Annotated in this window: 43 protein-coding genes and 1 pseudogene; 22 read left to right on the forward strand and 22 right to left on the reverse strand. The window is 56.9% G+C overall.

The features are described 5' to 3' along the window. Positions 1–248, forward strand: a pseudogene (locus ABJK70_RS01960) (signal recognition particle-docking protein FtsY); the annotation flags it as partial. Positions 249–357: 109 nt separating this feature from the next. On the opposite strand, the gene gspD reads toward ABJK70_RS01960, so the two are convergent. From gspD to gspE, 11 genes are all read right to left on the reverse strand, one after another. After that, complete coding sequence (gene gspD, locus ABJK70_RS01965) at positions 358–2,709, reverse strand: type II secretion system secretin GspD (protein ID WP_347257317.1); 2,352 nt, start codon at positions 2,707–2,709, stop codon at positions 358–360. A gap of 425 nt (positions 2,710–3,134) precedes the next feature. Beyond that, positions 3,135–3,815, reverse strand: a complete 681-nt coding sequence (locus tag ABJK70_RS01970; protein WP_077732503.1) for a hypothetical protein — start codon at positions 3,813–3,815, stop codon at positions 3,135–3,137. Positions 3,816–3,818: 3 nt separating this feature from the next. Continuing rightward, a complete protein-coding gene (gspM, locus tag ABJK70_RS01975) occupies positions 3,819–4,451 on the reverse strand; it encodes a type II secretion system protein GspM (protein ID WP_077732532.1) in 633 nt (210 codons plus the stop codon). Then, entirely contained in the window at positions 4,375–5,481 is a 1,107-nt protein-coding gene (locus ABJK70_RS01980; protein WP_077732502.1) for a PilN domain-containing protein, read from the reverse strand. The genes gspM and ABJK70_RS01980 overlap by 77 nt, the downstream gene beginning before the upstream one ends. A gap of 16 nt (positions 5,482–5,497) precedes the next feature. Beyond that, positions 5,498–6,412, reverse strand: coding sequence for a type II secretion system protein GspK (locus ABJK70_RS01985; RefSeq protein ID WP_166642577.1), 915 nt, complete (start codon positions 6,410–6,412; stop codon positions 5,498–5,500). 5 nt (positions 6,413–6,417) lie between these two features. Then, a complete protein-coding gene (locus tag ABJK70_RS01990; RefSeq protein ID WP_077732500.1) occupies positions 6,418–7,062 on the reverse strand; it encodes a prepilin-type N-terminal cleavage/methylation domain-containing protein in 645 nt (214 codons plus the stop codon). After that, a complete protein-coding gene (locus ABJK70_RS01995) occupies positions 7,062–7,478 on the reverse strand; it encodes a type II secretion system protein (protein ID WP_077732499.1) in 417 nt (138 codons plus the stop codon). Before ABJK70_RS01995 ends, ABJK70_RS01990 begins: the two co-directional genes overlap by 1 nt. Then, positions 7,468–8,067 (reverse strand): GspH/FimT family protein, encoded by a 600-nt coding sequence (locus tag ABJK70_RS02000; RefSeq protein WP_276205421.1) that lies wholly within the window; start codon positions 8,065–8,067, stop codon positions 7,468–7,470. Before ABJK70_RS02000 ends, ABJK70_RS01995 begins: the two co-directional genes overlap by 11 nt. 6 nt (positions 8,068–8,073) lie before the next feature. Further along, the gene (gspG, locus tag ABJK70_RS02005; RefSeq protein ID WP_077732498.1) at positions 8,074–8,511 is read right to left on the reverse strand and encodes a type II secretion system major pseudopilin GspG; all 438 of its coding nucleotides are present in this window, start codon (positions 8,509–8,511) and stop codon (positions 8,074–8,076) included. A gap of 61 nt (positions 8,512–8,572) precedes the next feature. Continuing rightward, positions 8,573–9,790: a type II secretion system F family protein gene (locus tag ABJK70_RS02010; protein WP_077732497.1), complete on the reverse strand. Its 1,218-nt coding sequence runs from the start codon at positions 9,788–9,790 to the stop codon at positions 8,573–8,575. Between the two features lie 5 nt (positions 9,791–9,795). Beyond that, a complete protein-coding gene (gene gspE / locus ABJK70_RS02015; RefSeq protein ID WP_133717586.1) occupies positions 9,796–11,556 on the reverse strand; it encodes a type II secretion system ATPase GspE in 1,761 nt (586 codons plus the stop codon). Between the two features lie 657 nt (positions 11,557–12,213). On the opposite strand from gspE, the gene lpxD reads away from it, so the two are divergent. Together lpxD and xth are read left to right on the forward strand one after the other, a co-directional pair. Beyond that, a complete protein-coding gene (gene lpxD, locus ABJK70_RS02020) occupies positions 12,214–13,275 on the forward strand; it encodes a UDP-3-O-(3-hydroxymyristoyl)glucosamine N-acyltransferase (RefSeq protein WP_077732733.1) in 1,062 nt (353 codons plus the stop codon). Between the two features lies 1 nt (position 13,276). Further along, complete coding sequence (gene xth / locus ABJK70_RS02025) at positions 13,277–14,044, forward strand: exodeoxyribonuclease III (RefSeq protein WP_077732734.1); 768 nt, start codon at positions 13,277–13,279, stop codon at positions 14,042–14,044. A 41-nt stretch (positions 14,045–14,085) separates the two neighbouring features. On the opposite strand, the gene ABJK70_RS02030 is transcribed toward xth, so the two are convergent. The 4 genes from ABJK70_RS02030 to ABJK70_RS02045 are packed head-to-tail and all read right to left on the reverse strand — an operon-like array spanning position 14,086 to position 19,905. Continuing rightward, on the reverse strand, positions 14,086–14,406 hold the full coding sequence (locus tag ABJK70_RS02030) for a P-II family nitrogen regulator (protein WP_077732735.1): 321 nt from the start codon (positions 14,404–14,406) through the stop codon (positions 14,086–14,088). A gap of 13 nt (positions 14,407–14,419) precedes the next feature. Further along, positions 14,420–17,521 carry an efflux RND transporter permease subunit gene (locus ABJK70_RS02035; RefSeq protein WP_156880832.1) on the reverse strand — a complete coding sequence of 1,034 codons (3,102 nt, stop codon included), beginning with the start codon at positions 17,519–17,521 and terminating at the stop codon, positions 14,420–14,422. A gap of 3 nt (positions 17,522–17,524) precedes the next feature. Beyond that, positions 17,525–18,655 (reverse strand): efflux RND transporter periplasmic adaptor subunit, encoded by a 1,131-nt coding sequence (locus ABJK70_RS02040; protein WP_077732737.1) that lies wholly within the window; start codon positions 18,653–18,655, stop codon positions 17,525–17,527. Then, positions 18,652–19,905, reverse strand: a complete 1,254-nt coding sequence (locus ABJK70_RS02045; protein ID WP_086135126.1) for a TolC family protein — start codon at positions 19,903–19,905, stop codon at positions 18,652–18,654. The genes ABJK70_RS02040 and ABJK70_RS02045 overlap by 4 nt, the downstream gene beginning before the upstream one ends. Positions 19,906–20,157: 252 nt before the next feature. On the opposite strand from ABJK70_RS02045, the gene ABJK70_RS02050 reads away from it, so the two are divergent. Next, a complete protein-coding gene (locus ABJK70_RS02050) occupies positions 20,158–20,337 on the forward strand; it encodes a hypothetical protein (protein WP_139841141.1) in 180 nt (59 codons plus the stop codon). A 329-nt stretch (positions 20,338–20,666) separates the two neighbouring features. On the opposite strand, the gene ABJK70_RS02055 is transcribed toward ABJK70_RS02050, so the two are convergent. After that, positions 20,667–21,359: a ComF family protein gene (locus ABJK70_RS02055; RefSeq protein WP_347257318.1), complete on the reverse strand. Its 693-nt coding sequence runs from the start codon at positions 21,357–21,359 to the stop codon at positions 20,667–20,669. Between the two features lie 74 nt (positions 21,360–21,433). Between ABJK70_RS02055 and bioB the strand changes: the two genes are divergently transcribed. The 10 genes from bioB (at position 21,434) to ABJK70_RS02105 (ending at position 31,047) form a co-directional block, all read left to right on the forward strand. Further along, on the forward strand, positions 21,434–22,450 hold the full coding sequence (gene bioB, locus ABJK70_RS02060; protein WP_077732741.1) for a biotin synthase BioB: 1,017 nt from the start codon (positions 21,434–21,436) through the stop codon (positions 22,448–22,450). Positions 22,451–22,485: 35 nt separating this feature from the next. Continuing rightward, on the forward strand, positions 22,486–23,721 hold the full coding sequence (gene bioF, locus ABJK70_RS02065; protein ID WP_210023753.1) for an 8-amino-7-oxononanoate synthase: 1,236 nt from the start codon (positions 22,486–22,488) through the stop codon (positions 23,719–23,721). Then, positions 23,718–24,524, forward strand: coding sequence for a pimeloyl-ACP methyl ester esterase BioH (bioH, locus tag ABJK70_RS02070; protein ID WP_347257319.1), 807 nt, complete (start codon positions 23,718–23,720; stop codon positions 24,522–24,524). The genes bioF and bioH overlap by 4 nt, the downstream gene beginning before the upstream one ends. After that, positions 24,511–25,356: a malonyl-ACP O-methyltransferase BioC gene (gene bioC, locus ABJK70_RS02075; RefSeq protein ID WP_347257320.1), complete on the forward strand. Its 846-nt coding sequence runs from the start codon at positions 24,511–24,513 to the stop codon at positions 25,354–25,356. The genes bioH and bioC overlap by 14 nt, the downstream gene beginning before the upstream one ends. Further along, on the forward strand, positions 25,347–26,054 hold the full coding sequence (bioD, locus tag ABJK70_RS02080; protein WP_210023755.1) for a dethiobiotin synthase: 708 nt from the start codon (positions 25,347–25,349) through the stop codon (positions 26,052–26,054). The genes bioC and bioD overlap by 10 nt, the downstream gene beginning before the upstream one ends. A 125-nt stretch (positions 26,055–26,179) precedes the next feature. Continuing rightward, a complete protein-coding gene (locus ABJK70_RS02085; RefSeq protein ID WP_210023756.1) occupies positions 26,180–26,662 on the forward strand; it encodes a DUF2244 domain-containing protein in 483 nt (160 codons plus the stop codon). A gap of 40 nt (positions 26,663–26,702) precedes the next feature. Continuing rightward, complete coding sequence (gene coxB, locus ABJK70_RS02090) at positions 26,703–27,824, forward strand: cytochrome c oxidase subunit II (protein ID WP_077732746.1); 1,122 nt, start codon at positions 26,703–26,705, stop codon at positions 27,822–27,824. A 29-nt stretch (positions 27,825–27,853) separates the two neighbouring features. After that, positions 27,854–29,440 carry a cytochrome c oxidase subunit I gene (gene ctaD / locus ABJK70_RS02095; RefSeq protein WP_086135132.1) on the forward strand — a complete coding sequence of 529 codons (1,587 nt, stop codon included), beginning with the start codon at positions 27,854–27,856 and terminating at the stop codon, positions 29,438–29,440. A gap of 155 nt (positions 29,441–29,595) precedes the next feature. Next, positions 29,596–30,141: a cytochrome c oxidase assembly protein gene (locus tag ABJK70_RS02100; protein WP_077728531.1), complete on the forward strand. Its 546-nt coding sequence runs from the start codon at positions 29,596–29,598 to the stop codon at positions 30,139–30,141. Positions 30,142–30,180: 39 nt separating this feature from the next. Then, complete coding sequence (locus ABJK70_RS02105; protein WP_077728530.1) at positions 30,181–31,047, forward strand: cytochrome c oxidase subunit 3; 867 nt, start codon at positions 30,181–30,183, stop codon at positions 31,045–31,047. Between the two features lie 96 nt (positions 31,048–31,143). Here the strand turns inward: ABJK70_RS02105 and hslO are convergent, their stop codons facing one another. Beyond that, the gene (hslO, locus tag ABJK70_RS02110) at positions 31,144–32,013 is read right to left on the reverse strand and encodes an Hsp33 family molecular chaperone HslO (protein WP_077728529.1); all 870 of its coding nucleotides are present in this window, start codon (positions 32,011–32,013) and stop codon (positions 31,144–31,146) included. Positions 32,014–32,139: 126 nt separating this feature from the next. Between hslO and msrA the strand changes: the two genes are divergently transcribed. The 4 genes from msrA (at position 32,140) to ABJK70_RS02130 (ending at position 35,972) form a co-directional block, all read left to right on the forward strand. Then, positions 32,140–32,802, forward strand: coding sequence for a peptide-methionine (S)-S-oxide reductase MsrA (gene msrA / locus ABJK70_RS02115; protein ID WP_156880835.1), 663 nt, complete (start codon positions 32,140–32,142; stop codon positions 32,800–32,802). Between the two features lie 54 nt (positions 32,803–32,856). Beyond that, complete coding sequence (locus ABJK70_RS02120; protein ID WP_156880836.1) at positions 32,857–33,636, forward strand: M48 family metallopeptidase; 780 nt, start codon at positions 32,857–32,859, stop codon at positions 33,634–33,636. Positions 33,637–34,089: 453 nt separating this feature from the next. Beyond that, positions 34,090–35,406, forward strand: a complete 1,317-nt coding sequence (locus ABJK70_RS02125; protein WP_077728526.1) for an ATP-binding protein — start codon at positions 34,090–34,092, stop codon at positions 35,404–35,406. Positions 35,407–35,411: 5 nt separating this feature from the next. Continuing rightward, on the forward strand, positions 35,412–35,972 hold the full coding sequence (locus ABJK70_RS02130) for a response regulator transcription factor (protein WP_133717601.1): 561 nt from the start codon (positions 35,412–35,414) through the stop codon (positions 35,970–35,972). Between the two features lie 247 nt (positions 35,973–36,219). Here the strand turns inward: ABJK70_RS02130 and tfpZ are convergent, their stop codons facing one another. The 3 genes from tfpZ to ABJK70_RS02145 form a co-directional block, all read right to left on the reverse strand. Then, the gene (gene tfpZ, locus ABJK70_RS02135) at positions 36,220–37,038 is read right to left on the reverse strand and encodes a TfpX/TfpZ family type IV pilin accessory protein (protein ID WP_280858145.1); all 819 of its coding nucleotides are present in this window, start codon (positions 37,036–37,038) and stop codon (positions 36,220–36,222) included. Positions 37,039–37,178: 140 nt separating this feature from the next. Further along, positions 37,179–37,697, reverse strand: a complete 519-nt coding sequence (locus ABJK70_RS02140) for a pilin (RefSeq protein WP_245245436.1) — start codon at positions 37,695–37,697, stop codon at positions 37,179–37,181. A 501-nt stretch (positions 37,698–38,198) separates the two neighbouring features. Further along, the gene (locus ABJK70_RS02145) at positions 38,199–38,351 is read right to left on the reverse strand and encodes a DUF86 domain-containing protein (protein WP_347257321.1); all 153 of its coding nucleotides are present in this window, start codon (positions 38,349–38,351) and stop codon (positions 38,199–38,201) included. Positions 38,352–38,931: 580 nt separating this feature from the next. Between ABJK70_RS02145 and ABJK70_RS02150 the strand changes: the two genes are divergently transcribed. The 4 genes from ABJK70_RS02150 to ABJK70_RS02165 all read left to right on the forward strand — a co-directional run bounded on the left by ABJK70_RS02150 (position 38,932) and on the right by ABJK70_RS02165 (position 40,224). Beyond that, a complete protein-coding gene (locus ABJK70_RS02150; protein ID WP_077728522.1) occupies positions 38,932–39,165 on the forward strand; it encodes an AbrB/MazE/SpoVT family DNA-binding domain-containing protein in 234 nt (77 codons plus the stop codon). Between the two features lie 2 nt (positions 39,166–39,167). Then, positions 39,168–39,578 carry a type II toxin-antitoxin system VapC family toxin gene (locus ABJK70_RS02155; RefSeq protein WP_077728521.1) on the forward strand — a complete coding sequence of 137 codons (411 nt, stop codon included), beginning with the start codon at positions 39,168–39,170 and terminating at the stop codon, positions 39,576–39,578. 131 nt (positions 39,579–39,709) lie between these two features. Then, the gene (locus ABJK70_RS02160; RefSeq protein WP_245245423.1) at positions 39,710–39,976 is read left to right on the forward strand and encodes a Uma2 family endonuclease; all 267 of its coding nucleotides are present in this window, start codon (positions 39,710–39,712) and stop codon (positions 39,974–39,976) included. Positions 39,977–40,077: 101 nt separating this feature from the next. Beyond that, positions 40,078–40,224: a hypothetical protein gene (locus ABJK70_RS02165; protein WP_245245437.1), complete on the forward strand. Its 147-nt coding sequence runs from the start codon at positions 40,078–40,080 to the stop codon at positions 40,222–40,224. A gap of 236 nt (positions 40,225–40,460) precedes the next feature. On the opposite strand, the gene ABJK70_RS02170 is transcribed toward ABJK70_RS02165, so the two are convergent. After that, positions 40,461–40,703 carry a HepT-like ribonuclease domain-containing protein gene (locus tag ABJK70_RS02170; protein ID WP_240502388.1) on the reverse strand — a complete coding sequence of 81 codons (243 nt, stop codon included), beginning with the start codon at positions 40,701–40,703 and terminating at the stop codon, positions 40,461–40,463. Between the two features lie 132 nt (positions 40,704–40,835). Beyond that, positions 40,836–41,126, reverse strand: a complete 291-nt coding sequence (locus ABJK70_RS02175; RefSeq protein WP_077728519.1) for a nucleotidyltransferase family protein — start codon at positions 41,124–41,126, stop codon at positions 40,836–40,838. Between the last annotated feature and the right edge of the window lie 149 nt (positions 41,127–41,275).

The following is a 41,275-nucleotide window of genomic DNA, read 5'->3' on the forward strand; positions in this document are numbered from 1 at the left end:
AGGTGCTCTTGGTGCTCGATGCGAGCACCGGCCAGAATGCGATTTCCCAAGCCAAGCTGTTCAACGAAGCGGTCGGGCTGACGGGCATCGCGCTCACCAAGCTCGACGGTACCGCCAAAGGCGGCGTCATTTTCGCCTTGGCCAAGCAGTTCGGGCTGCCCATCCGGTTCATCGGGATCGGCGAGGGCATCGATGATTTGCAGGATTTCGATGCGCGGAAATTTGTGGACGCATTGTTCGCGGAGTGATCGGAGATCTACTCGCGGGAAAATGCGGTGAAGCCGTTGGCGTCGATATGACCAAGACGAGCGATTCAAGCCCGGACTGCGCAATCGGAAGCGCCGTGCCGGGCGTGTTTTAATCCCTGGTCTTGAGTCTCAGCTCGCCGAGCCGGCCTGTTTCTTCGAAAAGTCCGGTGAGTTTTCGTTTAAATTCGTTAGTAATCGGCCCCATATCCTTTCTCTCCTGAACGACTCTGGGAGTCAGGAGCACGACAAGTTCGGTTCGATTGCGGACCTTGTTGGTAGTCCCAAACAAGGCGCCAATAAAGGGAATCTTGCTTAGGAAGGGTATCCCTGTTAAGTCCTTGGTCTGATTGTCTCTAATTAGGCCGCCCAAGGCGACGGTCCCGCCACTTCCGACGGCAACTGCACTTTCAATCGCTCGCTTTGAGATGATGAAGGTATCTGTGTTTCCCACTCTGGTTTGCCTTGGCGTACTGACTTCCTGCGTGATTTCTAGGGTCACCAGTCCTCCTGCGTTGACTCGAGGGCGGACATGTAGGATGACGCCGGTATCGACATATTGAAAGCTGCTGGTTATGGTCGGCTGGTTGGTGACGCCGACGCCGGCAAGCCCGGTAGTTTGGGCGGTCGCGAGGGGAATGGTGTCACCCACGTTGATCTGTGCTTCCTGATTATTCAACACCATCAGGGAGGGCGAGGAAATCACGTTGACCTTGTTCTCGCTCGCCAAGGCATTGAGGACGATCCGGATGTCCTTGGCGCTATTGACGAAGGCATAGGAAAAGCCACCTCCCGCAGCCGCGGCAGCCGTCGTAAGCGCTTCAGCTGTTAAATCTCCCGTGCTGCCCAGTGCATACGCGCCGCTGCCTTGATTGAACAGCCACTGGAGCCCGTATCGTAATTGGCCGTCAAGGCTCAGCTCGACGATCGAGGCATCGATCAGTACCTGTAAGGGTACTCGATCCAATTCTTTGATCACCGCCTCAATTTCCTTGTACTCCTGCGCCTTGGCGGTGATGATCAGAGCGTTATTCGCCGGATCTGCAACGATGCGCATACCGGCGAACTCGGCGACAGCGGCTCCACGCGCGCGTCGGGTGCCGTTGACATCTCGTCCTCCGATGCCTCCCCTTGTTCCGGTGCCGACGCCGGTCCTGGTTCCGAGTCCCCCGGTTCCGGTTCCCAAGCCGCCGGTTCGGCGAGAACCACCCATAGTGGTAGTGCCGACGGTATCACCGGCGGCAGAGCCTAAGCCGCGGGTGGATTGAGATGTTCCAGTGGTTCCGAACGAGGATCCATCCTGATCGCCGGCGCCGCCTGCAGCACCGAAGGCGCCGATTTCAGTGCCTGTCATTCCCGGGCTTATAGAGGGTCTTGGCGCTCTCCGCTGCGCCGCTCCCTCGCCGAAAATGCCGCTGAGGGTCTCAGCTAATTCCACGGCATCCACGTTCTGCACCCGGTAAACATGGATGCCGCCTACTCGGGTGGTGCTATAGCGGTCGAGTCGTTCCACCCAGGTTTCCACCTCGTCCAAATAGCGCGGCTGGGGGGTCACCGCCAAAACGGCGTTGAGACGTTCGATAGGCAATAATCGGACTACGCCAGCCAAAGGTCCTTTGGCCGTGTCGCCCAACACTTTGTCCAATTCTTCCACTATCGTCGCAGGTTCGACGTTTCGAAGCGGATAAAGGCCAACCGACATGCCGCGCATGAAATCCACGTCGAAGAGGCGGATCGTATCGAGCACGCCTTCCAATTCCTCTCCGGTGCCGGCGAGTACCAGGATATTTCGGGTCTCATCGGCGCGGACGATGGACTTGGGCGGCATCATCGGTTCGATGACCTTTTGCATTTCCTGCACGCCCACGTAGCGCAGCGGTACGACCCGCAACTGATAGCCTGAGGGGAGCGCCTGGCTGGGTAAGCCGAGCCGGGCACCGGGAGCGTTGATCGTCGCCGTGGCGTCCGGTTCGATGCGGTACAGGTTTTGCTCGCGAATCAGTACCGCCCCGTTCATTTTGAGCAGCATTTCCAGCGTGGGGATCAGCTCCGCATCGGCAAGGGGACGCGCTGTCTGGAGGCTTACTTTGCCTGCTACCTTGGGGCTAAGCACGTAATTGACTCTCAGCATGTCGCCTAGTATGACTTTGGCCACTTCGCCCAGGTCGGCATCATCGAAATTCAACGTGTATTTTCCCTCTTTCGGAGGCCGTTTCTCGACGGGCGCGCCGGGGCCAATCACGCTGCCGGACGGAGGGTAATACTCGGGTGGTCTCGGCGGTTCTTGGGCAAGCGGTTCAGTTTGTAGGGGAACGGTCTCAGCCTCGACTTTCTGACCCTCGGTCGTTAAATTCGCCGGTAAGGACGGCGGTCTCAGTGCACTAGGCTTAAGGTATTCGCATCCAGAAAACCCCAAGGCAAGCACCAGCGGTGCTACGACGAATCGATTTGTTGTTTTGCGCATGGACTCTTTTCGTTTTTGATGTCTGGTCGTCAGTCTATCTAAAGCATTGTTTTGCAGGATGCGGTGAATACCCGAACCGCATTCTACGATTTATCACCATGATTCAACACGAATGACTACTCGGTAAAATCTCGAAAAATCGCCATTCCGGCATCTTTCGAGCAGAAAAGTGAAAGCAAAGGTTTCTTTCTCTCCCCGGATAAGACGCAGCACGTCGACCACTTGCAACGACTCCGCCCTCCATGAAGGCAGCTGAAGCAGAGCATACCGGATGCGCTCCAGGAAAGAACCGCCATCTGATCATGGCTACAGCCATTGATGACGCCGGAACGGGAAGCTTTCCTCTTTGCATCAAAAAAGCCTCATGAGTGGATTTTTCACGCCCTCATGAGACTCGGTATTCCTAATCGCTGAAGATATTGTTACTACTCTACGCCTTCGGCTTCTTCCTCAGCCGTTTCCTCTTCCTCTATGACTTCGGGTTCTTCCTCTGTTTCTTCAACCGCCGGAGGAGGCGGAGGCGCAGGCGGACGTGTCGCCGGCCTCGGAGGTGATGGCTGCTGCGGGACTTGCTGAGGCTGTCCTGGTGTCGCCTGAGCGGGTGCAGTCTTGGGTTTGGGTTTGAGCAGCATCAGCTCTCGTTGTTCGTCGTCACGTTGCAGCGTTACTTTATCCGGGGCGAACTCGACCAATGTCCAACCTTCGATCGAACCGTTTTTCTTCAAGCGTTTGTACTTGCCTTTGGCGTCTACCAGGAGGGCAGTCTTGTCGGTCGGAGTGAAAGCGATCCCCATCAGCTTCACGGTCAGAGGCATATCCGGTGTCGCCGTAGCCGTTGTTTCCCCTCCTTCCGCTCCGGGGCGGCGGCCTTCCATGAATAACGGGCGCTCGACGATCGTTTCGTATTCCTGAATGTCGGGCAGTTCGAAATCTTCGGCGTCGACCGGCTCGGTTGCTTCCTGACTCGCGGCTTTTTCCGAAGGTGTCGCCGCGATCGATCGCTTGTTTTTCAACACCGCCGATTCGACGGCGACGCCGATGAGCAGCACACTTGCAATGCCGGCCAAAATCAAACTGAGTAAATTGTCGCGGGCCCACTTGGTCATGGCTTAATTGCCCTGCATGTAACCGATAACGTCAAAGTCCACGCTCAGCTTATCGACCGGCTGGGACTGCTTGGTCGCCGGATTGCGCGGCATCCGAATCGGCCGGATATTGATGTTCTCCACGAACAGCATGGGCTTCGAGGTCTCGATGCTGTGCAGAACATCCCGCAATACGTCAGTGCTGCCGTTGACACGTATCTTGACGGCGATTCGCGTGAAATTTTCTTCCTTCCGCTCGGGGATCACCTGGGTGCTGGTCAGCTCGCCGCCGGCTTGGCTTACGATCTCTTTGACCATCGACTGCAAATCGGCGGAAGCCAAGGCCGCAGTATCGCGCGCAATAAAGCGCTCGTCCTGCTGTCCCGCGGCTTTGATCTGTTCCAGCTTGGCGAGCAGCTCGTCCTTTTCTGCGGCGACTTTTTGATAGCGTTGCAGACGAAACCGTAAATCGTCGACGGTTTCGCCGTACTCCCGGGCAAGATCGACCAGCGGGGCAATCGCCACCACATAAAGCAGGGCGATGGCACCGACTAGGATTCCTAGGGCCAGGAGCTGCGGTTTACTCAGTTGCAGCCGGTTTTTCAGAAAACCTCCCGTTGACGACTTCGCTGGCGATTTGAAAACGTTCCAATCCACTGGCCATGTCTTTTGTCACCGGCGACACAAAACTGGTATTTTGAAAGAACGGCGATGCTTCTATCAGCCCGATCAAGGCCGAAGCGGATGGTGACTGTCCTTGTACGACCAGCCGGTGATCCCGGTACTGCAAGCCGTTGAGCCAGGTTTGATCGGGCATGACGTCGGTCAGCTCCTTGAGCATGTCCACCATGGCCGGCTCGGTACGCTTCTTCTGCTGAAGAAATCTCGTCTGGTGCACCAAATCCTCTACTTGTTGGCGCAAGGATTCGACTTCCTTGGCGGTCTTGCTGGCCTTTTTCACTTCCTGTTCCAGGTCCAGTGCGATCGATCGATTGGTCCAGATCGGCAGAACTCCCAGCGTGATCAAGAGCGATGCGATCAAAGCGGCAAGTGCCAAATTGATTCTGTATGGCCAAGGATTGCGTGGCGGCCGGTACTGCTCGGGCAATAAATCGTACGCCCCGATCGGGGAGTCGCCCGCCGCATCGACGACGTCCGGTCGCCATCCCCAAACCGCCAATTCTTCCAGCAAGGCATCCAATTTGTTGCGGGGCGCCAATACCAGTTCCGCCTTGATCTGCCGATTCGTCGGCGACCGCTCCAGCAGGCGCGCCGAGTAATAAACTTGATCGCTCTTGAATGGCGTCAGGCGATCCATTTCAAATGCCGCCACCTGATTCAGGTTTTCTTCGGCCGCCAACGGAAGCTTTAACGATTTCCGCAAGCACTGGCCTGGCGTCAAGCGCAGGATTGTTTTTGCCTCGGCCAGCGTCGGCATGCTTTCTATGAGGCGTTCCCGTTTTTGGCTGCCGCTCTCGTCCAAGCTGAAATAGCCGAGCGGGCGGTCCTCTTCATCGTTGTGGTAGACCGCATTCACGCCATCGTCATCCTTGGTCAATATCAGATATTCACTGGATGCACCGAGAAGTTTTCTCAATTTCGCCGGCACGAGAAAGGACAATTCGCCGCTCCACCAGCGGAAGAATCTTGCGGCATCGAGATTGATCGGCGTATCGAGTTTCAGCATGTGTACTGCATGTGTGCTATTGGTCGAGCGCTACGCCGACTGTCTGCGGTTTCCATCTCAGGAAAACGAAAGGGCTTCCCCCAGGGCGTCTCGCTTCCCGTCGGATGACGGCCATAGCCGGCGGATCGGAATGGTTTCGCGATATCGGGCGGGCGAGAATCGTGTAAACCGAATCCCCGGTCGAGTGGAACCGAATTCCGGGAATGGCGGGAAGCGGAGGAGGTGGTGTATTCCCGGTTCCGCTCTCACGGGCGGCGAGAAAGCTGTCCACCGCCTGGCTGTTTCCGTCGGTCAGGGCCAGTAAAACAGTTATCGAGGCCTTTGCCGGGTTGACGCCATCGACGTTATTGTAGACTGTGAAAAAGGGCTCCAATTTTTGGTATAGCGACGGTGTAATTCCCAAAACGCCGCGGAGTTCTTCCAGCACGAGAAAATTACGGTTTTGCGGCATCTGATCCAGCCCGGCGGCGCGGTATTCGGCGGACTCGGCCCCACTGAGACGCTTTAGGTCATCGCTGTCGCGCCAGTCGAAAATGGCATCGGCCAATTTTACCGCCTGATCTTCGTCTTGGGTCACTTTGGTCAATATAGTCCGTAGTGTCGATTCTCGGGCGGCGTTGAGATCGATTTTTCCTGCCTCGTCGTAAATGCGTACTTCGATGGGAACGCCGCCCAATGCCAGTCGATAAGGAGTGCCGTCCGCGCGCCATCGCTGCGCCGCATTCGGCAAACTCAGCATGAACATGGCGTAATGTATGCCGCCGTCGGATAAGGCAACCGCCTTGGCGCGTTCCCGGGAATTGGTCACCAATGAGGTTTCCCGCTGGGTCGACAGCGCGAAACTGCCCGCCATGATGGTCATCAAAGCCAGTATCCAGAGCACCAAAATCAGGGCTACGCCTTGCTGTCCCGTTCGTGCGTGAAACGCCATAGGCATTATCGGTGAGTTCGCAGCGCGATCACTAAAGGAGGCCAGGGTTCTTCATGCTCCGGTTCGATTTGCACTTGAATCAGCATCGGCAACTGAGACTGCTGCCATTCCGGCAGCCAAGTCGAATTGCTTGTTTGAGCGGTCTGAAGATTTTCCGGCAGGTAGGACAATTTGATTTGATCCAGATTTTCCAGCAGCAATACATCTTCGATCGGCTCGGCCGCTACGGTGGCTTCGCGCGAATTCGGGTTCGAGACGTACGGCCGCATGGCGACCTTCAGATCGTTATGTTGCCCGTCCCTAGCGACATATAATCTGAATCGATATAGACCGCCGGCCTTGACCTGCGGCGGCATTGTCGAAACATATTCGAGCCAATCCTCTCCGCCTCTCAAGGAAATGGCGACGCCTTCGGACTCTTCCATCTCGACCAGAGGCAAAGCGCTTCCGATGTGGTTGCGCAAAAAATTCTCCACGAGGAAAAGCCGGCTTGCCCGCGCCATTTTGTCCTCGCCGCTGTCCCAACTGGTTACCCCGATACGCAAACTGCCGAATAACAAAAGCATCATGACGCCGAGCAGAGTCGTGGCGATGAGTACCTCGATCAGAGTGAAGCCGGCGCTGGTCCGGTGCTTATGCGCGGTCATCATCAAAAACTGCTGATTCCTGCTGCTTTGTTAGGCAGCAGCCTGAGTGTCGTAAGCTCGAAGAAGCGGGGTTCATCGCCTTCCTCCCATTCTATGCTGAGATCCACCTGATAGGGCGCGACAGGCAAGTTCTCGGCAAACGGGATCTGTTCCTCCCCTTGATAGGGGGTTACGCGCATAGTCCAACGAAAAATCGCGTCGATTTCGCCGCTCGTTTCGCCCGGCTGCAAAGGGGTCTCCAAGTCGGCAGCCGCAAGCAGCGATTCGGAGATCACGACCGCGCGAGCGTACTTGTCGGCGAGTCCCGAGATTCGTCCGGCGCCGCCGAAAATACGGAGCAGCACGCCCAAAGCCAGAGCCAGGATGGCGAAAGCGACCAGGATTTCGAGCAAGGAGAATCCGCGTTGTTTAGTCTTCACGGATTACGACCTCCCCGGTGAGCCAATTCACGTCCACCAGGCGCTTTTTCCCGGCCGCCTCCAAGGTCACCCGCCCGCCGGTCGAGGAGCCGTCCGGGAAGAAACGGATATTGCCGATTCCTTCGTCTCCGGCTTCCCTCTCGGCGGTGTAAAGGCTGAGGCGGACGCTGTCGGGCAGTGAAAAATGTTTTCGGCGACCGCTGACCCGGTAGGCTTTGCGGTTCACGTCGAGCTCGAATGTTGCCTCGCGCGCTCCGCTGAGCGCCTGTCCGCGTGCATAGCGCAGGCCGGACGCGATATCCCGCGTGGCAGCCGTCAGCTGGGCACGGTTCAGAAGCGGCGTGACGTTCGGTACCGCCACCGCCGTCAGTGCGGCGGCTATAGCCAGCGCCAACAGCATCTCCAGCAACGTGAATCCGCCCGACCGTGAGGGGCCGCGGGCTTCGGCTCGGAACCTTGCGTGCGGACGCCGAACCTTGTGTTTGACCGCGCGAACGGGGTACCTCAGGCTATCGAGTTTTCGGTGCGCAAATGGATTTCTCGCCTGCTGCAGCGTCTTTTTTTCAAGCCCGAGGCATTCGAAGAACACGCCTTTCTATTCCCAGCTTACGATATCCTGGTCCTCGCCTTCGCCGCCCTCGGCGTTGTCGGCCCCCAGGGTGAAAAGATCGAATTTTCCGTGCTGGCCGGGCGAAGCGTAATGATAAGGATTGTTCCAGGGATCGACCGGGACCCTTTTCTTGCGGAGGTAAGGGCCGTTCCAGATTTTGGCGTTGCTCGGTTGCTCGATGAGCGCTGCGAGTCCCTCGTCGGTGGCCGGGTAGCGGCCCACATCCAACCGGTACATGTCGAGCGCGGAAGAGAGTTCCTCGATTTGCAGCTTGGCGGTTTTGGTCTTGGATTCTCCCAGGTGCTTGACGACCTGAGGCCCGACCAAGCCGGCCAGCATGCCGATGATGGCCAGTACGACCAAGAGTTCGATCAGGGTAAAACCGCGCTGAGCGCGGCCATGATGATGTCGATGTTTTTGCATAAGAGTACGAATCATAAGTAAAACGGAATCAGGTAAACGGGTGGATGGTATAAAAACCGTGTTAAAAAGCGAGGTCATTGACGCTCAGGATCGCCATCAAAATCGAGATGATGATTCCGGCGATCATGAGACCTAGGCCAACGATTAACACGGGTTCCAGCAGAGCCAGCATACGCTGTACGGAAATCTTGATCTCCTTGTCGTAAGTGACCGCGACCCGTTCCAGCATCTCGGCCAAATGGCCGGATTCCTCGCCCAGCTTGATCATCTGCATGGCCAAGGTCGGAAACAGACCGCTCTCGATCAGGGGCGCCGACAGGCTTCCGCCTCTTTTGAGGCTTTCCACGGCTACTCCGACTCCGTCGACGATCACTCGATTTCCGAGCGTCTCCCTGACGATGGTCAGGGCCGCCAGCATGGAGACACCGTTGGCGAGCAAGGTCGCCAAAGTGCGGCTGAAACTGGCGACTTCCAGTTTGCGGATCAGGTCTCCTACCAAAGGCAGGTTCAACAACCGGGCATCCCACACCTGGCGACGCTCCTGGTCCGCGAACTGATACCGAAAATAGCTGGCGATGCCCGCGATCAGCATCAGAAGCACCCACCAGTAGGATTGCAGTCCCTCTGCCACGCCGATTACGATTTGAGTCGGCACCGGAAGTTCCTTGCCGGCGGATTCGAACATTTCGGTGAACTGCGGAACCACGAAGGTCAACAGGAGCAACAACGACAAAACCGCCATGGTGACCAGGATGGCGGGATAAATCAGCGCGGTGGTGACCGTATCGCGGAGCTCCTTGGATCGTTCCAGATAATCCGACAAGCGCTCCAACACCAGTTCCAGCGCGCCGCCCGCTTCGCCGGCACGGATCAAATTGATATAGAACCGCGAGAAAACGCCGCCCTGTGCTTCCAGAGCGTCGGACAGCTGCGCGCCGCCCTTGACCGAATCCAGCACTTTGGCGATCAGACCGTTCAAAGCCGGTTCGTTCGCGGTCAGTTCGAGCAGCACGGTCAGCGCACGATCGAGCGGCAGCCCGGCGTGCAGCAGGGTCAGCAGTTCGCGCGTGAACAAGGCGATCTGTTTCTGGGAAATCCGGTTCTTGCTGCGCTTGAGGCTCAACCAGGCGAACGGCCGCGATTTCGCCGGCGCTACCCGAATCGGCAAGAATCCTTCGTTTTGCAGGGCCAGGATCAAGGTGGCTTCGTCGGCGGCTTCGCGCTCCGCTTCCACCGTTTCTCCATCCCGATCCACGGCCTTGTAGACGTAAAGAGCCATAATCCTCAGCTATCCGAAGTGACGCGCAGAACTTCCTCGATCGTGGTCAGGCCCATGACGGCCTTGCGCAAGCCGTCTTCGTACATGGTGTACATACCCTCCTGCAGGGCAAGTTCCTCGATCTGCCGCGACTGGGCATGGCTCATCACCAGACGGCGGATACCGTCGCTCATGACCAAGAATTCCTGGATTGCAAGGCGTCCGCGATAGCCGGTTCCGTCGCACTGCTCGCAGCCTTTGGGGTGATGCAGGACCACCGGACCATCGGCGAACCTCGCCAGCCTCATTTCTTCCACCATCTCGGCCATGGCGGGATAGGGCTCGCGACAATTCGGGCAGAGGCGGCGCACCAGGCGTTGACCCAGGATGCCGTTCACGGTGGAGGTGATGAGATAGTCCTCCAAGCCCATGTCCATGAGGCGGGTTACGCCGCCCGCGGCGTCGTTGGTATGCAGCGTCGACAACACCAAATGGCCGGTAAGCGCCGATTGCACGGCGATGCGAGCCGTTTCCAAATCGCGCATTTCGCCGATCATGATGACATCCGGGTCTTGCCGGACGATCGAGCGCAGGGCGTTGGCGAAAGTCAGTCCGATCTGGGGCTTGGTCTGGATTTGGTTGACGCCCTCCAGTTGATACTCCACCGGATCTTCGACCGTGATGATCTTGCGCTCGGGCGTATTGAGCTTGTGCAGCGCCGTGTACAGCGTGGTGCTTTTGCCGCTGCCGGTGGGGCCCGTTATCAGGATGATGCCGTGGGGAAGCGCCAGCACGTTCAGGAATCGCTCGAGCATGGCTCCCTCGAAGCCGAGGGACGAAAAATCGAAGACGATGCTTTCCTTGTGCAGGAGACGAATGACGACGCTTTCGCCGTACATGGTCGGTACGGTGGAGACGCGCAAATCCAGCTCCTTGCCCTGCACCTGGAGCTTGATGCGTCCGTCCTGGGGCAGGCGGCGCTCGGCGATGTTGAGCTTGGCCATGATCTTGATGCGCGAAATTACGGCCGCGGTGGATCTGACCGGCGGAGCTTCCACCTCGCGCAGCACGCCGTCGACCCGGAAGCGGACCTTGAGCCGCTGTTCGAACGGTTCGACGTGAATATCGGAGGCGCGCGACTCCACCGCCCGCTGCATGATCAGATTGACCATGCGGATTACCGGCGCTTCGGAGGCCAGGTCCTTGAGGTGCTCCACATCGGCCTCGTCGATTTCCTCGTCGCTGCCGAGGTCCTCGACAATCTGGCCCATCAGGGTCTTTCCGGAACCGAGTTGCTGTTCGAGCGCTCGGTCGATTTCGGACGGCAGTCCCACATACGGCCGCACGGGTTTTTCGCAGGCCAGGGCGAGGGCGGCCAATAGATCGCGATCGAACGGATCCGCCACCGCAACGATGAATTCATTATCTTGGGCGGCTATGCCGACTACGTGATTTTCCTTGAGAAAACGGATGGCTACGGTATCGGGAAGCGGCGAGGTATCGGGATAGTCCGCGGGCGACACCAGGGGCAATGACCCGACCTCGGCCAATATTTCCGCGGTATCGCGCTCGGACACGATGCCGAGCCTGGCCAGAAGCGCGGGCAGCTTCTGCTCGTCGGCTTGCGCCGCCAAGCGTTTTGCGCGGTGGATCTCCGCCTCGCGCACCTTCCCGCGCCTGACGAGTTCATCGGCAAAACGCTCGTACGGGTGTTCCACAATGGATTCCGCGTAGGTTGCCGGCGGATTTAGCTGTTGCGGTGCAATGGCCAAAGTCTTTTCTCGCATAAAGCAAAGCGCCTTAGACCTAAAAAGATCTAAAAGTGCCGGATCGGAACCGAAATATTTAATTTCTCAGCAGAAATCGAAGGGAATATTACACTAAATCGCCAATAACAATCGGTTTGCCGATATCCTTGGGCGAAATCCCAGCCGTTTTCGGCTTGCTCGGCGACAGTTGGTCCGAGTTTTTTCATTGATTTGACCAAGTGCGGTAAGAGTCGTTGCATGCCGGACCCTCTATGGCCGTGCCATAGGTCTTTTATCGGCGAAGGATGAAAAGCGGCGTTGCCCGGCAATCCGGGCGACGCGATATCGGATCGGCGGAGAAACGTACTCGTCCCACTTGAGCCGTGACCTCGACTGGGTTCGGCGCAGGCGGCCGATACCACGCGATGCCGGTTAGTGAAGATGACTAAGATCACCCCGGCAGGGAATGACGGCTTAACTTAAGTGCATTGCGATACCACGAAAGGGGTTGCCCGCCTTTTTCCGGCTTCATATTATCCTAGAAAGGGCAATTGACCGCTTCGATGGGCTCGAAGAACTTCATGAGTCCCGGCTATTCCGGCTTTTATCCGCTTCGCCGCTTGGGTGAAGCTGCGGCTCACCCGATTGCCGTTTCTAGGATTATTCCCGTTCAATCTTAAATACTTGGATTTATCTATGAATTTACTCGCCTCGGAAGTATTTGAGCGTTTCAGGACTCAGGGTCTGATCGTCGACCACCGCGGACCTGATCAAGTCATCCGCCGCCTCGCGCCTGTCGACGATTGCGCGCCCGGGGACTTGGTGTTCGTAGATCATGTGAAATATCTGCCCCAAGTCCGTGAACTGAAGCCCGCCGCAGTAGTGACTACCGAGGCGATCGCCGCAGAATTGAGCGATGCCGGGGCGTCTCTGCTGATCGCACCGAATGTGCGCCTGGCCATCGCGCTGCTCAAGCAGACTTACGGCGACCGCGACGTGCGGGATGTCGAATGGCCCCGGATTCACCCTTCCGCGGTGATTCACGAGAGCGTCGCGGTGCCCGAGGATGCGGTGATCGGTCCCGGCGTGGTGCTAGGCGCCGAGGTCAGTCTCGGCCCCGGCGTAGTGATCATGGCGAATACGGTGGTGGAAAAGAAGGCGAAAATCGGGCGGGAGACGGTGATCCATCCGCGCTGCACCGTCGGCTACGAGTGCGAGATCGGCGCAAACGTCATCCTGAAGGCCGGCTGCGTGATCGGCTCGGAAGGTTTCGGGTTCGCCCAGGACGAGCGCCGTCGCAATTACCGCATTCCGCACACCGGCAAGGTTATCGTCGAGGACCGGGTAGTGATCGGCGCCAATACCAATATCGATCGCGCCACCTACGGAGCCACCATCATACGCTCAGGAGCCGTAATCGATGCCCTGTGCCATATCGGCCACAACGTCGAAATCGGCGAAGATTGCATTCTCTGCGCTCATACCGGCATTTCCGGGTCGACCCGGTTCGGGAAAAGGGTCATCGCTTCCGGCCAGACCGGAACCCTGGACCATATCACCGTGGCCGACGACGTCGTGCTGCTCCACCGCGCCGGGCTCCACAACAGCATCAAGCAGCCCGGCATGTACGCCGGCGGGCCCGCCCAGCCGTTACAGCAATATCTGAAAAACATGGCGGTTTTTCCGCGCTTGCACGAGATGTGGACGCGGTTGAAGAATCTGGAGAAAAAAATGGCTGACTTGGCGAAGGCTGAGTGATATGAAAATCGCCACTTGGAACGTCAACTCCCTGCGCGTACGTCTGCCCCACGTTTTGAACTGGCTCGGACGGGAACAGCCCGATGTGCTTGCTGTTCAAGAAACCAAGATGAGCGATCCGGAGTTTCCGGTCGCGGAACTGGCCGAGGCCGGCTATCGCTCGGTTTACAGCGGACAGAAAACCTATAACGGCGTTGCGGTGTTCAGCAAGCTCGATTGTTGCGATCCGGTCACCGATCCGACAGGCTTCGACGATCCTCAGCGGCGCATTCTTGCGGTTACTATCGGCGACTACCGGATCGTCAATCTTTACGTGCCGAACGGCGGGGAGGTGGGTTCGGACAAGTACGCCTACAAGCTGGACTGGCTGTCCAAGATGCGCGATTACCTGCGCCTCGAATTCGAGCGTCACCCGCGCTTGGTCGTTCTGGGCGATTTCAACATCGCGCCCGAGGATCGGGACGTCTATGATCCCGAGTCCTGGCGCGAGAGGATTCTCTGCAGCACGCCGGAGCGGGAGGCGTTTCGCGCCTTGCTCGATTTAGGGTTAATCGACGTTTTCCGGCGCTTCGATCAGGCCGAAAAGAGCTATACGTGGTGGGATTACCGTCTCAATGCGTTCCGTCGCAACATGGGGCTGCGGATCGATCATATTCTGGTCAGTGCCCTGCTGGCCGACGATTGCTTGGGCTGCCGCATCGATGTCGAGCCCAGAAAGCTCGAACGGCCGTCCGATCATGCCCCGGTGGTGGTAGAATTCCGGGCCTGACCGGAGGCGGCTCACTTAACGGGTGAAAACGTCGCCGGATTCTACTCGATCCGAATTCGCTCAAAGCTTCCGGTCTCCGTGATCCACAGAATCCCGTCGCCGCGTTTTCCGGTGCGGCAGTTTTCACGGATGATTTGGACGATCTCATCCACCTTGTCGTCCGGGGCGACGATTTCCACCCGAACCTTGGGCGAAAAATCGGTCAATTCTTCCCGAATGCCGTGGCTGACTTCCGGTTCCTCGTGCTGGCTGCAACCTTCCACCCGGCTCACAGTCATTCCCGGAAAGCCGCGCATCTGGCGGAATGCGTTTCTGAGCTTGCTCAGCCGCTGGGGCTGGATGATGGCTTTGATCTCTTTCATGGACTCTCCTCTTTCAAGCTTCGATGCGTTTTTCTTCGAACCATCGGTACAGGGTCGGCAGCACCACCAGGGTGAGCAGGGTTGAGGTGATCAATCCGCCGATCACCACGATCGCCAGCGGGCGCTGGACTTCGGAGCCCGGCCCCGTGGCGAACAGGAAGGGCACCAGGCCGAGCATCGCGACCGTCGCGGTCATCATCACCGGCCGGAAGCGCTGCCTGCAGCCTTCGACGATAGCGTCCGCCTGGCACAGCCCATCTTCCCTCAGCCCTCGAATATAAGACACCAGCACCACCCCGTTCAGCACCGCAATGCCCCACAAGGTGATGAAGCCGACCGAGGCCGGGACCGAGAGGTACTCCCCGGTGAGAAACAGCGAGAAGATGCCGCCCATCGACGCGAACGGCAGCACCAGAATGATGAGGGCGGCGAAGCGCAACGAGTTGAACAGCAAAAACAACAGAAAGAAGATCGCCGCGATGGTGATGGGGATAATCACCATCAGGCGGTGCATGGCTCGCTCCAGGTTCTCGAATTGTCCGCCCCAGGTGACGTAATAGCCTTCCGGAAGCTTCACTTGCTCGGCGACGGCCTTTTGCAGTTCCGCGACGAAGCCGCCCAAATCGCGGCCCCTGACGTTCGCGCCGATCACCAGACGGCGCCGGGCAGTTTCGCGGCTGATCTGCGCCGGTCCGTCCACGACCTCGATGATGGCCAAATCTTCCAGCGGCACCAGGGCGCCATTGGGGGATTTCAGCAGTATTTGTCCGATGGCCTGCGGATTGTTTCTGAATTTTTCAGGAAACCGGACTACCGCCGAAAACCGCCGCTCGCCCTCGTAGATTTCGGTACTGACGCGGCCGCCGATGGCGGTCTCGATGATGTCGTTGATGTCGGCCACGTTGATGCCGTGGCGGGCGATGGCCTGGCGGTCGATATCGATGGTGAGATACTGCTGGCCGCTCACGCGTTCGACGCGGATGTCGGCGGCGCCTTCGATCGAGTTGAGCACCCTGATGATTTCATCGGCCTTTTGCTTCAGCACTTCCAGTTCGTCGCCGAACAGCTTGATGGCGATATCGGAGCGCACCCCGGTCACCATTTCGTCCACCCGGTCCGAGATCGGCTGCGCCATCACGATATTCACGCCCGGCAGCACCTTGAGCTTTTCGCGGATGGCGTCCATGACATCGTTCTGATCCCAGCCGTCCGGAAGCTGATCCTGGGGCTTGAGCGTCACGATAGGCGTGGATTCGTTTTCCGGCTGCGGATCGGTCGGGCTTTCGCTCCGTCCCAATTGTGAAACGGCTTTAGCCACCCCGGGCACTTCCATTGCCAGGCGCATGGCTTCGCTTTCGAGGCGGATCGACTCGTCCAGCGACATGCTCGGGACCCGGTTGATGCCGGGTACGATGGAGCCTTCCTTCATCTCGGGAATGAAGGACGTTCCCAGGAACGGAAACAGCAAGAGGCTGCAGACCAGTAAAGCTAGGGCGCTCGCAACTACCTTCAAAGGATTGCCCAGGGCAAAGTGCAGCAGCTTGAGGTAGGGTCGCTTCATGAATGCGATGATGCGCGTGTCGTGATCCGCCCCGCCTTTGAGAAGGTAGGAGCACAGCACCGGCGACAGGGTGAGCGACACGATCAGCGAGATGAACAGGGCGATCGCGATGGTGTAGGCGAGCGGCGCGAACATCTTGCCTTCGAGCCCGGTCATCGTCATGAGCGGCAGGAACACCAGGCAGATGATGCCCACCCCGAACAGCACGGGCGTGCCCACCTCGGCGGCGGCGCGCAGAACGATCAAGCTGCGGCTTTCGCCGGTTTCTTTAGCCTCGCCCAAATGGTGAAAGGCGTTTTCCACGACTACCACCGAGCCGTCCACCATGATGCCGATGGCAATGGCGAGCCCGCCGAGGGACATCAAGTTGGCCGAGATTCCGTAGTGGTTCATCGCCATGAAGGTAACCAGCGGCGTGATGATCAGCGTCGCCACCACGATCAGGCTGGAGCGGATGTCGCCCAAGTACAGGAACAGCACGATCACCACCAGGAAAATGCCTTCCATCAGTACCTTGGTCACGGTGTGGATCGCCGCGTCTACCAGGTCGGTGCGATCGTAGAACGGCACGATTTTAAGACCGTCCGGCAGCATCCCTTGTTCGTTGATTTCGTTGATCCGTTCTTTGACTCGGCCGACGATCTCCTTGGCGTTGCCGCCGCGGAGCTGCAGAACGATCCCGCCCACGGCTTCCGTGTAGCCGTTCTTGATCACGGCGCCGGAACGTACCGCATGACCGATGCGTACCTCGCTGACATCGTGGATATAGATAGGCGTGCCCTCGATTTCCTTGAGGACGATGTTGCCGATATCCTCGACATCGTGAATCAAGCCGACACCGCGGATGAGGTATTGTTCGGCGTATTGCGGCAATTTGCCGCCGCCGCTGTTGGCGTTGTTCAGGGCCAGCGCGGTGTAGACGTCTTTTAGCGTCAGGCCGTAATGGCGCAAGCGGTCTGGATTGGGAAGGACCTGATACTGACGCTCCAAGCCGCCGATCGAGTTGATTTCGGCGACGCCGGGGATGCCGCGGAGCAGTGGGCGGACTACCCAATCCTGTATGGTCCTGCGCTCGGTCAGTTCCTCCTCGGTCAGGGCGCGTTCGCCGTCGTCGGGCCGCTCCAGGGTGTATTGGTAGACTTCGCCCAGTCCTGAGGAAACCGGTCCGAGAACGGGCGTGACGCCTTCCGGCAAGCGTTCCGCCGCTTCGATCAGCCGTTCGAGCACCAGTTGCCGGGCGAAATAGACATCGGTTTCGTCGTTGAAGACCAGGACGATCTGCGACAGAGCATTGCGGTTCACCGAGCGCATCTCGACCAGGCCGGGAAGCCCCGTCATGGCGATTTCCAAAGGAACGGTCACGAATCGCTCGACTTCTTCCGCAGAGCTGCCGGGCACTTCGGCGGCCACTTGGACTTGGACGTTGGTCACGTCGGGAAAGGCGTCGATGGATAGGTTCTGCATGGCGTTGAAGCCGAACGCGACCAGGCACAACGCGATGATGACGACTACCAGTCGCTGCTTCAGGGCGGCGCGGATCAAGTTTTCGATCATGGCCTACTCCAGCTCTTTGCGGATACGTTCGTTGTTCAGATGGAACGCGCCATCGACGACTATCCGCTGTCCTTCGGTCAATCCCGCGATGACCCGGCGGAGTCCGCCCAGATCCGGGCCCAAGGATACCGGTGTCAATACGAACTGGTCTTCGGTCGCATGCACGAACACATAGTCCCGGTCGCCGGTTCTCACGACGGCTTTGGCCGGGATATTGAGCGAGGTGATTCGGGGCCGATGAATGACCATGGTCGCCAGCATTTCCGGTTTGATCTTGCGTTCCGGGTTTTCAAGCTCCATGCGCACGGTCACCGTGCGAGTCGATGGATTGACGATATCCGCCACGTAGATCACCTTGCCGGTGATTTTCTGTCCGGGCAGCGCCGGAATCTGCACCTCGGCCCGGCCTCCTATTTCGACCAGATAGGCTTTCTGCTCCGGTGCTTCGGCTACGACCCAGACTTCGGACAGATCGGCGATCGTGAACAAGTCATCGGCGGGCTGGACGATTTGGCCTATGGAAATCTCCCGCTCGATGACCGTTCCCGACAGCGTAGCCGTGACCGGGATCACCGAATCGATCTGGCCGCTGTTCGACAGGCGTTGAATGGCGTTCTCGCTCATGCCCATTACCGCCAGTTGGTCCGCGCTGGCGCGGACTTCCACCTCGACTTCCGTCAATTCGCTTTCCCGCTCGGTGAGCTCCGCACGGCTGATCACGTCGGCTTTCAGCAGCCGGCGCGCCCGGTCGACCGCCAGCCGGTGCAGGTTCATTTGCGTCTTGGCTTTCAAATATGCGGCCTGAGCGATGCTCAGCTCGGTGCTGTTGATGGTCGCCAAGCGCTCACCTTGGCGCACGTTTTGTCCAATGAAGGCCATTACGTTGGTCACCCGGCCGGTGACGCTCGGCCCGACGCGAGCCACTCGGTGCTCGTTCAATGTGACCCGGCCCGGCAAATGAAGGGTTTCGCCGATTTCCGTCGATGTGACAGGTTCGATTTTGAGTCGTTCAAGTAATGATGGGGGCGCCTTGACGGCAATCTCGGCGGTCGTCTCCGCATTTTGGAGCTCCTGCTGTCCGAAGACGGGCCAGACGCCAAGTGCAAGCAACGCAAAAAATATGGGTTTTTTCATAACGGCTGATCCTGATAGTCCTGAGCCCGAAGCCGCTCGATTTCGAGCAGCGCGGCGTTCTTATCGAACAAGGCGTTGATGTAGTCGACGCGTACCGCTTGAAATGTGCGCTGGGCATCCAAATAATCGAGAATGCCTCTTTCGCCGAGGCGGTAGGCGGCTTCGGCGACTTTCAGTGCCGATTCGGCTTCGCGCAGCAGGCCGGATTCGAAGGTCTCGATTTGCTGACTGGCGATGCGGAAGGCGGTAATCGCGGTGTCCAGTTCGTATACGAGGCTCAGTTGCTGCTGATTCGCTAGGGCGTCCGCCCGCGCCCGGTCGGCGGCGGCGCGGGCGATGGGGCCTTGCCGCTGATTCCACAGAGGAAGCGGCACGATGAGGTCGACCCGCCATTGCTCCAGGTGGGGCTCACGATAGACGCCGGCTTTTATGGTGGGTTGGGGATAGCGCAGAGCCTGTTCCAGTTCGAGCTGGGACTTGGCCCGGTCGACTTCCGCGCGCGCCTGAACTAGGGCCGGGTGATTTTGCAAGACGCTATCCCGGAGTTTATCGAGGTCGGGGGGAGGAATTTCGGACGGCAGTTCGCCGGCGATTTCTATCTTGGGAGGCAATGCGCCGCCGATAAAGGCGCGCAGGGCGGTTTTTGCCTGTTCTACGCGCAAGGCGGCGCTTTCCCGGTTTTTGGTGGCCCCCAACAGTTCCGCTTCCGCCTTGACCAGTTCGTAGCGGGAGGATTCACCGACCTCGACGCGCAACCTGATCTTATCGCGTATGGATTCGAGGAGCTCCCGATTGGCTTCCGTCATACGAAGCAGCTCCTGCTGCCGCAGCACGTTATAGAACGCCTGCTTGACCCGGGTCAGCACATTGAGGCTGACAACCCGGTAGGATGCGCTGGCCGCTTCCACACCGGCTTCGCCGGCTTCCCGGCGAGGGCGGCGGACATACGGGAGTTCGATGGGTTGAGCGATATCGACGCCGCCCAGAGCTCCCCTCAAGACCCCCGCATCCCGAGCTACCGATTCTCCGGCTCCCATTTGAATCTCGGGGTTGGGATAAGCCTTGGCGGTGATCAGATCGCCTTCCGCTCCCTGGACTTGGGCGCGGGCAGCGACGAGTTCGGGATTGTTTTTGAGGGTCAGGTCAAGTATTTGGCTCAGAGTCAGTGGCTCGCTGGCCACAGCCGGACCGAGCATGGCCAAGGCCAGCGATCCCCATAGACAAAGCGATTGCCGTCGGTGCAGAAACATTCATGTCCTCAAGCTTCTAAGTTTGGAACAGGCGCGATCACACGGCGGATCGGAGCCGCTGTGCTCGCTTCGGCGGCCGATCAATGCCTGCCGCCGATCAAAACAGAAGATGATGAATCAGAGTCGGCGCGGAGGTGGGACTGTCGGTTTGGAAATCCAGCCCGTCGTTACGTTCTCGCTGGCCGCGAGAATCTTCGCAAGAGGACGCGACAACGGATAACAGTAAAAAGGGAGCAGGTAACGGTCGGGGTCATGATCGTCGTCGTCGTCGGCGCACGTCTGATGTTTGGCGGATGGTACGCGATCTTTATGAGGATCGGACTTATTGCTTTCCTGTGCGACGGATTCTGCGGCAGCGGGTGCCAAATGAGGAAAATCGACAAGGAATTGGAAGCGGGAAATCAGAATGAGCGCGCAGAAAAAGGCGATTAGTACGACTAAGCCGATACGTTCCTTGGGAAAGGATGAATCGATTGTTGTGGATACCCAAGGCTGCATTATTTCTCGAACAAAATGACAGATCGGCCAGTGCAAAAGCGGATGTTATAACTCCGGAATTCTACCCATCGTTCCCATGGTTTACAAACCAAGAGCTTTTAATAATGTGTTCCACAAAACGGTGAAGCCTTGTAAGCACCAAGAATTTGGGGAAGCGTATCGGCTCATGCCAAAACCTCAATCCAAGAGAGCGAAGCGCAGCATGTTTGTGGTGCTTCAAACTAAGGAGATTGTTTTTTAAGGAAAATTATTCAAACCTCAGGTCAAGCCCGCGCACACGCCCAAACATCGACTCTAGCAACACCTGCCCGGCGTAACGCCCCGGCAAGCTCCTTCGCCGTTGCACCGGTGGTGATGACATCATCCAAAATGGCTACGTGCCGATGCTCGATCGGCGTTTCAACCGCGAAGGCGTTGCGCAGGTTCTTGCGGCGCTGTTTGGCGGGAAGTTCTGCTTGGGCGGCGGTCGCGCAGATGCGGCGGCAGCTGTGGAGATCGAGCGGAATGTCCAAGCGGCGCGAAACCGTACGTGCGATCTCGATGGCCTGGTTGAATCCCCGTTGGCGGTACCGGCTAGGATGGAGCGGAACCGGCATGATGGCGCAGGGCGTTTCTTTCAGTGCCGCCAGTTTTTCCGCCATTAGAATGCCCAAGAGCCGCCCGCAAGGATAACGGGCGCCGAATTTCAGCGAATGAATCAGGTGGCGGACGGGCTCCTCGTAACGAAACACGGCGAATGCCGAGTGGAAAACCGGGGGCTTTTTCTGACAGCTTCCGCAGACCTGCGGCACGGGGGACTCGATGGGAATGGCGCAGCGCGGGCATGCCATGATGTTGTAAGGCAAAGATTGCCGGCAGCCCCGGCAAAGATCGATGCCATTGCCGCCCGGATCGCCGCATAACAAACAGGTGGGTGGATACAGCCAATTCTGTATAATGTTTGGCCACTTGTTCACGTTTTTCCGTTTTTGAAGTTGACAGCGTTCAGTCGCCGGTTCCGGCCATAGTTCAAGTCTTTCCCGGAGTAGCCATGAAAATAGCAGAAGAGTTCCAGTTGAATGCAGCGGCCCAAGCGTATTTTTCGGATAGTCCGCTGCGTCACGACTGGCGATTGGATGAGGTCGAGGCATTGTTTGCTTTGCCGTTCAACGATCTCGTCTATCGGGCGCAAACCGTTCACCGGCAACATTTCGATCCGAACGAGGTTCAGGTCAGCAGTCTCCTGAGCATCAAAACCGGCGCTTGTTCGGAAGACTGCGCCTACTGTCCGCAGAGCGCCCGTTACGACACGGATTTGAAGCGCGAAGATTTGATGCCTTTGGACGAGGTGCTGAACGCGGCGCGCGTGGCCAAAGACCAGGGCGCAACCCGGTTTTGCATGGGGGCGGCCTGGCGCAGTCCGAAAGACCGCGACGTCGAGCGGGTTTGCGAGATGATCGAGGGCGTGAAAGCTTTGGGACTGGAAACCTGCGTCACTCTGGGCATGCTCACGGACGGCCAGACGCAGCGGCTGAAAGAGTCCGGGCTCGACTATTACAACCACAATCTGGACACCTCGGAAGAGTATTACTCCAAGATCATTACAACCCGCACCTATCAGGACCGTCTCGATACGCTGGAGCGCGTACGCGATGCCGGGATCAACGTGTGCTGCGGCGGAATCGTCGGAATGGGGGAGAGCGACCGGGACCGCGCAGGGCTGCTTCTCGAATTGGCGAATCTGCCGAAACATCCCGAGAGCGTGCCCATCAACATGCTGGTTCAGGTGGAGGGCACGCCCTTGGCCGGGGCGTCCAGGCTGGATTCTTTCGTTTTCGTGAGGACGGTCGCCGTGGCGCGCATCCTAATGCCGAAATCGCGGGTGCGTTTGTCCGCCGGACGTACGGATATGAGCGATGAAATCCAAGCGCTGTGTTTCCTCGCCGGCGCCAACTCCATTTTCTACGGCGAAAAGCTTTTGACGACGGAAAATCCGACCGTCGAGAACGATAAGCGGCTTTTCCGGCGCCTCGGGATTCGGATGTCCGGATGCGTCGATCACGCTTGAGCGTTTTTCCGAAAGCTCGGAATTGCTGAAAGTACATGTGGCGTAACTGGCTGCGCGGTCAGCTCGACGAGATCGAAAAGCGGGGGCTCTACCGTCGGCGCCAGGTCGTCGAAGGGCCTCAGGGCGCCGAAGTCACCGTCGACGGACGGCGTGTGGTCAATTTTTGCAGCAACGACTATCTTGGGCTCGCGAACCATCCGGCCGTCGTCGCAGCGTTCCGGCAGGGAGCCGAGCGCTATGGCGTCGGGGCCGGCGCGGCTCACCTGGTCTGTGGTCACGGTCGCGCTCATCATGCATTGGAGGAAGAACTGGCCGAATTTACCGGCAGGGAACGCGCCTTGCTGTTTTCCACCGGCTACATGGCCAATCTCGGTGTGATTTCCGCTTTAGCGGGGCGCGGCGATGAGGTTTTCGAGGATCGCCTCAATCATGCCTCGTTGCTCGACGCTGCGCTGCTTTCGGGCGCCCGGCTCAAGCGTTATCCCCATTCCGATCCTGCGGCGCTGGGGCGCGAGCTGGAGCTCTCCGCCGGAAAGCGATGTCTCATAGCGAGCGACGGAGTATTCAGCATGGATGGCGATCTCGCTCCGCTTCCCGCTTTGGCGGCGTTGGCCCGGCAACGGAGCGCTTTGCTGATGATCGACGATGCCCACGGTCTCGGGGTAACGGGAGACGGCGGGCGCGGCAGCCTGGCTCGGTTCGGTTTGACTCCGGACGATGTGCCGGTGCTCGTCGGCACTCTCGGAAAGGCATTCGGCACCTTCGGCGCATTCGTCGCCGGTAGCGCAGATCTTATCGAGTTTCTGATCCAGCGCGGCCGTACCTATATTTACACGACGGCCATGCCTCAAGCCGTGGCGGAAGCAACCCGGGCCAGCCTGCGCCTGATTCGGGAAGAATCCTGGCGGCGGGACAGAGTGAACGGTCTGGTACATCGCTTCCGCACCGGGGCTGCGCAGATAGGGCTGCGTCTCATGGAATCCGATACCCCGATTCAGCCGATCGTGGTAGGCGACAATCAAAGCGCCGTGCGAGCGAGCGAGGTCTTGCTGTCCGCCGGCTTCCTGGCCGCCGCCATTCGGCCGCCGACCGTTCCGGCGGGTACGGCGCGCTTGCGTTTCACATTTACCGCCGAGCATACCGAGGCTCAGGTGGACCGGCTTTTGGGGGCGCTGGCCGATCTGCCGCTTGAAACATTCGGCAGCAACGGGGGTGAGGATCGTAGTATGACCAACGAGGCCCTCCCGTCTCCCGCAGGTCATTCGGGATGAGAAAGCGAGATCTGTTGTACCGGGAAACTTTCGGTCAAGGGCCGGATCTCGTGATGGTGCATGGCTGGGGAATGCACAGCGGTATTTGGCGGGATTTTGCGGAGATGCTGGCCGCCAAGGCTCGGGTCACTTTGGTCGACCTTCCGGGGCATGGGCGCAGCGAAAACATCGCCGACTTTTCCATCGATCATCTTGCCGATGCCTTGATGGAGACCGCGCCGGAGCGTGCCCACTGGCTGGGTTGGTCGCTGGGAGCTTTGCCCGTGCTGCATATTGCGGATCAATACCCGACCCGCGCGAAAAGCATCATCGTCGTGGCCGGAAGTGCGCGTTTCGTGGCCGACTCGAAGAACCGCGGAGCGGAAAACGATTGGCCGGGCGTCGATCCCGCGCTGCTCGCGGAGTTTGCTTCAGCCTTGGAAGAGGATTATGAAGGCACGATCCGGCATTTTCTCGGGCTTCAAATCTTCGGCATGGAGAACGCGAGGCTACTGGTCAAGGAGTTGGCGGCGAAAGTGGCGGAATGCGATCCCCCCGATGGGGCGGCGCTGCACAGCGGGTTGAATTTGCTGCGGCAGGCCGATTTGCGCGAAGTCTTGCGTCGATCAATCGTTCCCAGCTTGATTATTCTGGGGGCGCGGGACCGATTGGTTCCCAAGTCCGCCGGGGCGTCGATGCAAGCGCTGAACCCTCGAAGCGAATTGCATGTGATCGATGGGGCGGCCCATCTGCCGTTTCTCACGCATCCCGCGGAGACCGCCTCGTTCATTACGGATTTCGTCGCAAGACATGATGGCTGTTGAATCTTTGCCAACCAGCGAATGCGGCTCCGACGGCCGTCCCGATAAGCGGTTGATCGGTCGTTCTTTTGGCGCAGCCGCGGAACGTTATGACGGACTCGCTGAATTGCAGCGCAGGGTAGGCGAGAAGCTGCTGTCCCGTTTGGCGGGTATGAGCCTCGCTCCGGAGAGAATCGTGGATGCTGGTTCCGGAACCGGGTATTTGGCGACACGGCTGATTGAGCTGTATCCAAAGGCGGACCTCGTGGCTTTGGATATCGCTGAAGGCATGCTGCGTTTCGCCAAGTCGCGGTATGGCGAGTCGGGGGCCGGACGGTTGGTATGCGGCGATGCCGAGGCAATGCCATTTCGGGACCGTTCGATCGACCTGGTTTTTTCCAATGTGGCGATTCAATGGTGTTCCGGCCTCGACTCCGTATTTCGCGAAATCGGGCGCGTCTTGAGGCCGGCCGGTATCGCTCTTTTCAGCACGTTTGGTGCCGAGACGCTGAAGGAACTTCGGTCCGCATGGGCATCGGTCGACGATTACTCCCACGTCAATCGGTTCGGCGATTCTGCGGCGGTGAGGTCGGCCCTGCGAGAGGCGGGATTCCAGGAAATCGATGTCGCCGCCGAGGTCCATAGGCTGGAGTACGGCTCGGTTTATGACTTGATGCGAGAATTGAAGGGCCTTGGTGCTCATAATGTAACGCTAGACAGACCGCGCCATTTAACCGGCAAGGGCGCGTTGCGGCGCATGATCGCGGCCTATGAACGGCAATCGGGCGGCAGTGGTCTGGATGCCACCTTCGAGGTCGTTTATGGGTGTGCCAGAGGTCCCGCGAAATGTCGTTGAAGGCGCGCGGTATCTTCGTGACGGGTACCGACACCGGCGTCGGCAAGACCATCATAAGCTTGGGGTTGATGCGGCTGTTACAGGACGCCGGACTGAAAGTGGCGGGCATGAAACCGGTGGCGACCGGAGCATTTTGGCAGGATGGACGGTTGGTCAACGAGGATGCCTTGACGCTTCAGGCGAATGCGTCGATTCGGCTGGACTACAATCAGGTCAATCCATTCGTTTTCGAACTCCCGGTTTCGCCCCATATCGCCGCCAAGAAGTCGGGCCGAGAAATCGACTTTCAGCGTATTCTGCAGGTCTACGAGGAATTGGCCGGGTCCGCCGACTACGTGGTGGTGGAAGGTGTCGGCGGCTGGGAGGTGCCTTTGAACGAGCGGCAGCGGGTGGCCGATCTAGTCGGGGTGCTTGGCCTCCCTGTGTTGCTTGTGGTGGGGTTGCGTCTCGGTTGTTTGAATCATGCTTTGCTGACCCAGTGTGCGATCGAAAATGCCGGCGCGAATTGTATAGGCTGGATTGCCAACCAAATCGAACCGGATTTTTTATTGTCTACCGAAAATATCGAGACCTTGGATCATTCGCTCGATTGGCCGTTGCTGGCCGTCGTGCCGTTTAATAGTGAGAAAGAGTTTGTTGCGCGGGATATTTTCCCTACTGTGGTAAAGGATAAAATCTTGCATGCGCTGTATTCATAAGTTACAGTCTCGCGGCTTAAGCTGCGCTAGCTGCAGGCCGGTTTTCTCAGGTGTTTTTGGTTCTGTTTGAGCCCGGACTCGAGTTGGTGTCCGACTCATGAATCGTGCCGAGGTCGGAAGTTCGAATGATCGAGTCAGAACGGGATGCTAGGCCTGGCAGCCAACGATTCGTACTGACGCCGAATGCGTCCCTAAACGGTCGTCAAGCATCGTTTCTGATGCTCGGAATCGCCTTGGTGATGGCGGTTATCGCAGGGAGCTTTGCATCGATGGGTGCGTGGCTCGTGTTGCCATTTTCCGGGGCGGAATGGGTTCTATTGGCCTATTGCTTCAGGCTTGGTCTGAGAAACTGTAGGATTCGCGAAGTCATTACGGTCACGGAGACCTTGGTTCAGTTGGAGCGAGGTTATGGCACACCGGAGCAGATCTACCGATTTCAGCGCGCATGGGTTGCGCTCGATTGGACTGAATCGCCGATAAAAGGGTACCCAAGCCGTTTGTCGTTTCGCTCCCATGGAAAGGAAATTGAAATCGGCCGATTTTTGGCCGAGCCCGAGCGCGCGGCGCTCGCGAGCGAATTGCGAAAGATTTTGTTTGATAGCAAATGATTAGACACAAAGCATTTCTATAGACTGAGGAGAGGGCTCCGTGAATAAGATAAGACGACTGCTTGCTGGGTTGGGGTTAGTGTTATGGGGGGAAGCGCACGCCGACTATGCACTTAACATGACGCCGGGCGTCACCGAGGTCAGCCGCGATATCCACGATTTACACATGTTGATTCTGTGGATTTGCGTAGTGATCGGCGTAGGCGTGTACGGCCTCATGATTTACTCGATCATGCATCACCGGAAATCCAAAGGAGTGGTGCCGGCGCAGTTTCACGAAAATACAAAACTCGAAATCGTTTGGACGGTTATTCCTTTCCTCATTCTTTTGGGCATGGCTATCCCGGCAACCAGCGTGATGGTCAAGGCTTATGACACCAGTGGAGCGGACATGACCGTCAAGGTCACCGGCTATCAGTGGAAGTGGCGCTATGAATATCTCGACGAAGGCATCGATTTCTTCAGTACCTTGGATGCCAAAAGCAATGAAGCCCGCCAATTGGGTGCCAATATCGATCCCGCCTCAATCCCTAATTATCTGCTGAACGTCGATAATCCTTTGGTGGTCCCGGTCAACAAAAAGATACGGTTTCTGTTCACGGGCGCCGACGTGATCCACTCCTGGTGGGTACCTGACCTCGGCTGGAAGAAAGATACCATTCCAGGCTTCGTGACCGACGCTTGGGCGAAGATCGAGAAACCGGGCATTTACCGCGGGCAGTGCGCGGAACTTTGCGGCCGCGATCATGGCTTCATGCCTATTGTCGTAATCGCCAAGACCAACGAGGAATATAAACAATGGGTTGCCGAGCAGAAGACTAAGGCTGAAGTAGTCAAGGCCGAAGCGACCAAGGCTTTCACCATGGATGAGCTGATGGCGAAAGGGAAGGAGGTTTATAACTCCAGTTGCGCGGGTTGCCATCAGGCCAATGGCGAAGGCATCCCGGGAACTTTCCCGGCGATCAAGGACAGTCCGGTTGCGACCGGCTCGATGGATGAACACCTTAACGTCGTACTGAAAGGCAAGGGAGACATGATGCCTGCATTCGACGATTCGCTCAATCCGGTGGAAGTCGCCGCCGTAGTGACTTATCAGCGGAACGCCTTCGGCAATAACAAGGGCGACATGGTTCAGCCGTCCGAAATCAAGTCGCAACATTAATCGATTAACAGTAGATGAGGTGAAGTGCTATGTCATCAGCAGTGGCAACTCATGATGAGCATCATGACCATGGCCCCGCCAAAGGGATCATGAGATGGGTGTTCACTACCAACCATAAGGACATCGGAACCCTATACATGACCACCGCCCTGATCATGTTCCTGGTCGGAGGCGCTATGGCACTGGTCATTCGTGCCGAGCTGTTCGCACCCGGCATGCAGTTCGTGGATCCGATGTTCTTTAACCAAATGACCACATTGCACGCCCTGGTCATGGTGTTTGGCGCGGTCATGCCGGCTTTTGCAGGCTTGGCAAACTGGATGATCCCGATCATGATCGGTTCGCCGGATATGGCTTTGCCCCGGTTGAATAACTGGAGTTTCTGGCTTCTGCCTTTCGCCTTGCTGCTCCTCGCGAGCACGCTGTTCATGGAGGGCGGTGCGCCGGCAGCCGGGTGGACGCTCTATCCGCCTCTGGTTCTCCAAGGCGGCGCGCATCTGCCGTTTGCCATCTTTTCGGTCCACTTGCTGGGTATCTCGTCGATCATGGCGGCGATCAACATCATCGTCACCGTGTTCAATATGCGCGCGCCCGGCATGACGCTGATGAAGATGCCATTGTTCGTGTGGACCTGGGTCATCACCGCATTCCTCTTGATCGCCGTCATGCCGGTGTTCGCAGGCGCGGTGACCATGCTCCTGACCGACAAGTTCTTCGGCACGAGCTTCTTTAATGCAGCCGGTGGCGGCGACCCAGTGCTTTATCAGCACTTGTTCTGGTTCTTCGGGCATCCCGAGGTTTACATCATGATTCTGCCCTCGTTCGGGGTGATTTCCATGATTATCCCGACGTTTGCGCGCAAGCCGCTGTTCGGTTACAGCTCGATGGTTTATGCCACGGCTTCGATCGGGCTCCTGTCTTTCGTCGTCTGGGCGCATCACCAGTATACCGTCGGCATGCCACTTGCCGGGGAGCTGTATTTCACCTACGCCACGATGTTGATCGCCGTGCCCACCGGGGTGAAGGTGTTCAACTGGGTCTCCACGATGTGGAAAGGCGCGATGACCTTCGAAACGCCGATGCTATTCGCCATCGCTTTCGTGGTCCTGTTCACGATGGGAGGCTTCACTGGGCTGATGATGGCTATTTCGCCTGCCGACCTTCAGTACCATGACACTTACTTCATCGTCGCCCACTTCCACTATGTGTTGGTGCCCGGTGCGGTATTCGCGCTCTTCGCGGCGACCTATTACTGGCTGCCCAAGTGGACCGGCCACATGTATGACGAGCGTTTGGGCAAGCTACATTTCTGGCTGTCGACCATCTCGGTCAATCTGTTGTTCTTCCCGCAGCACTTTTTGGGACTGGCCGGCATGCCGCGCCGGATTCCGGATTACGCGACCCAGTTTGCGGAATTCAATGCTTGGTCGAGTGTCGGTGCCTTCGTTTTCGGTTTCTCGCAACTGATTTTCGTTTACGTGATCATCAAGGCCATCCGCGGCGGCGAGAAAGCGACCGACGAAGTTTGGGAAGGCGCGCACGAGCACGGTCTGGAATGGACTTTGCCGTCTCCGCCGCCCTACCACACTTGGACGACGGCACCCGAGATCAAATAGGAAACGAAGCGGTCCCCGCCTCTAGGGCGGGGACTGTGGTTTAACGCTATGGATATTCGAAAAAAGAACGTACTGTTGGCGGTCGTCATCGCGATTATCGCGCTGATGCTCTACATCGGTGCGATCCTTAAATTAATTACTACGTCATCCGGTCAGTGAACGATTCAGAAAGCAGAAAAGTCAATAAGCGATTGATTTGGTCAATCGTCTTAGTGGCTGTCGGAATGTTCGGTTTCGGCTTCGCCATGGTTCCGCTGTACAACGTGTTCTGCGAGGTTACGGGACTGAATGGAAAAGTGAAAACGGAGGCGGTCGCGGACGCCGCTTATGTAGTCGATCAATCGCGGGAACTGACGATCGAATTCATCACCTCGGTCAATGAGAATATGCCGCTCGCTTTCCGTGCGGAAAAAAACAAGATGAAGATACATCCGGGGCAGTATTACACGGTCAAGTTCTATGCCGAAAATACGACCGATAACAAAATGGTCGGGCGTGCCATTCCCAGCGTAGCTCCCGGCGTGGCCACGGAATACCTGAACAAGACCGAGTGCTTTTGTTTTTCCGAGCAAGAATTCGAACCGCACAAATTGCGCGAAATGCCGGTTCGATTCGTGATTGATCCGTCCATTCCGGAAAACGTGAAGGATATGACCCTTTCCTACACGTTCTTCGATATCACCGACAAGAACCAGAACTGACGAGAGAAAGATCAACAATTTCAAAAGCAGGGGAATGTAATGGCTACGAAAGACGCGTACTATCTACCGCACAAAGCGAACTGGCCCATCGTGGGATCGATCGGCCTGACGACTTTGCTCGTGGGATTTGCTAATTACCTTAACGGATCGAGCATCGGTGGAACCTTAATGGTGCTGGGAGCGGGCATCGTGATCTTCATGATGGCCGGATGGTTTGGCTCGGTGATAAAGGAAAGCGTCGCCGGGTTGTATAACCAGCAGGTGGACGGTTCGTTTCGAATGGGGATGATTTGGTTCATTACCTCGGAAGTATTCTTCTTTGCCGCGTTCTTCGGCGCGCTCTTTTACGCACGTATCTACTCGGTGCCGTGGTTGGGCGGAGAAGGTAATTTCTCTGCCGGAGCGACTGGAGACTTGTGGCAGGGATTTCAGGCGATGTGGCCGACCAACGGACCGGGACAGGTGGGCGGCGAGTTCGAACCCATGGGCGCATGGGGTGTTCCGGCTCTGAATACTCTGATCCTGTTGAGCAGTGGCGGAACCGTTACCTGGGCGCACTGGGGATTGCTGGCGAATAATCGCGGACAATTGATCAAAGGTCTGATCGCTACGGTTGCCCTAGGTTTTCTGTTCGTGATCCTGCAGGGGGTCGAGTACCACGAGGCCTACACCGAAATGGGGCTGACCTTGGGCTCTGGAATCTACGGCTCGACGTTCTTCATGCTGACCGGGTTCCACGGTTTGCACGTGACCATCGGTGCCATCATTCTTACGGTCGTCTTGCTCCGGAGCATACGCGGACACTTCAACCCGGAACACCATTTCGCGTTTGAAGCGGCCGCCTGGTATTGGCACTTTGTCGACGTGGTGTGGTTGGGCCTCTTCATTTTCGTCTACTGGCTGTAACCCGCCACTGCTTTTTACCAAAAGGGGCGCTACTCTCCTTGGGTAGCGCTCCTTTTGTCTATCCGCCCGGAAATTCGAATAAAGATGTCAGGCCGATCATTGTCGAGTCGAGGAAGACGGGAGTCTTATTTCATTGGTAAATAAGCCGCCGATATCGACGCGATCGAAATGATAACGGCGGTTGCAGAATTCGCAGCCAACCTCGACTGAATCCTCTTGCTCCAAAATCGATTCCACCTCGTGATTCCCCAAGGTGAGCAGGACGGATTCGATGCGCTCCCGCGAGCATCCACAGCGGAAGGAGATCGGTTCCGAGTCGAAAAGCCGTACCGATTCTTCATTAAAGAGGCGATACAACAGTTCTTGACTGGGTAAATTCAGCAACTCCCCCTCGGTAACCGTATCCGCCAAGTATTCGACGCGCGTCCAATCGTCGCGATCGCGTTGTTTGGCAGGCAGTTCCTGGATGAGCAACCCTGCTGCGCGCTGTTCGTCGGCCGCTAACCAAAGTCGGGTCGCCAGTTGTTCCGAGCGTGAAAAATACGTTTCGATAGCGCCGGCCAGATCGTCTCCCTCGAGAGCGACGATACCCTGGTACGGTTCGGAATCCTCGTTCTGGACCGTCAACACCAAGTGCCCCGGACCGTAGATGTCGGACAGCGTTTCTCCCGTCACTTCGCCGCGCCAGTGTGCGAGTCCGCGAATAGTTCTCTGGTGCGTTGCCTGCGCCACTAAAGTATTCAGCGGTCCGTGGCCTTGAGCCTGAAGAATCAAAGACCCCTTGAACTTGATGGTGGCGGATAGCAATAGCACGGCAGCAAGTGCTTGTCCCAACTGGCTCGATACGGCAGGAGGGTAAGGATGGCGTTCGAGCACGGCTTGCCAACTCGCGTCGAGCCGTACGAGTTCGCCTCGTATCCCGAGATCTTCAAACAAGAACCTTTGGAAACTGTCGAATTCACTCATCGTCTAACCAAAAAGTTTTAAGGAATGTCACTTTGCCTTTTAATAGGCAGAAACTGCTAGTCTACAAGGTTCTGCTAGCGATATTCATGCGGCTTCTGATTGACAGATCACCGAAGAGTAAATTCCATGTTTACGAAAAAGCTTTCGCTGCCTGATGACGATTCCGCTCTTCCCGGCCGAGTGGAAAAGATGCCGGTTCCGGAGTTGCATTTTGTAAATGGACATCGGATGGAGCCGCCATATCCGGAAGGATCGGAAATTGCGGTTTTCGGTCTTGGCTGCTTTTGGGGTGCGGAGCGGAAATTCTGGCAGACGCCCGGCGTTTACGTAACGGCAGTCGGCTACGCTGGCGGAGCTACGCCCAATCCCACTTACGAAGAAGTATGTAGCGGGATGACCGGTCACGCCGAGGTCGTACGCGTAGTCTACGATCCTAATAAGATCCATTACCAAGATTTGCTGAAACTATTTTGGGAGTCCCACAACCCTACACAAGGCATGCGCCAGGGCAAGGACATCGGGACGCAATACCGCTCGGTCATTTTCACCTATACGCCGCGCCAGAAAGAACTGGCTATCGTTGCCCGCGATGCTTATCAAGCAGCCTTGAGCCAAAAAGGATATGGGCGAATCACCACCGAAATCCGCGAGGCTCCCGAATTTTTCTATGCGGAACCCTATCACCAGCAATATCTGGCTAAGAATCCCGGCGGATACTGCGGTTTAGGCGGTACCGGAATAAATTGCCCTACTGAATTTGGCGCGAGCGTACACACCGACACCGATTGATAGCACTTAACTCCTTTGGCTATTATCGGGCGTCTCACAATATTAAGAGTTTCCATGAAAAGAATTCTGTTGATTGCATTTTTCACATTGGGCCTTTCAGCTTGTGCGACCTCACCTTTGGGGCGCACCCAGTTCATGATAATGCCAGAGGACCAAATGGCGGCCATGGGGGCACAGGCCTTTGTCAACATGAAACAAAAATTGCCCATCGATCAAAGTCCGCAAACGAATCAATACGTTGTGTGTGTAGCCGGGCCGATTGTTAAGGAGGTAGGGGGGGAATGGGAAGTCACGGTGTTTCAAGACGAATCGCCCAACGCATTTGCACTGCCGGGCGGGAAAATCGGTGTACATACCGGCATACTTCGGGTCGCCCGGAATCAGGATCAGCTCGCGACAGTCATTGCGCATGAGGTCGCGCACGTGCTTTCTCGGCATTCGAATGAGCGAGCTTCCCAGCAGGTGGCCGTGCAACAAGGGCTGAATGTCATCCAAGCGATAACCAATCCGACTACTCAGACGGGCCAAGTGATGATGGGGGTATTGGGCTTAGGTGCCCAATACGGTGTTCTTATGCCGTATAGTCGTCTACAGGAAAGCGAGGCCGATTTGCTCGGATTGGAACTGATGGCCAAAGCAGGCTTCAACCCGCAACAAAGCATCGATCTCTGGATCAATATGGAACAAGCGGGCGGTGGGCAGCCGATAGAGTTTCTTTCGACTCATCCGTCTCATGCTACTCGCATGCAAGAGCTTAAACAAAACATGCCCAAAGCCCTGGAAATGTATCGAAACGCACAGGCAATGGGTAAAAACCCTCGTTGCGGTGGTTGATCCGGCATCCCGGGCGATGCGCGTTCGCGCAAAAAGAAAAGTGCAGGGAGAAAGATCCCTGCACGTCAAGAGGAGGATTGTGAGCACTAAACGTGCGTCTGGTCTCAGCTAGGAGCAGCTCCTAACGAGTGATTAACATTCTAGCAGTGAAACTTGTACGCGAAATGTGACAAATTGTCGCGCAATCCAAGGATTCGCGTGTTGAAAGGAAACAATCCATCGGAAAATAAAAAAGGCAGAAGAGCTAGTCTTCTGCCTTAATGAGGAGGCTATAGCGCACAGCTACAGATAGCATCTGATCGTCGGCCTGCTACCGTCTTGCCGGTTCCTTAGGCATCAGAAACCACGATCTAATACTAGCAGTCACATTAGTAATCAAAAATGTGACAAATTGTCGCATTCGCCCAACAAAGTCGGCCATTTACAATCCGCTCCATGAACTCAAACCCGCTCATGAACATTCCCACTCCGGCGGACACGGAAACCGACGCTCGTCAAAACCTTCGCTGGCTGTTCGTTTTGCGCAATCTCATGATTACGGGGCAAGCGCTTATCGTTCTGATCAGTGTCTACGGATTGGAGATACCGCTTAGCGAAGTGCCTCTTACAGCCATCATGACGGCGCTAGGCGCCTTCAACTGGTGGACGTGGTTGAGGCTCAGCAATCCCCGCCCGGTCGCCGAAATGGAGTTGTTCATGCAACTTTCATTCGACGTCCTGGCGATTACCGCGATTCTCTATTTCACCGGGGGCGCCACCAATCCCATGGCCTGGTTTTTCCTGCTTCCGCTGATTATCGCGGCTACCGTGCTGCCCCAGTTTTATACCTGGTATATGGTGATCTTCACTTCCGGGTGTTACACCATACTCATCGGCTTTTACCAGCCGCTTCCCGACATTCAAGCCGTAACTTTGCACGGCGACGCCCCGCCCGCCGTTCAGGCCCTGATGGAGGACCACAGCATTGAACTGCACGCGTTCGGCATGTGGTTCGGGTTCGTATTCAGTGCCGTTCTCGTGGCTTACTTCGTCGTAGAGATGGCGAAAACACTGAGAGAGCGTGAACGCCGCTTGGCTGAAGCTCGCGAGCAGGCTTTACGGAACGAGCGGGTTGTTGCGCTGGGGACGCTGGCGGCCGGTGCGGCGCACGAGATGGGCACCCCGCTGGGAACCATGGCGATCCTGATTCATGAAATAGAGAGCGAATGTGAAGGCGCCAAGCAAGACGATTTGTTGGAAAAAATGAAAATCCTGCGGGAGCAGGTGGTCCGCTGCAAAAAGGCCCTTTCGGTCATGTCGGCGTCGGCCGGTGCAATCAGAGCCGAATCGGGCCACGTAATGCCGCTGACGAACTATCTGGAGGAAACGGTGGATAGCTGGCGGAAACAGCGTCTCAACGCCGAGTTGGAATACGAAAAGGTTGGGCCTTTGCCTCCGCCGTGCATTTTGGCCGAGGATACCCTTACCCACGCTTTAGTTAATATTCTCAACAATGCCGCCGATGTTTCGCCGCGTGGGATAAAGCTGCGCGCCCGCTGGAGCTTCGAGCGCGCGACTTTGGAGATCCTCGACCAGGGACCTGGCATTGCCCCTACGCTATCCCAGCGTCTGGGAAAGGCGCCGATCACGACTAAAGAACATGGGTTGGGGGTCGGGCTATTCTTGGCATTTGCCACTATCGAGCGCTTGGGCGGTCGAATAGAGATGTTACCTCGTGTCGAAGGCGGCACTTGCACGCGCATCGAACTTCCATTGCTGCGTCCGAATTAAGATCTATGAACAGTGCAAAATCCTCATCCGATACCCCTCGTCCCAGTCTGTTATTAGTCGATGACGACCCTACGTTCTGTGGAGTTTTGAAGCAAGCCCTCGAGAAGCGCGGATTCGAGGTGCACGCCGCTCAAGACCTTGAGACCGGTACCGCGCTGGCGGAACAAATCGAGCCCGAGTATGCGGTGATCGATTTGCGGATCGGCCACGATTCCGGGCTGATTTTGGTCAAGCGGCTCCACAATCTCGACGCCAACACCCGTATCGTCGTCTTAACCGGGTACGCCAGCATCGCCACGGCCGTCGAAGCCATAAAACTGGGCGCGATCCAATATCTCACCAAGCCCGCCGATGCCGACGAGATCGTCGCGGCCCTCCACAAGGATCAAGGCGACGTCTCCGTCGAAATCAAGGAAAAGCCGCTCTCCGTCCGGCGCCTGGAATGGGAGCATCTGCAAAAAGTTTTGATCGAGCACGGCGGCAATATCTCCGCTGCCGCAAGGGCGCTGGGCATGCACCGCAGGACTTTGCAGCGGAAGCTGGATAAGAGGCCGGTGAGGGAGTGAAGCTCGGGTTCTCAGTGGAAGGGAACAGTTCGCAGGCCCGTTCTTTCTTGCTGATATTCTGCTCGGCTCTGGGCCTTTAGCAGGGAACTGACGTTTAATATGGTTATCACTTCACTGGTCGCTGGGTAACGCTGACGTTACGGGCTCGCGGAGCTTGCTTGAGCCAGCTCAGGTGGACGAGTAATCAAATCACTCATCCCAGCCTCCTTAACCTGCTGGTGTGGTAGTGGCAACGGGCGTAAGCCCGTTACCTCGAGTCGGTCGCAGTTTGCAGCCAGGGATCAATATCGACGATATCGAGAATCGCACCCGTCGCGCTGTCGAGCAACACTGTCTGGTCATTTTGCGTCGCTTGGAGCGGCAGAAACTTCAACTTGGCCTGGTCGAGTTTGTGGCCTTCCAGGTAGGTCAAAAGCTTGCTGCGGGTTGCCGCATCGCGCTGCAACAATGAGTCGAGTGGCAAGGCTTTCCGGACCGCTTCAGCGGCCATTTCGCTATAGGGCACGTAATATTGCGGGAGTTGTGGGAGGTCGATGCCTCCGGAGACTGCGGAAAATAGGATTTTGGTGCGCTCAGCGCCGTCGCTAGGGCTTTGCACAGCGACGATTTCAGGTCCGGTCAGGGGCAACGATCTGAATTCCTCGCGTTTTACTTTTTTCAATTCAGTTGTCGGGATCGCGGCTGCTGTAACTAGATCGAAGCGGTCGATCGCGAAAACCATGTAAACTGGACGGGCCCAGAACATGCTGTACAGCCCATAGCCTAAGGCCAGCATTTGCAACAGGACGATTACCGCCATGTCGAAGCGCAGGCTGGGTTTTTCCATGTTCCAGACGATCAGCGTCAGGAGAGGGCCCAGGATGATGTCGACTCCCACGAGGATGGCGATGAGGCTCTGTCCGCCCATCGCCCAGACATAGGTGGGCGGATACCAGCTCAGGGCCAGCAACGCGCTGAGAGTCGCGATAACCATAGCACTGATACCTAAATGAATGGCGGAGGCTTTCCAGCGGGATATATTCGGCAACGGTCGGCTCAGACATAATGAAAATAGTAAGGGCACCATATGTATGCGAAGTAAGGATAGCCAATACAATTAAATCGACACTTACAAAGAAAAAGCCCCTCTAATAGAGAGGGGCTTGAGTTCGATTGGCACGCTTCGTCTATAATTGAACCTTGTGTATGTGCCAAAGCTAGGCCGGTTTAGACCGCGCCGCGACAGCTAGCTGGAGCATACCTGGCCGGAACCGTACCGGCGGTGCCAACAGCGAAAGTTGAGCCAGCGGATTTGCAGTGCCAATCCATATCGCCCGCCGCCCCCGGGGCAAGCGCAACTGCATTTATCGTTGGAACCAAAACGATAGTGTTTGTGCCAGCAAGTTGTGGGATAGCGTTTGCACCAGTACCGTAAGTAATAGCGACTTCCCCATTCGCTGCTGTAATTGCGATCGACGTCACGTTCTTGGAGGGAGTAAAGCAATATGTGGTCGTGGCGACGCATGCCGGAGCTATAGCTTGGGTTAAATTGGCGAGACTGCCGTCCGTCTGCCACATCTCTGTCACAACTGATTTGGCGCCTTCTGCCAGACTCAAACCTTCTGTGACTTTAGAGCGCACTGTGTAATCTTGATAAGCCGGCAGTGCGACTGCCGCCAAAATGCCAACGATGGCCACGACGATCATTAACTCGATCAAGGTGAAACCTTGTTGTGCTTTTTTCATAACGTTCATGACAATGAACTCCTTATGTTTATGGGTGGAAACAAGCTGTAAAGCTGCGAGTTCAAAATAAGCAGCTTGCGTGCCATCGACGAAAGCCCGCCCTGGGCGCTGGTTCGTTCGGTTGGGCAGGATTTTTCCTGGCGAGGGTTGTCTTCGGATGGTCGGAAAGTGACGCAAATGGTCACTCCTTCTTTTCTGGCTCTGTTCGTGGCTCCGCGTCCGCGATGGGTGGGCCGGCAGCCCGCGTAGGGCGCAATAGGGTACTCCCGTATTGCGCCGCATGAATGAGGCTTCCTATGCGGCGCAATACGCTAAGGCTATTGCGCCCTACATGTTTGCTCCGTAGTGCGAACAAGCCTGGTTTGGTAATTTTGCTGAACGCTAGACCGCTCACTGTACCGGAAACCGCTCGACGTATCGGTCCCCCATCCCATAGATTACGTGCGACTTGCTGAAGCAACGATGATGGAGTGCTTAACTTTGGCCTGCGAAGAATTATCCTCACTTCTTCTCCAACTGCCGACTCAAGTCCAGCAATTGTTGCTCGAACTTTGGCAGAGACTCACGGATGGTGTTCCATACGACTTCCACGTTGATCTCGAAATAGCCGTGGACGATTCTGTTTCGCATACCTCGCATCGGTTTCCAGGGTATTTCGGGGTGCTAGGCAGCAAAATCCGGATACTCGTTGACTAATTTGGTGGCTGCCTCGCCGATGACCAAAAGATTCAGCCCGCGTAGAGCGCAATAGTTTCAGTGTATTGCGCCGTATGGGAAGTCTTATTCATGCGGCGCAATACGGGAGTACCCAATTGCGCGCTACATGTTCTGGAACACTGTTAAGAAGGTGTTGTCCGACTTTATGGGGAAGGTCAAAGATATTCAGCACGAACTGTAACAGTCCGAGTTGGGCGCTTTAATGTTCGCGCAAGAAGAATCACTGATTAGTCAGCTTCTAGTCCATAGTTCTACGCTTTCGATAGAATCAGCATTCTCAAAAAATTGCAAATCTTCAGTTCTAAAGAGGGCATGCGAGCTCTCATGACCTGATGAGCAACGTTATCATCCTGTCCAGGTGATAGGTATGTACTTCACGCTGACCACTGAAGCTGGACGGCACAAAAATTCATCAATGGACAAAACCCATCCAATCCTGTCTGTGAGAGTTGCCCCCTTAGGATCAATTTGCTAGCCTATGCCTAGCATAGGCCAATTATCCGATAGGAGGGCTGTCATGTATATTGAACGCCATGTCCGTTTGTTCAAGAACGGTCGCAATCAAGCGCTGCGGATTCCCCGCGAATTCGAGCTTCCGGGTAATGAAGCCATCATCCGCAAGGAAGGGGATCGACTGATTGTCGAACCTGTCCAGCGTCGCTCGTTGCTGGCGCTCCTCGCCACGTGGGAGCCGCTGGACGAGGAATTTCCGGAAATCGAAGACTTTCCCCCGGATCCCGTGGATCTTTGAGCATGGCCGATTATTGCTATCTGCTTGATACCAACATCCTGTCCAGCGTTCTTAAGTACCCGGCCGGTGCGGTGGTGAATCGAATCTCAGCGGTAGGGGAAATCGCCATCTGCACCAGCATTGTCGTCGCTTGCGAACTACGCTATGGCGCTGCTAAGAAAGGTTCGCCAACCTTGTCACACAAGATTGAACAGCTGCTTGCGGCGCTTGAGGTACTTCCGTTGGAAGATGGAGTTGATTGGAGCTATGCCGACTTGCGAGCGACATTGGAGAAAGCCGGCACACCGATTGGAGCGAATGATTGCCTGATTGCGGCACATGCGCTATCGCTGGGACTCGTACTGGTAACCGACAACATGAATGAGTTCCGCAGAGTACCCGGCCTCAAAGTGGAAAACTGGCTGACCCCATGACCGTCCGCCTTGCCTGGATATGGGGGCGAGATAAAGGCGATTGCACTGCGGCTTTGGCGTCCGCATGTTTGCCCTGGGATGCGGTAATATCAGCCTGAGATTTTGAATGTTCCCAACGAAGGAGGCCGCCCATGGGGCTTGCACTTCGCGATTCCGAACGTCATACCTACGGCGATTATCTATCCTGGCCGGAAGGTGTCCGCTATGAACTGATCGACGGCAGGGCCTATCTCATGGCGCCCGCCCCGAATCTGGAGCATCAGGATATAGCCGGGGAGATTTACCGGCAATTGAGCAATGCCCTGGAAGGCAAGCCTTGTCGCGCCTTCATTGCTCTGGTCGCTGTCCGTTTGTCCAAGGCTGGCGAATCGGACGAAGCTATCGATACCGTGGTGTAGCCAGACGTTATGGTTGTGTGTGATGAATCCAAGCTGGACCGACGCGGAGTGAGAGGCGCGCCGGTGTGCGGGAATATTGGCTGGTGCATCCAACGGACCGGATGGTTACCGTATATCGGCTGCTAAATGGCGAATATGGTAAGCCGGACGTTCAGGAGCTTTCGCGCGAAACCCGCGTTGGCGTGTGGCCGGATGTTGCGGTGGCTTGGGATGACCTGGTTCGCCGCTTGCCGCGACCGGAATTTTGACGAGAACAATAAAGCCCCGGTGCGCTCCATGCACACGGGGTTATCGCCCGCTTGGTTGGCTATCAAGACAGATCGTGGTGGTTATCACGCGGGGTGCGGCAGGCTTTCGTAATTTTGCGGAACGCCGGACCAATCAGGGTGCCGGGAACCGTTCGGCAAGTCGATCCTCACTCCAAGGTAATGCGTCGTCAACCAAAGCGCCGATGGCGGGGTGTTTGTCCTAGGTTCGGGAAACATTATCCAGGCTTTTTCTTCAACTGCCGATTCAAGTCCAGCAGTTGTTGCTCAAGCTTTGGCAGAGACTCACGAATGGTATCCCATGCGACTTCCAGATTGATCTCGAAATAGCCGTGGGCCATTCTGTTTCGCATACCTCGCATCGGTTTCCAGGGTATTTCGGAATGCTCGGCAGCGAGGTCCGGATATTCGTTGACCAATTTAGTGGCCGCCGCGCCAATGACCAGAATATTCAGTATCACCGCCTGCTGCGTCTTACGGATCAGCGAAAAAGTTCTCCTTTGTCACTCCGTTGGTGTATTCGCGTGCCAGCCGGATGGCTTCAAGCATATGACCCAGGTAATCAGCCGCACGAAGTCGGTGTTTGTCGTCGCTCACAGCGGGGCGGCCTCCTGGAGAACCTTGCTCCGGATTTCCGCAGGGAGGTCTCCGGGCGTAAGCAGGTCGACCGGCACGCCGAGTAACTCTTCAAGCGCGATCTGCAGTCCACCGAGATCAAGCAGCGTCGTTCCGGGAAGGGGATCGATCAGGATGTCGAGATCGCTCCGATCGGTATCCTCGCCGTACAGAACAGAGCCGAATACGCGGGCATTTCGGGCACGGCTTCGGTCGACCAACCGACGGATATCTTCACGATGCGCTTGCAGAGCTTCGGAGGGTTTCATGTGAATAGGCTAGGCGCTTGTAATTTGTGGCGCGTTTAACCGGTAGCGCAGGCGTTGTTCATCCAACTGGCGCCCTTTGACTGGGCTTAAGAGGTCATCTATATATTATGTATATTTTGCCAGCTTTGAGTTCCTTGATCCGAATTCTC

Origin of the sequence: Methylocaldum sp. (assembly GCF_039794385.1) — a bacterium.
Taxonomy (GTDB): domain Bacteria; phylum Pseudomonadota; class Gammaproteobacteria; order Methylococcales; family Methylococcaceae; genus Methylocaldum.

Bases quoted from the DNA above. Each gene is read 5' to 3' on its own strand.
- gspD (WP_347257317.1), bottom strand. From the start codon at position 2,709: ATGCGCAAAACAACAAATCGATTCGTCGTAGCACCGCTGGTGCTTGCC.
- ABJK70_RS01970 (WP_077732503.1), bottom strand. From the start codon at position 3,815: ATGACCAAGTGGGCCCGCGACAATTTACTCAGTTTGATTTTGGCCGGC.
- ABJK70_RS01980 (WP_077732502.1), bottom strand. From the start codon at position 5,481: ATGCTGAAACTCGATACGCCGATCAATCTCGATGCCGCAAGATTCTTC.
- ABJK70_RS01985 (WP_166642577.1), bottom strand. From the start codon at position 6,412: ATGGCGTTTCACGCACGAACGGGACAGCAAGGCGTAGCCCTGATTTTG.
- ABJK70_RS01990 (WP_077732500.1), bottom strand. From the start codon at position 7,062: ATGATGACCGCGCATAAGCACCGGACCAGCGCCGGCTTCACTCTGATC.
- gspG (WP_077732498.1), bottom strand. From the start codon at position 8,511: ATGCAAAAACATCGACATCATCATGGCCGCGCTCAGCGCGGTTTTACC.
- ABJK70_RS02010 (WP_077732497.1), bottom strand. From the start codon at position 9,790: ATGGCTCTTTACGTCTACAAGGCCGTGGATCGGGATGGAGAAACGGTG.
- gspE (WP_133717586.1), bottom strand. From the start codon at position 11,556: ATGCGAGAAAAGACTTTGGCCATTGCACCGCAACAGCTAAATCCGCCG.
- lpxD (WP_077732733.1), top strand. From the start codon at position 12,214: ATGAATTTACTCGCCTCGGAAGTATTTGAGCGTTTCAGGACTCAGGGT.
- xth (WP_077732734.1), top strand. From the start codon at position 13,277: ATGAAAATCGCCACTTGGAACGTCAACTCCCTGCGCGTACGTCTGCCC.
- ABJK70_RS02030 (WP_077732735.1), bottom strand. From the start codon at position 14,406: ATGAAAGAGATCAAAGCCATCATCCAGCCCCAGCGGCTGAGCAAGCTC.
- ABJK70_RS02035 (WP_156880832.1), bottom strand. From the start codon at position 17,521: ATGATCGAAAACTTGATCCGCGCCGCCCTGAAGCAGCGACTGGTAGTC.
- ABJK70_RS02040 (WP_077732737.1), bottom strand. From the start codon at position 18,655: ATGAAAAAACCCATATTTTTTGCGTTGCTTGCACTTGGCGTCTGGCCC.
- ABJK70_RS02045 (WP_086135126.1), bottom strand. From the start codon at position 19,905: ATGTTTCTGCACCGACGGCAATCGCTTTGTCTATGGGGATCGCTGGCC.
- ABJK70_RS02050 (WP_139841141.1), top strand. From the start codon at position 20,158: ATGATCGTCGTCGTCGTCGGCGCACGTCTGATGTTTGGCGGATGGTAC.
- bioB (WP_077732741.1), top strand. From the start codon at position 21,434: ATGAAAATAGCAGAAGAGTTCCAGTTGAATGCAGCGGCCCAAGCGTAT.
- bioF (WP_210023753.1), top strand. From the start codon at position 22,486: ATGTGGCGTAACTGGCTGCGCGGTCAGCTCGACGAGATCGAAAAGCGG.
- bioH (WP_347257319.1), top strand. From the start codon at position 23,718: ATGAGAAAGCGAGATCTGTTGTACCGGGAAACTTTCGGTCAAGGGCCG.
- bioC (WP_347257320.1), top strand. From the start codon at position 24,511: ATGATGGCTGTTGAATCTTTGCCAACCAGCGAATGCGGCTCCGACGGC.
- bioD (WP_210023755.1), top strand. From the start codon at position 25,347: ATGTCGTTGAAGGCGCGCGGTATCTTCGTGACGGGTACCGACACCGGC.
- ABJK70_RS02085 (WP_210023756.1), top strand. From the start codon at position 26,180: ATGATCGAGTCAGAACGGGATGCTAGGCCTGGCAGCCAACGATTCGTA.
- ctaD (WP_086135132.1), top strand. From the start codon at position 27,854: ATGTCATCAGCAGTGGCAACTCATGATGAGCATCATGACCATGGCCCC.
- ABJK70_RS02105 (WP_077728530.1), top strand. From the start codon at position 30,181: ATGGCTACGAAAGACGCGTACTATCTACCGCACAAAGCGAACTGGCCC.
- hslO (WP_077728529.1), bottom strand. From the start codon at position 32,013: ATGAGTGAATTCGACAGTTTCCAAAGGTTCTTGTTTGAAGATCTCGGG.
- msrA (WP_156880835.1), top strand. From the start codon at position 32,140: ATGTTTACGAAAAAGCTTTCGCTGCCTGATGACGATTCCGCTCTTCCC.
- ABJK70_RS02120 (WP_156880836.1), top strand. From the start codon at position 32,857: ATGAAAAGAATTCTGTTGATTGCATTTTTCACATTGGGCCTTTCAGCT.
- ABJK70_RS02125 (WP_077728526.1), top strand. From the start codon at position 34,090: ATGAACATTCCCACTCCGGCGGACACGGAAACCGACGCTCGTCAAAAC.
- ABJK70_RS02130 (WP_133717601.1), top strand. From the start codon at position 35,412: ATGAACAGTGCAAAATCCTCATCCGATACCCCTCGTCCCAGTCTGTTA.
- tfpZ (WP_280858145.1), bottom strand. From the start codon at position 37,038: ATGGTGCCCTTACTATTTTCATTATGTCTGAGCCGACCGTTGCCGAAT.
- ABJK70_RS02140 (WP_245245436.1), bottom strand. From the start codon at position 37,697: ATGAAAAAAGCACAACAAGGTTTCACCTTGATCGAGTTAATGATCGTC.
- ABJK70_RS02150 (WP_077728522.1), top strand. From the start codon at position 38,932: ATGTATATTGAACGCCATGTCCGTTTGTTCAAGAACGGTCGCAATCAA.
- ABJK70_RS02155 (WP_077728521.1), top strand. From the start codon at position 39,168: ATGGCCGATTATTGCTATCTGCTTGATACCAACATCCTGTCCAGCGTT.
- ABJK70_RS02160 (WP_245245423.1), top strand. From the start codon at position 39,710: ATGGGGCTTGCACTTCGCGATTCCGAACGTCATACCTACGGCGATTAT.
- ABJK70_RS02165 (WP_245245437.1), top strand. From the start codon at position 40,078: ATGGTTACCGTATATCGGCTGCTAAATGGCGAATATGGTAAGCCGGAC.
- ABJK70_RS02175 (WP_077728519.1), bottom strand. From the start codon at position 41,126: ATGAAACCCTCCGAAGCTCTGCAAGCGCATCGTGAAGATATCCGTCGG.